Origin of the sequence: Escherichia sp. MOD1-EC6098, from assembly GCF_002965865.1 — a bacterium.
GTDB lineage: Bacteria > Pseudomonadota > Gammaproteobacteria > Enterobacterales > Enterobacteriaceae > Escherichia > Escherichia marmotae.
Window position 1 is genome coordinate 1 of record NZ_PTSN01000010.1, and the last position, 57,671, is coordinate 57,671.

At 51.1% G+C, this 57,671-nt stretch carries 54 protein-coding genes and 1 other RNA gene (1 of these 55 running past the window's edge); 28 read left to right on the forward strand and 27 right to left on the reverse strand.

All coding sequences use genetic code 11. The annotated features are described in order from the left end of the window. From nrdR to pgpA, 6 genes are all read left to right on the forward strand, one after another. Positions 1–350, forward strand: a 350-nt coding sequence (gene nrdR / locus C0K55_RS12115) for a transcriptional regulator NrdR (RefSeq protein ID WP_097363765.1), incomplete at its 5' end; no start/stop codon positions are given. A gap of 3 nt (positions 351–353) precedes the next feature. Next, a complete protein-coding gene (gene ribD / locus C0K55_RS12120) occupies positions 354–1,457 on the forward strand; it encodes a bifunctional diaminohydroxyphosphoribosylaminopyrimidine deaminase/5-amino-6-(5-phosphoribosylamino)uracil reductase RibD (RefSeq protein ID WP_001150410.1) in 1,104 nt (367 codons plus the stop codon). Positions 1,458–1,545: 88 nt separating this feature from the next. Further along, positions 1,546–2,016, forward strand: coding sequence for a 6,7-dimethyl-8-ribityllumazine synthase (gene ribH / locus C0K55_RS12125; protein ID WP_001021161.1), 471 nt, complete (start codon positions 1,546–1,548; stop codon positions 2,014–2,016). Positions 2,017–2,035: 19 nt separating this feature from the next. After that, positions 2,036–2,455: a transcription antitermination factor NusB gene (gene nusB, locus C0K55_RS12130; protein ID WP_000801121.1), complete on the forward strand. Its 420-nt coding sequence runs from the start codon at positions 2,036–2,038 to the stop codon at positions 2,453–2,455. A 77-nt stretch (positions 2,456–2,532) separates the two neighbouring features. Beyond that, complete coding sequence (gene thiL, locus C0K55_RS12135) at positions 2,533–3,510, forward strand: thiamine-phosphate kinase (protein ID WP_001515885.1); 978 nt, start codon at positions 2,533–2,535, stop codon at positions 3,508–3,510. Beyond that, positions 3,488–4,003, forward strand: a complete 516-nt coding sequence (gene pgpA / locus C0K55_RS12140; protein WP_001515886.1) for a phosphatidylglycerophosphatase A — start codon at positions 3,488–3,490, stop codon at positions 4,001–4,003. The genes thiL and pgpA overlap by 23 nt, the downstream gene beginning before the upstream one ends. Before the next feature lie 87 nt (positions 4,004–4,090). Here pgpA and yajO read toward each other — a convergent pair whose 3' ends face one another. From yajO to xseB, 4 genes are all read right to left on the reverse strand, one after another. Next, on the reverse strand, positions 4,091–5,065 hold the full coding sequence (gene yajO, locus C0K55_RS12145) for a 1-deoxyxylulose-5-phosphate synthase YajO (RefSeq protein WP_001199769.1): 975 nt from the start codon (positions 5,063–5,065) through the stop codon (positions 4,091–4,093). A gap of 256 nt (positions 5,066–5,321) precedes the next feature. After that, positions 5,322–7,184, reverse strand: coding sequence for a 1-deoxy-D-xylulose-5-phosphate synthase (gene dxs, locus C0K55_RS12150; RefSeq protein WP_000006775.1), 1,863 nt, complete (start codon positions 7,182–7,184; stop codon positions 5,322–5,324). Between the two features lie 24 nt (positions 7,185–7,208). After that, on the reverse strand, positions 7,209–8,108 hold the full coding sequence (gene ispA / locus C0K55_RS12155; protein WP_000347244.1) for a (2E,6E)-farnesyl diphosphate synthase: 900 nt from the start codon (positions 8,106–8,108) through the stop codon (positions 7,209–7,211). Further along, positions 8,108–8,350: an exodeoxyribonuclease VII small subunit gene (gene xseB / locus C0K55_RS12160; RefSeq protein ID WP_001124936.1), complete on the reverse strand. Its 243-nt coding sequence runs from the start codon at positions 8,348–8,350 to the stop codon at positions 8,108–8,110. The genes ispA and xseB overlap by 1 nt, the downstream gene beginning before the upstream one ends. 205 nt (positions 8,351–8,555) lie before the next feature. Here xseB and thiI point away from each other — a divergent pair, with 205 nt between their 5' ends. Beyond that, the gene (gene thiI / locus C0K55_RS12165; protein WP_000668664.1) at positions 8,556–10,004 is read left to right on the forward strand and encodes a tRNA uracil 4-sulfurtransferase ThiI; all 1,449 of its coding nucleotides are present in this window, start codon (positions 8,556–8,558) and stop codon (positions 10,002–10,004) included. Between the two features lie 52 nt (positions 10,005–10,056). On the opposite strand, the gene yajL is transcribed toward thiI, so the two are convergent. Next, positions 10,057–10,647 (reverse strand): protein deglycase YajL, encoded by a 591-nt coding sequence (yajL, locus tag C0K55_RS12170; protein WP_001276331.1) that lies wholly within the window; start codon positions 10,645–10,647, stop codon positions 10,057–10,059. Beyond that, positions 10,610–11,521, reverse strand: a complete 912-nt coding sequence (panE, locus tag C0K55_RS12175; protein ID WP_000705856.1) for a 2-dehydropantoate 2-reductase — start codon at positions 11,519–11,521, stop codon at positions 10,610–10,612. The genes yajL and panE overlap by 38 nt, the downstream gene beginning before the upstream one ends. Before the next feature lie 167 nt (positions 11,522–11,688). On the opposite strand from panE, the gene yajQ reads away from it, so the two are divergent. Further along, positions 11,689–12,180, forward strand: coding sequence for a nucleotide binding protein YajQ (gene yajQ / locus C0K55_RS12180; RefSeq protein WP_001138904.1), 492 nt, complete (start codon positions 11,689–11,691; stop codon positions 12,178–12,180). Between the two features lie 138 nt (positions 12,181–12,318). Here yajQ and C0K55_RS12185 read toward each other — a convergent pair whose 3' ends face one another. The 8 genes from C0K55_RS12185 to C0K55_RS12220 form a co-directional block, all read right to left on the reverse strand. Then, positions 12,319–13,683: an MFS transporter gene (locus C0K55_RS12185; RefSeq protein WP_001000941.1), complete on the reverse strand. Its 1,365-nt coding sequence runs from the start codon at positions 13,681–13,683 to the stop codon at positions 12,319–12,321. 149 nt (positions 13,684–13,832) lie between these two features. After that, the gene (gene cyoE / locus C0K55_RS12190) at positions 13,833–14,723 is read right to left on the reverse strand and encodes a heme o synthase (RefSeq protein ID WP_105268949.1); all 891 of its coding nucleotides are present in this window, start codon (positions 14,721–14,723) and stop codon (positions 13,833–13,835) included. A gap of 11 nt (positions 14,724–14,734) precedes the next feature. After that, positions 14,735–15,064, reverse strand: coding sequence for a cytochrome o ubiquinol oxidase subunit IV (locus C0K55_RS12195; RefSeq protein WP_000019804.1), 330 nt, complete (start codon positions 15,062–15,064; stop codon positions 14,735–14,737). Next, positions 15,064–15,678 (reverse strand): cytochrome o ubiquinol oxidase subunit III, encoded by a 615-nt coding sequence (locus C0K55_RS12200; RefSeq protein WP_000179822.1) that lies wholly within the window; start codon positions 15,676–15,678, stop codon positions 15,064–15,066. The genes C0K55_RS12195 and C0K55_RS12200 overlap by 1 nt, the downstream gene beginning before the upstream one ends. Next, positions 15,668–17,659, reverse strand: coding sequence for a cytochrome o ubiquinol oxidase subunit I (gene cyoB, locus C0K55_RS12205; RefSeq protein ID WP_000467192.1), 1,992 nt, complete (start codon positions 17,657–17,659; stop codon positions 15,668–15,670). Before cyoB ends, C0K55_RS12200 begins: the two co-directional genes overlap by 11 nt. A 21-nt stretch (positions 17,660–17,680) precedes the next feature. Next, positions 17,681–18,628: a cytochrome o ubiquinol oxidase subunit II gene (gene cyoA / locus C0K55_RS12210; protein WP_001515888.1), complete on the reverse strand. Its 948-nt coding sequence runs from the start codon at positions 18,626–18,628 to the stop codon at positions 17,681–17,683. Positions 18,629–19,086: 458 nt separating this feature from the next. Continuing rightward, positions 19,087–20,562, reverse strand: coding sequence for a muropeptide MFS transporter AmpG (gene ampG, locus C0K55_RS12215; protein ID WP_016248419.1), 1,476 nt, complete (start codon positions 20,560–20,562; stop codon positions 19,087–19,089). Between the two features lie 43 nt (positions 20,563–20,605). Continuing rightward, positions 20,606–21,184, reverse strand: coding sequence for a lipoprotein (locus C0K55_RS12220; RefSeq protein WP_000473501.1), 579 nt, complete (start codon positions 21,182–21,184; stop codon positions 20,606–20,608). Positions 21,185–21,488: 304 nt separating this feature from the next. On the opposite strand from C0K55_RS12220, the gene bolA reads away from it, so the two are divergent. The 9 genes from bolA (at position 21,489) to fadM (ending at position 31,829) form a co-directional block, all read left to right on the forward strand. Further along, entirely contained in the window at positions 21,489–21,806 is a 318-nt protein-coding gene (gene bolA / locus C0K55_RS12230) for a transcriptional regulator BolA (protein WP_032240659.1), read from the forward strand. Positions 21,807–22,149: 343 nt separating this feature from the next. After that, on the forward strand, positions 22,150–23,448 hold the full coding sequence (gene tig, locus C0K55_RS12240) for a trigger factor (protein WP_001198397.1): 1,299 nt from the start codon (positions 22,150–22,152) through the stop codon (positions 23,446–23,448). Positions 23,449–23,693: 245 nt separating this feature from the next. Beyond that, entirely contained in the window at positions 23,694–24,317 is a 624-nt protein-coding gene (gene clpP, locus C0K55_RS12245; protein ID WP_000122253.1) for an ATP-dependent Clp endopeptidase proteolytic subunit ClpP, read from the forward strand. 125 nt (positions 24,318–24,442) lie between these two features. Further along, positions 24,443–25,717 (forward strand): ATP-dependent protease ATP-binding subunit ClpX, encoded by a 1,275-nt coding sequence (gene clpX / locus C0K55_RS12250; protein ID WP_000130317.1) that lies wholly within the window; start codon positions 24,443–24,445, stop codon positions 25,715–25,717. A 187-nt stretch (positions 25,718–25,904) separates the two neighbouring features. After that, positions 25,905–28,259 carry an endopeptidase La gene (gene lon / locus C0K55_RS12255; RefSeq protein WP_001295325.1) on the forward strand — a complete coding sequence of 785 codons (2,355 nt, stop codon included), beginning with the start codon at positions 25,905–25,907 and terminating at the stop codon, positions 28,257–28,259. 190 nt (positions 28,260–28,449) lie between these two features. After that, on the forward strand, positions 28,450–28,740 hold the full coding sequence (gene hupB, locus C0K55_RS12260) for a nucleoid-associated protein HU-beta (RefSeq protein WP_254892905.1): 291 nt from the start codon (positions 28,450–28,452) through the stop codon (positions 28,738–28,740). A 191-nt stretch (positions 28,741–28,931) separates the two neighbouring features. Further along, entirely contained in the window at positions 28,932–30,803 is a 1,872-nt protein-coding gene (ppiD, locus tag C0K55_RS12265; RefSeq protein ID WP_000969351.1) for a peptidylprolyl isomerase, read from the forward strand. A 150-nt stretch (positions 30,804–30,953) separates the two neighbouring features. Further along, the gene (locus C0K55_RS12270; protein ID WP_000680305.1) at positions 30,954–31,325 is read left to right on the forward strand and encodes a helix-hairpin-helix domain-containing protein; all 372 of its coding nucleotides are present in this window, start codon (positions 30,954–30,956) and stop codon (positions 31,323–31,325) included. A 105-nt stretch (positions 31,326–31,430) separates the two neighbouring features. Further along, positions 31,431–31,829 (forward strand): long-chain acyl-CoA thioesterase FadM, encoded by a 399-nt coding sequence (gene fadM, locus C0K55_RS12275; RefSeq protein ID WP_001194535.1) that lies wholly within the window; start codon positions 31,431–31,433, stop codon positions 31,827–31,829. Positions 31,830–31,923: 94 nt separating this feature from the next. On the opposite strand, the gene queC is transcribed toward fadM, so the two are convergent. Together queC and C0K55_RS12285 are read right to left on the reverse strand one after the other, a co-directional pair. Further along, positions 31,924–32,619, reverse strand: coding sequence for a 7-cyano-7-deazaguanine synthase QueC (gene queC / locus C0K55_RS12280; protein ID WP_105266418.1), 696 nt, complete (start codon positions 32,617–32,619; stop codon positions 31,924–31,926). Positions 32,620–32,683: 64 nt separating this feature from the next. Next, the gene (locus C0K55_RS12285; protein ID WP_001238185.1) at positions 32,684–34,384 is read right to left on the reverse strand and encodes an SgrR family transcriptional regulator; all 1,701 of its coding nucleotides are present in this window, start codon (positions 34,382–34,384) and stop codon (positions 32,684–32,686) included. A 99-nt stretch (positions 34,385–34,483) separates the two neighbouring features. Here C0K55_RS12285 and cof point away from each other — a divergent pair, with 99 nt between their 5' ends. The 6 genes from cof to amtB all read left to right on the forward strand — a co-directional run bounded on the left by cof (position 34,484) and on the right by amtB (position 41,324). After that, positions 34,484–35,302, forward strand: coding sequence for an HMP-PP phosphatase (gene cof / locus C0K55_RS12290; protein WP_001515892.1), 819 nt, complete (start codon positions 34,484–34,486; stop codon positions 35,300–35,302). A 152-nt stretch (positions 35,303–35,454) separates the two neighbouring features. Further along, positions 35,455–35,913 carry a DNA-binding transcriptional regulator DecR gene (decR, locus tag C0K55_RS12295; RefSeq protein ID WP_000884589.1) on the forward strand — a complete coding sequence of 153 codons (459 nt, stop codon included), beginning with the start codon at positions 35,455–35,457 and terminating at the stop codon, positions 35,911–35,913. A gap of 29 nt (positions 35,914–35,942) precedes the next feature. After that, positions 35,943–37,715: a SmdA family multidrug ABC transporter permease/ATP-binding protein gene (locus C0K55_RS12300; protein ID WP_001515893.1), complete on the forward strand. Its 1,773-nt coding sequence runs from the start codon at positions 35,943–35,945 to the stop codon at positions 37,713–37,715. Next, positions 37,708–39,489 carry a SmdB family multidrug efflux ABC transporter permease/ATP-binding protein gene (locus C0K55_RS12305; protein ID WP_001256183.1) on the forward strand — a complete coding sequence of 594 codons (1,782 nt, stop codon included), beginning with the start codon at positions 37,708–37,710 and terminating at the stop codon, positions 39,487–39,489. The genes C0K55_RS12300 and C0K55_RS12305 overlap by 8 nt, the downstream gene beginning before the upstream one ends. A 180-nt stretch (positions 39,490–39,669) precedes the next feature. Further along, positions 39,670–40,008, forward strand: coding sequence for a P-II family nitrogen regulator (gene glnK / locus C0K55_RS12310; RefSeq protein ID WP_000780338.1), 339 nt, complete (start codon positions 39,670–39,672; stop codon positions 40,006–40,008). Positions 40,009–40,037: 29 nt separating this feature from the next. After that, positions 40,038–41,324, forward strand: coding sequence for an ammonium transporter AmtB (amtB, locus tag C0K55_RS12315; RefSeq protein ID WP_000685045.1), 1,287 nt, complete (start codon positions 40,038–40,040; stop codon positions 41,322–41,324). Between the two features lie 181 nt (positions 41,325–41,505). On the opposite strand, the gene tesB is transcribed toward amtB, so the two are convergent. Next, complete coding sequence (tesB, locus tag C0K55_RS12320; RefSeq protein WP_000075873.1) at positions 41,506–42,366, reverse strand: acyl-CoA thioesterase II; 861 nt, start codon at positions 42,364–42,366, stop codon at positions 41,506–41,508. Between the two features lie 218 nt (positions 42,367–42,584). Here tesB and C0K55_RS12325 point away from each other — a divergent pair, with 218 nt between their 5' ends. Continuing rightward, the gene (locus C0K55_RS12325) at positions 42,585–43,157 is read left to right on the forward strand and encodes a YbaY family lipoprotein (protein WP_000779815.1); all 573 of its coding nucleotides are present in this window, start codon (positions 42,585–42,587) and stop codon (positions 43,155–43,157) included. Between the two features lie 30 nt (positions 43,158–43,187). Here the strand turns inward: C0K55_RS12325 and C0K55_RS12330 are convergent, their stop codons facing one another. Further along, complete coding sequence (locus C0K55_RS12330; protein WP_000409903.1) at positions 43,188–43,499, reverse strand: MGMT family protein; 312 nt, start codon at positions 43,497–43,499, stop codon at positions 43,188–43,190. A gap of 162 nt (positions 43,500–43,661) precedes the next feature. On the opposite strand from C0K55_RS12330, the gene ffs reads away from it, so the two are divergent. Both ffs and C0K55_RS12340 read left to right on the forward strand, forming a co-directional pair. Then, an RNA gene (gene ffs / locus C0K55_RS12335) (signal recognition particle sRNA small type) lies at positions 43,662–43,758 on the forward strand. A 120-nt stretch (positions 43,759–43,878) separates the two neighbouring features. Then, positions 43,879–44,232 (forward strand): DUF1428 domain-containing protein, encoded by a 354-nt coding sequence (locus C0K55_RS12340; RefSeq protein ID WP_000878149.1) that lies wholly within the window; start codon positions 43,879–43,881, stop codon positions 44,230–44,232. Between the two features lie 36 nt (positions 44,233–44,268). On the opposite strand, the gene C0K55_RS12345 is transcribed toward C0K55_RS12340, so the two are convergent. The 7 genes from C0K55_RS12345 to acrA form a co-directional block, all read right to left on the reverse strand. Beyond that, the gene (locus tag C0K55_RS12345) at positions 44,269–45,819 is read right to left on the reverse strand and encodes an EAL domain-containing protein (RefSeq protein WP_105266420.1); all 1,551 of its coding nucleotides are present in this window, start codon (positions 45,817–45,819) and stop codon (positions 44,269–44,271) included. A gap of 163 nt (positions 45,820–45,982) precedes the next feature. Next, positions 45,983–46,453, reverse strand: coding sequence for a YlaC family protein (locus tag C0K55_RS12350; RefSeq protein WP_001515897.1), 471 nt, complete (start codon positions 46,451–46,453; stop codon positions 45,983–45,985). A 114-nt stretch (positions 46,454–46,567) separates the two neighbouring features. Further along, positions 46,568–47,119 carry a maltose O-acetyltransferase gene (gene maa / locus C0K55_RS12355; protein ID WP_105266416.1) on the reverse strand — a complete coding sequence of 184 codons (552 nt, stop codon included), beginning with the start codon at positions 47,117–47,119 and terminating at the stop codon, positions 46,568–46,570. A gap of 171 nt (positions 47,120–47,290) precedes the next feature. Further along, positions 47,291–47,509, reverse strand: coding sequence for an HHA domain-containing protein (locus tag C0K55_RS12360; RefSeq protein ID WP_001280991.1), 219 nt, complete (start codon positions 47,507–47,509; stop codon positions 47,291–47,293). Positions 47,510–47,513: 4 nt separating this feature from the next. Then, positions 47,514–47,909: an Hha toxicity modulator TomB gene (gene tomB, locus C0K55_RS12365; protein ID WP_000344801.1), complete on the reverse strand. Its 396-nt coding sequence runs from the start codon at positions 47,907–47,909 to the stop codon at positions 47,514–47,516. Between the two features lie 556 nt (positions 47,910–48,465). Next, the gene (gene acrB / locus C0K55_RS12370) at positions 48,466–51,615 is read right to left on the reverse strand and encodes an efflux RND transporter permease AcrB (RefSeq protein ID WP_001132495.1); all 3,150 of its coding nucleotides are present in this window, start codon (positions 51,613–51,615) and stop codon (positions 48,466–48,468) included. 22 nt (positions 51,616–51,637) lie between these two features. Then, a complete protein-coding gene (gene acrA, locus C0K55_RS12375; protein WP_001515899.1) occupies positions 51,638–52,831 on the reverse strand; it encodes a multidrug efflux RND transporter periplasmic adaptor subunit AcrA in 1,194 nt (397 codons plus the stop codon). A 141-nt stretch (positions 52,832–52,972) separates the two neighbouring features. Between acrA and acrR the strand changes: the two genes are divergently transcribed. Together acrR and mscK are read left to right on the forward strand one after the other, a co-directional pair. Continuing rightward, on the forward strand, positions 52,973–53,626 hold the full coding sequence (acrR, locus tag C0K55_RS12380; RefSeq protein ID WP_000101742.1) for a multidrug efflux transporter transcriptional repressor AcrR: 654 nt from the start codon (positions 52,973–52,975) through the stop codon (positions 53,624–53,626). 121 nt (positions 53,627–53,747) lie between these two features. Then, on the forward strand, positions 53,748–57,110 hold the full coding sequence (gene mscK, locus C0K55_RS12390; protein WP_000177768.1) for a mechanosensitive channel MscK: 3,363 nt from the start codon (positions 53,748–53,750) through the stop codon (positions 57,108–57,110). Positions 57,111–57,313: 203 nt separating this feature from the next. Here the strand turns inward: mscK and rsmS are convergent, their stop codons facing one another. Together rsmS and priC are read right to left on the reverse strand one after the other, a co-directional pair. After that, positions 57,314–57,481 carry a pleiotropic regulatory protein RsmS gene (rsmS, locus tag C0K55_RS12395; RefSeq protein WP_000051145.1) on the reverse strand — a complete coding sequence of 56 codons (168 nt, stop codon included), beginning with the start codon at positions 57,479–57,481 and terminating at the stop codon, positions 57,314–57,316. A 13-nt stretch (positions 57,482–57,494) separates the two neighbouring features. After that, positions 57,495–57,671: the 3' portion of a primosomal replication protein N'' gene (priC, locus tag C0K55_RS12400; RefSeq protein ID WP_000858960.1), read on the reverse strand. Its footprint extends 351 nt past the window's final position; 177 of the gene's 528 nt are visible here — the last part of the coding sequence; its start codon lies beyond the right edge, outside the window; the stop codon is at positions 57,495–57,497.

Consider the following 57,671-nt stretch of genomic DNA (forward strand, 5'->3'; position numbering starts at 1 on the left):
GTAATGAACGTTTCACCACGTTTGAAGTGGCGGAACTGGTTATGCCACGCGTTGTTAAAAGCAACGACGTGCGCGAACCGTTTAATGAAGAAAAATTGCGTAGCGGAATGCTGCGGGCGCTGGAAAAACGTCCGGTAAGTTCCGATGACGTCGAAATGGCGATTAACCATATAAAGTCACAGCTCCGCGCCACCGGTGAGCGCGAGGTGCCGAGCAAGATGATTGGCAATCTGGTGATGGAGCAATTGAAAAAACTCGATAAAGTCGCCTATATCCGTTTTGCCTCTGTCTATCGCAGTTTCGAAGATATCAAAGAATTTGGCGAAGAGATCGCGCGCCTGGAGGACTAAACCGTGCAGGATGAGTATTACATGGCGCGGGCGCTAAAGCTGGCGCAACGAGGACGTTTCACCACGCATCCCAATCCGAATGTCGGATGCGTCATTGTCAAAGATGGCGAAATTGTCGGTGAAGGTTATCATCACCGTGCGGGTGAACCACATGCCGAGGTACACGCGTTGCGCATGGCGGGTGAAAAAGCCAAAGGTGCAACTGCGTATGTGACACTCGAACCTTGTAGCCATCATGGTCGTACACCACCGTGCTGTGATGCGCTAATTGCTGCTGGCGTGGCGCGTGTGGTTGCCGCAATGCAGGATCCTAACCCGCAGGTCGCAGGGCGTGGACTTTATCGTCTGCAACAAGCAGGGATTGACGTCAGCCACGGCCTGATGATGAGCGAAGCCGAGCCGTTGAATAAAGGCTTTCTTAAGCGGATGCGCACTGGCTTTCCTTATATCCAACTGAAACTTGGCGCGTCGCTTGATGGCCGCACGGCGATGGCCAACGGCGAAAGCCAGTGGATCACTTCACCCCAGGCGCGTCGCGATGTTCAGCGTTTGCGTGCGCAAAGTCATGCTATTTTAACCAGCAGCGCCACGGTGCTGGCGGACGATCCGGCTTTAACGGTGCGTTGGTCTGAACTGGATGAACAAACTCAGGCGCTTTATCCGCAACAAAATCTACGCCAGCCGGTACGCATTGTGATTGATAGCCAAAATCGCGTAACGCCGGAACATCGCATTGTGCAGCAGCCGGGTGAAACCTGGTTCGCGCGCACTCAGGATGATTCTCGTGAATGGCCGGAAACGGTGCGCACCTTGCTGATTCCAGAACATAAAGGTCATCTGGATCTGGTTGTGCTGATGATGCAACTGGGTAAACAGCAAATTAACAGCATCTGGGTGGAAGCGGGGCCAACGCTTGCTGGAGCACTGCTACAGGCGGGTTTAGTCGATGAACTGATTGTCTATATCGCACCTAAACTATTAGGCAGCGACGCCCGCGGATTATGTACGCTGCCGGGGCTTGAGAAATTAGCCGACGCGCCCCAATTTAAATTCAAAGAGATACGTCATGTAGGCCCGGATGTTTGCCTGCATTTAGTGGGCGCATGATCTCCCGGCTCGAAAGGGAAGCAGCGCACGAAATATTATGCTAAAATCCGCCCCCCTGCGGGGCCATACTCGAACCCGAAGGAAAAAAATGAACATTATTGAAGCTAACGTTGCTACCCCGGACGCTCGCGTCGCCATCACCATTGCGCGTTTCAACAACTTTATCAATGACAGCCTGCTGGAAGGTGCGATTGACGCACTGAAACGTATCGGTCAGGTAAAAGATGAAAACATTACCGTTGTTTGGGTGCCTGGTGCCTATGAGCTGCCGCTGGCGGCAGGTGCACTGGCAAAAACCGGTAAATACGACGCGGTGATTGCGTTGGGAACCGTTATTCGTGGTGGCACTGCCCACTTTGAATATGTCGCTGGCGGTGCAAGCAACGGCCTGGCGCATGTTGCCCAGGACAGCGAAATTCCGGTTGCTTTTGGTGTGTTGACCACCGAAAGCATTGAACAAGCGATCGAACGTGCTGGCACCAAAGCTGGTAACAAAGGTGCAGAAGCTGCACTGACCGCGCTTGAAATGATTAATGTATTGAAAGCCATCAAGGCCTGAAATTAGTAAGGGGAAATCCGTGAAACCTGCTGCTCGTCGCCGCGCTCGTGAGTGTGCCGTCCAGGCGCTCTACTCCTGGCAGTTGTCCCAGAACGACATCGCTGATGTTGAATACCAGTTCCTGGCTGAACAGGATGTAAAAGACGTTGACATCCTGTACTTCCGTGAGCTGCTGGCCGGGGTGGCGACTAACACCGCATACCTCGACGGACTGATGAAGCCATATCTGTCTCGCCTGCTGGAAGAGCTGGGCCAGGTAGAAAAAGCGGTACTGCGCATTGCACTGTACGAGCTGTCTAAACGTAGCGATGTGCCGTACAAAGTGGCTATTAACGAAGCGATCGAGCTGGCGAAATCGTTCGGCGCAGAAGACAGCCATAAGTTCGTCAACGGTGTACTCGATAAAGCAGCACCTGTGATTCGCCCTAACAAAAAGTGATATCCAGGCCGGTAGAGTAACGGAAAACAGTTCCGCACTCGCCGGCCTTTTCTTTTTTACCTGCTGAGGCGTAACGTATGGCATGTGGCGAGTTCTCCCTGATTGCCCGTTATTTTGACCGAGTAAGAAGCTCTCGTCTTGATGTCGAACTTGGCATCGGTGACGATTGTGCACTTCTCAATATCCCCGAGAAACAGACCCTGGCAATCAGCACTGATACGCTGGTGGCGGGTAACCATTTCCTCCCTGACATCGATCCTGCTGATCTGGCGTATAAAGCACTGGCGGTAAACTTAAGCGATCTGGCGGCGATGGGTGCCGATCCAGCCTGGCTGACGCTGGCATTGACTTTACCGAACGTGGACGAAGCGTGGCTTGAATCCTTCAGCGACAGTCTTTTCGAGCTCCTCAATTATTACGATATGCAGCTCATTGGCGGCGATACCACGCGTGGACCGCTATCAATGACGTTGGGTATCCACGGCTTTGTCCCGATGGGACGAGCTTTAACGCGCTCAGGTGCGAAACCGGGTGACTGGATCTATGTGACCGGTACGCCGGGCGATAGCGCCGCCGGGCTGGCGATTTTGCAAAACCGTTTGCAGGTTGCAGATGCTAAAGATGCGGAGTATTTAATAAAACGTCATCTCCGCCCATCGCCGCGTATTTTACAGGGGCAGGCACTGCGCGATCTGGCGAGTTCAGCCATCGATCTCTCTGACGGTCTGATCTCCGATCTCGGGCATATCGTGAAAGCCAGCGACTGCGGCGCACGAATTGATCTGACATTGTTGCCATTCTCTGACGCACTTTCACGTCATGTTGAACCGGAACAGGCGCTGCGTTGGGCGCTCTCTGGTGGCGAAGATTATGAGTTGTGCTTTACTGTGCCGGAGCTTAACCGTGGCGCGCTGGATGTTGCTCTGGGGCACCTGGGCGTACCGTTTACTTGTATCGGGCAAATGACCGCCGATATCGAAGGGCTTTGTTTTGTGCGTGACGGCGAACCTGTCACGGTTGACTGGAAAGGATATGACCATTTTGCCACGCCATAAAGATGTCGCGAAAAGTCGCCTGAAGATGAGTAACCCGTGGCACTTGTTGGCTACAGGGTTTGGGAGTGGGTTAAGCCCGATTGTTCCAGGTACGATGGGCTCGCTGGCGGCGATCCCCTTCTGGTATCTGATGACTTTTTTGCCCTGGCAACTCTACTCACTGGTGGTAATGCTGGGGATCTGCATCGGCGTCTATCTTTGCCATCAGACGGCGAAAGATATGGGTGTGCACGATCACGGCAGTATCGTCTGGGATGAGTTTATCGGCATGTGGATCACCCTGATGGCGCTGCCGACCAATGACTGGCAGTGGGTCGCTGCCGGGTTTGTCATTTTCCGGATTCTGGATATGTGGAAACCGTGGCCGATCCGCTGGTTTGATCGCAATGTGCATGGTGGCATGGGGATCATGATCGACGATATTGTCGCCGGAGTGATTTCCGCTGGAATACTCTATTTTATCGGCCATCACTGGCCGATGGGTATTCTGTAGCAGGCCGGGTAAGGCGTTCACGCTGCATCCGGCGGTTGTGCGCGATGTCTGATATGACGCTTGCCGCGTCTTATCAGACCTGCATACCTATTTAAATCCCACTATCGGATGCGGTTTATATGGCGTTTCCAGCTCGGCAATTTGTTCCGGCTTCAACGTGATATCCACCGCATTCAGTAACTCATCTAGCTGTTCTTCCCGCGAAGTTCCGATAATCGGTGCGGCAATGCCGGGTTTGCTCAATAGCCATGCCAGTGCAACTTGTGCCCGCGTAACGCCCAGTTCTTCACTTACACCGGCTAAACGGGCAGCTATTTGCGCGTCATTCTCATCGCTTTCTTTATAGAGATTTTTTCCCACTTCGTCAGAAACCAGTCGTGCAGTGGTTTCACCCCACGGACGCGTCAGACGGCCCCGTGCCAGCGGGCTCCACGGAATAACCGCCACGCCTTCCTGATAACACAGCGGCAGCATCTCGCGCTCTTCTTCACGATAAATCAGATTATAGTGATCCTGCATACTGACAAACTGCGCCCAGCCGTGCTGTTTTTGCAGTTCCAACGCCTGAGCAAACTGGGAGGCGTACATTGATGACGCGCCGATATAACGCGCTTTTCCGGCTTTTACGACGTCGTTCAGGGCTTCAAGCGTCTCTTCAATCGGCGTGTTGTAATCCCAGCGATGAATTTGCAGGATATCGACATAATCCATGCCGAGACGACGCAGGCTGTCGTCAATAGAGCGCAAAATTTGCGTGCGGGATAATCCTTCTGGTAAGTCACCGACACGATGGAAAACTTTTGTCGCGACGACCACGTCATCGCGACGGGCGAAATCCCGCAATGCGCGACCGACGATCTCTTCGCTGCTGCCATCGGAATAGCTATTCGCGGTATCAAAAAAGTTAATGCCGCCCTCAAGGGCGCGTTTGATTATTGGGCGACTGCTTTCTTCCGGCAGCGTCCATGCGTGATTACCGCGATCTGGCTCGCCAAAGGTCATACAGCCGAGGCAAAGTCGGGAAACGCGAAGGTCGGTTTTCCCTAAGAGGTTGTATTGCATGCTGCCACTCCCGTTATACTCGTCATACTTCAGGTTGCATGTGCTGCGGCTGCAAGTTATTCGGCCCATCCATGGCCTCACCCTTAACAGGGCCGCTGCAAACAGCGTTCAAATCCGCTCCATGCGGATTTGTCGTTCACCCCAGTCACTTACTTATGTAAGCTCCTGGGGCTTCACTCGTTTGCCGCCTTCCTGCAACTCGAATTATTTAGAGTCTATGAACAATCTTTTAAGCATAGCAGGAGTGGAGTAGGGATTATGCCAGCCAGGCTTTGATTTTGGCTTCCATTCCGGCGGCATCGAGGCCGAGCTCGGCGCGCATTTCTTCCTGCGTTCCTTGTGGAATAAAGAAGTCCGGTAGGCCAATATTCAGCACTGGCACCGGTTTACGATGTGCCATCAATACTTCGTTCACGCCGCTGCCTGCGCCGCCCATAATGGCGTTCTCTTCAACGGTGACCAGCGCCTCATGGCTGGCGGCCATCTCCAGAATTAACGCTTCATCAAGCGGCTTCACAAAACGCATATCGACCAGCGTAGCATTTAGCGATTCAGCGACTTTCACCGCTTCCTGCATCAAAGTACCAAAGTTGAGGATCGCCAGTTTTTCACCGCGACGCTTCACGATACCTTTACCAATCGGCAGTTTTTCCAGCGGCGTCAGTTCCACGCCAACTGCATTGCCGCGCGGGTAACGCACCGCTGACGGGCCATCGTTGTAGTGGTAACCGGTGTAAAGCATTTGGCGACATTCGTTTTCATCGCTTGGGGTCATAATGACCATTTCCGGGATGCAGCGCAGGAAGGAGAGATCAAAAGCCCCCTGGTGGGTTTGACCATCAGCACCAACAATGCCCGCGCGGTCGATGGCGAACAGAACCGGTAGCTTTTGAATTGCGACGTCATGCAGCACCTGATCGTAGGCGCGTTGCAGGAAGGTGGAGTAAATAGCCACGATCGGTTTGTACCCGCCAATCGCCAGACCAGCGGCAAAAGTCACCGCGTGTTGCTCAGCGATTGCCACGTCAAAGTAGCGATCCGGGAATTTCCGTGAAAACTCGACCATGCCGGAACCTTCACGCATCGCCGGCGTAATCGCCATCAGCTTGTTGTCTTTCGCTGCCGTTTCGCACAACCAGTCGCCAAAGATTTTTGAATAGCTCGGCAGACCGCCGCTGCTTTTGGGCAGGCAACCGCTGGACGGGTCAAATTTAGGCACGGCGTGGAAAGTGATTGGGTCTTTTTCTGCTGGTTCATAACCACGACCTTTTTTGGTCATGATATGCAGGAACTGCGGGCCTTTCAGGTCGCGCATATTTTTTAGCGTGGTGATAAGCCCCAGCACGTCGTGACCGTCAACCGGGCCGATGTAGTTAAAGCCCAGCTCTTCAAACAGCGTGCCAGGCACTACCATGCCTTTAATATGTTCTTCAGTGCGTTTGAGCAGTTCTTTAATTGGCGGCACGCCAGAGAAGACTTTTTTACCGCCTTCGCGCAGTGATGAGTAAAGTTTACCGGAAAGTAGCTGTGCCAGATGGTTGTTGAGCGCGCCGACATTTTCGGAAATCGACATTTCGTTGTCGTTGAGGATCACCAGCATATCAGGACGAATATCGCCCGCATGGTTCATCGCTTCAAACGCCATGCCTGCGGTAATCGCGCCGTCGCCAATTACGCAGACGGTGCGGCGATCCTTACCTTCTTTCTCGGCAGCCACCGCAATACCGATTCCGGCACTGATAGAGGTTGATGAATGCCCGACGCTTAACACGTCATATTCGCTTTCGCCGCGCCACGGGAACGGGTGTAGGCCGCCTTTCTGGCGGATAGTACCGATTTTGTCGCGGCGTCCGGTTAAAATTTTATGCGGATAAGCCTGATGCCCCACATCCCAGATTAACTGGTCAAATGGAGTGTTATAGACATAGTGCAGCGCCACGGTCAGTTCGACCGTGCCCAGCCCAGAGGCGAAGTGTCCGCTGGAACGGCTCACGCTGTCGAGTAAATAACGGCGCAGTTCGTCGCAGAGTTTCGGTAAACTCTCTTTTGGTAGCAGTCGCAACTCCTGGGTGGAGTCGACCAGTGCCAGGGTCGGGTATTTGGCAATATCAAAACTCATCAGAGGCCTATTAATACTTATTGTTTATTTATTACGCTGGATAATGTAGTCCGCTAGCGCTTCCAGTGCCGAGGTATCGAGCGACTGTTCAGCCAGTTGTTTCAGCGACTGGCGAGCATCGTCGATAAGATCTCTGGCTTTCTTCCGGGCTTGCTCAAGTCCCAGAAGTGCAGGGTAAGTACTTTTGCCAAGCTGCTGGTCGGCACCCTGACGTTTACCCAACGTTGCAGTATCTCCCACCACATCCAGGATGTCATCCTGAACCTGGAAGGCAAGACCGATGCTCTCTGCATACTTGTCGAGTATTGGCAGGGCATGACGTCCTTTATCTCCGGCGCTTAACGCACCAAGACGAACGGCGGCACGAATTAACGCACCTGTTTTATGACGATGAATACGTTCAAGTGCGTCCAGAGGGACGTGTTTGCCTTCCGCGTCTAAATCTAACGCCTGGCCGCCACACATTCCGGCAATACCGCTGGCATTTGCCAGTTCTGAAATCATCGCGATTCTGTCACGGTCTGAAACTTCTGGCATATCCGCATCGCTTAAAATCGAGAATGCTAACGTTTGTAAAGCATCCCCGGCGAGGATGGCGTTCGCTTCGCCAAACTTCACATGACAGGTGGGTAAACCACGACGTAAATCGTCATCATCCATTGCCGGTAGATCATCATGAATTAATGAGTAAGCGTGGATACACTCTACGGCTGCTGCTGGTGCGTCCAAAGTATTCAGACTTACGCCGAGCATTTGACCAGTAGCATAAACCAGGAAAGGTCGCAGGCGCTTACCACCTAATAATGCGCCATACTGCATGGTTTCTACCACGGGAGTGTTCTGAAAGGGCAGTGGGGCGATAAAACGGCTCAGCGCCTGGTTGGCCTGCTTAACGCAGGCTTCGAGTTGCTGCGGAAAGTCCATTACTCATTGTCCGGTGTAAAAGGTGTTGGAGAGGCGTCTTCGTTGTCAGACAGCAGGATCTGTACGCGCTGTTCGGCTTGTTGTAATTTGGCCTGCCCCTGACGTGCAAGCTGCACGCCACGTTCGAACTCATTCAGTGCCTCTTCCAGCGGCAGGTCGCCACTTTCCAGACGGGTCACAATCTGTTCCAGCTCGCTTAGCGCCTTTTCAAAGCTGGCGGGCGCCTCATTTTTCTTCGGCATAATGAATGTCTGACTCTCAATATTTTACGCCCCGTCATGGTAACGGACTCAGGGCAAATAGCAAATAACGCGCAATGGTAAGGTGATATGCGCAGCAAAGCGATGTTAGTGGTATACTTCCGCGCCTGGATGCAGCCGCAGGTGTGGGCTGCTGTATTTTTCCCCAAACAAGTCGCTTAAGACTTGCCAAAGAACCATTGCCGCCATGAAGTTTATCATTAAATTGTTCCCGGAAATCACCATCAAGAGCCAATCTGTGCGCTTGCGCTTTATAAAAATCCTTACCGGGAATATTCGTAACGTTTTAAAGCACTATGATGAGACGCTCGCAGTTGTCCGTCACTGGGATAACATCGAAGTTCGCGCGAAAGATGAAAACCAGCGTCTGGCAATTCGCGACGCTTTGACCCGCATTCCGGGTATCCACCATATTCTCGAAGTCGAAGACGTGCCGTTTACCGACATGCACGATATTTTCGAGAAAGCGTTGGTTCAGTACCGTGACCAACTGGAAGGTAAGACCTTCTGTGTACGCGTGAAGCGTCGCGGTAAGCACGATTTTAGCTCGATTGATGTGGAACGTTACGTCGGCGGTGGCTTGAATCAACATATTGAATCCGCTCGCGTGAAGCTGACTAACCCGGATGTGACTGTCCATCTGGAAGTGGAAGACGATCGTCTGCTGCTGATCAAAGGCCGCTACGAAGGTATTGGTGGTTTCCCGATAGGCACCCAGGAAGATGTGCTGTCGCTGATCTCTGGTGGTTTCGACTCTGGCGTTTCCAGTTATATGCTGATGCGCCGCGGTTGCCGTGTGCATTACTGCTTCTTTAACCTCGGCGGCGCGGCACACGAAATTGGTGTTCGTCAGGTGGCACATTATCTGTGGAATCGCTTTGGCAGCTCTCACCGCGTGCGTTTTGTCGCCATTAACTTCGAACCGGTAGTCGGTGAAATTCTTGAGAAAATCGACGACGGTCAGATGGGCGTCATTCTCAAACGTATGATGGTGCGTGCCGCATCTAAAGTGGCTGAGCGTTACGGCGTACAGGCGCTGGTGACCGGCGAGGCGTTGGGCCAGGTGTCCAGTCAGACGCTGACCAACCTGCGTCTGATTGATAACGTTTCTGACACGCTAATCCTGCGTCCGCTGATCTCTTACGACAAAGAGCACATCATTAACCTTGCTCGTCAGATTGGCACTGAAGACTTTGCCCGCACGATGCCGGAATATTGCGGCGTGATCTCCAAAAGCCCGACGGTGAAAGCGGTTAAGTCGAAGATTGAAGCGGAAGAAGAGAAGTTCGACTTCAGCATTCTCGACAAAGTGGTTGAGGAAGCGAATAACGTTGATATTCGCGAAATCGCCCAGCAGACCGAGCAGGAAGTGGTGGAAGTGGAAACCGTCAATGGCTTCGGCCCGAATGACGTGATCCTCGATATTCGCTCTATCGATGAACAGGAAGATAAACCGCTGAAAGTCGAAGGGATCGATGTAGTTTCTCTGCCGTTCTACAAATTAAGCACTAAATTTGGCGATCTCGACCAGAGCAAAACCTGGCTGTTGTGGTGTGAGCGCGGGGTGATGAGCCGCTTGCAGGCGCTCTATTTGCGCGAGCAGGGCTTTAAGAATGTGAAAGTGTATCGCCCGTAATTATGGGTATTTACGTCGCATCTGGCCAGATGCGACGCTTACCGCATCGACATTACTCGTAATAATTATAAATCCCTGCCGCCATCACCAGTTGTGATGCGACTTCATGGGCTTTCTCGCGCCCAACCAGCAGGTCGATAATTTTCAGACCAAAATCAATAGCCGTGCCTGGCCCCTGGCTGGTCAGCAATTTTACGCGTGCGTCCCAGACGACGCGCTTGTCTTGCCATTGTTCTGCGGGAATTTTATCTTTCAGCGTCGGGAAGCCGGTCATATTGCCAATCGGGAAGATGTCGTGCGGCACCAACACCGTGGCTGGCACAGCACAAATCGCCGCAACGATACGCCCGGAACGGTGGAACTGTTTAACCGTTTCGACCAGTAGGGTGCTGTCACGAAAACACTCTGCACCTTTGATCCCACCAGGCAGTACAATCACGTCATATTCGCCATCGGCCACTTCGACCAGCGGCGCATCCGCCAGCAGCTTCACGCCGCGCGAGCAGGTAATTGCCAGGTTGCCATCGCTGGCGACGCTGGCAGTAGTGACATTAATGCCACCGCGAACCAACAGGTCGATAGTGGTGACCGCTTCAGTCTCTTCACTACCAGGGGCGAGGCAAACCAGTGCCGATGCGCTCATATTCACTCTCCTTTCTTTTTACCATTTCAAACAGGCGGGTGTTTTCCGGTACAGCAATCCCATGCGCGCGGGCACGACGTAGCAGAAAACCGTTGATATAGTCGATTTCTGTATGGCGCAACGCGCGAATATCCTGCAGCATTGACGAGATGTTTTCTGCCGTAGCATCAATCACCTGCATCACATAATCACGCAGATCTTCCGCAGAAGTATGATGCCCTTCGCGTTCAATCACCGCCGCAACTTCTTCGCATATCTGCATAATTTCTTGCGGATGATGACGTAATTCGCCATTCGGGCAATTCCAGATGGCAGTCAGCGGATTAATCACACAGTTAACCGCCAGTTTTCGCCACAGCTCGGCGCGAATATTGTTATGCCAGGCGACGTCAGGTAAAACGGTTTGCAAAATATCTGCCAGATAGCTGTAATCACCATCCTGTTGACGCGCCGGGCCTATATGAGTAATACCGCTTGCCACGTGAATGATGACGTTGCCGTCGCGGCGCGCTGCATGGGTGGTCGTGCCCATCAGTAAAGGTTGCTCAATGTTCTGTAACTCTTCAATGGTGCCCATGCCGTTGTGGATCAGCAAAATTGGCGTGGTTACAGGTAGTGTTGATGCCAGACTTTTGACGGCATCAGACACCTGCCAGGCTTTCAACGTCACCAGTAACAGATCGCTGGTGGCCAGAAAATCTGGATCATTGGCGGTCAGAGATTCGTTAAATATCGAACCGTCTGTTTCAACCAGATTCACGCTACAGTACGGTTGTGGCACCCGCAGCCAGCCCTGAACTTCGTGGCCCTGTTTGCAAAGTGCTGTAAGCCATAATTGCCCTAAGGCACCGCATCCCAATACGGTAATTTTCATTGTTCCTCCTCACCCGCAACCACACCGGGTGTTCAATAAGGCTATCCCTTAATTGTGCATGGTGTTGTGACCATGCATAATTAAGGGATGCGTCCTGGCGCAGGACTGTCTGTTATTTAACTTTGCAGGTATTATGCTTCGCATCAAAAATGAAGGGAGAGAAAAAGATGCCATCTTTCGATATTGTCTCTGAAGTTGATCTTCAGGAAGCGCGTAACGCGGTCGATAACGCGAGTCGCGAAGTAGAGTCTCGTTTTGACTTCCGTAACGTTGAAGCGTCGTTTGAGCTGAACGATGCCAGCAAAACCATTAAAGTGTTGAGCGAGTCCGATTTCCAGGTCAATCAGTTGCTGGACATTCTGCGTGCCAAATTGCTGAAACGCGGCATTGAAGGCAGCTCGCTGGATGTACCGGAAAATATCGTTCATAGCGGTAAAACCTGGTTTGTGGAAGCGAAACTGAAGCAAGGCATTGAGAGCGCGACCCAGAAGAAAATCGTCAAGATGATCAAAGACAGCAAACTGAAAGTGCAGGCGCAAATTCAGGGTGATGAGATCCGCGTAACGGGTAAATCTCGTGACGATTTGCAGGCAGTGATGGCGATGGTGCGTGGTGGCGATCTCGGCCAGCCATTCCAGTTCAAAAACTTCCGCGATTAATCGCGATAACATACGCTTTGTTCATGCCGGCTGCGGCGTGAATGCCTTTTCTGGCCTACAAAAGTTTGTGAATTCAAAAGATTGCTGCAACTTTGTAGGCCAGATAAGCATAGCGCATCAGGCAATTTCGCCTCGTTTTTATGCCTGACGAATTGCCTGTTCAACCTCAAAGCGATTCGTCACTTTGCTGTCGATTTTCACGTAAGCTGAATGTTCTTCTTCTGCAATCAACACTTCTTTGACGCCTGCAGTTTCCTGTAAACGCACTTTTAACGCCTCGTTTGCGGCAATATCCGCCGGGATTTCAATGCGCAAACTGCTGACATACGGCGGTTCTTTCATGGTACTGGCGACTGCCAGCCACACTGCTGCCAGCATTGCGCCCGCGAGAAATACGCCCTGGCCGTCAAACATGCCGTCAATCCAGCCGCCGAGCGAACCGCCAATCGCCACGCCAAGAAACTGGCTGGTGGAGTAAACGCCCATCGCCGTACCTTTGTAACCTGCTGGCGACTCTTTACTGATAAGCGAGGGCAGGAGGGCTTCCATCAGGTTAAACGCCACAAAGAAAAGCTGCACGCCGACCACCAGTTGCCAGAACTGCGTTTGCGCGTTCCACAGCACGATTTCCGCAACCACGATCAGCCCGACGCAGAAGACAAAGACTTGCTTCATCTTACGCTTAACTTCAGCGTAGATAATGAAAGGCACGACAGAGCCAAAGGCGATTAACATCGTTGCCAGATAGACTTTCCAATGTTCCGCTGCCGGAAAACCCGCGCCAGCAAGTTGCCCAGGAAGAGCGACAAACGTCGACATCAGTAGCATGTGCAGACACATAATGCCAAAGTTGAGTTTCAGTAGTCGCGGTTCTGCCAGCACTTTGCTGAAACTGCCTTTCACCATCCCGGACTCACGATTAAGTACGTGCGTGCTGCTGTTGGGTACAACCCAAATGGTCAACGCAATGCCGGTCGTTGCCAGAATAGCGATCATCCAGAACAGCGCATGTAGCCCAAGTTTGTGAGTGATAATTGGGCCAAGCACCATCGCAATGGCGAAGGTAATGCCAAAGCTAACGCCGATAAACGCCATCGCTTTGGTACGGTTTTGTTCGCGGGTGAGATCGGACAGCAACGCCATAACGGCAGCGGCAATTGCACCGGAACCTTGTAACGCCCGGCCCAGAATAATTCCCCAGATGGAGTCAGAGAGCGCGGCGATAACGCTACCGGCGACAAATACGGCTAACCCGCCGACAATTAATGGCTTGCGACCAATGCGGTCAGAAAGCAGGCCAAACGGAATCTGAAAAACGGCCTGAGTCAGACCGTAAATGCCAATCGCAATACCGATCAACGCTTCGCTGGCGCCTTGCAGAGCCATACCATACGTGGTCAGAACCGGCAGAACCATAAACATGCCCAGCATGCGCAATGAAAATACGATCCCTAAACCCCAGGTCGCGCGCCGCTCACCTGGCGTCATTTTATAATCGTTCATTACCACCTCTATTTTAAATTCGCGACTAGTGTAAAGCGGTAAACGAATGGGGTAAACAAGCGGATTTTTTAGTAAATATTTCGTGGGGGATATGTTTCTAATGCTAAGAAAAAAGGTGCCGTAGCACCTTTTTTAACAGGGATGTTGCGTTACCAGACGGCAGCCAGCAGCGTATGTGAGTCCGGCACCATAAAATCAATGGACATCATTACCGAGAGGGCAGTGATTGCGATGATAGAGAAGCCGAACAGCTTGCGCGCCCAGATTCTGTCATCAGCGACTTTATAACCGCGCAGGGCCATACCTAACCACCAGACGCTAACTGCCGCGGCGACCACCAGATATTTATACCCTGCGTAACCGCCGAGAGAGAGCATCAGTGTGGCAACGGCAAAGGCGATGATGTACAGCGTGATGTGATTCTTCGCCACGGAAATGCCTTTCACTACCGGCAGTACCGGAATGTTTGCCGCCTGATAATCTTTAAAGCGGAAAATGGCGATGGCATAAGAGTGAGGCATTTGCCACAGGCTGAAGATAGCCAGCAGAATCGCTGCGCCACTATCGAAATCACCGGTCACTGCACAATAGCCAATCACCGGCGGCGCAGCGCCGGAGAGAGAACCAATCAACGTGCCGTAGACCGAGTGGCGTTTCATGTACAGGCTATAAACGCCGACATAAACCACAAAGCCCATTACCCCCAGCCAGCAGGCCAGCGGATTCGCGCCAAACCACAGCAGCATAAAGCCAGCAATACCCAGCACGGTGGCGTACACCAGCGAGACAGCAGGAGAGATCAGGCCTTTAACCAGCACCCGGTTCTTCGTCCTTTCCATCTTTCTGTCGATATCCCTGTCGATGTAGTTGTTAAACACACAACCCGACGCCACAACCAGTGACACCCCAACCAACGTGTAGATAAACAGGGGATAATCAATGCTGCCCTTTGAGGCCAGCAGGAATCCCCCAATCACCGAGATCAGGTTGCCAAAGATGATGCCTGGTTTCGTTACTTGCAGGTATTGCTTAAACATCATAACCGCCGCTCTTAGTGCATCATCATGTTGTAGTTGAGGTTCCACATAATCCAGATGGAGCCTACAACCAGAATAGCGATGATTAGCACGGTGAAGACAAACGCCGTCATGTTCCAGCCTTCATCTGATTTGGTATTCATGTGCAGGAAGCACACCAGATGCACCAGAACCTGTACCACTGCCATTGCCAGGATCGTTCCCAGAATTACGGCCGGGGAGGCAGTTCCTGTCATTACCATCCAGAACGGGATCACCGTCAGGATTATCGACAGGATAAAGCCTGTCATGTAGGTTTTTACGCTGCCATGGGACGCGCCGCCGCTCACGTTAGAATGACTCATTACATCGCCCCCATCAGATAAACAACAGTGAACACACAGATCCACACCACATCGAGGAAGTGCCAGAACAGACTCAGACACATGATGCGGGTACGGTTAGTGCTGGTCAGGCCGCGACGCGCGATTTGCACCATCAGCACCGCCATCCAGATAAGACCGGAAGTGACGTGCAGACCGTGCGTACCCACTAGCGCAAAGAACGCTGACAGGAAGCCGCTGCGATCCGGGCCCATGTCGTTAACAATCAGGTGATGGAATTCATAGAGTTCCATCCCGATAAATCCAGCACCAAACAACCAGGTCAACGCCAGCCAGGAGATAACCTGGCTTTTGTTGTTTTTGTACATGGCGATAGCCGCCATGCCGTAGGTGATGGAGCTGAACAACAGCAAGAAAGTTTCAACCAGAACGAACGGCAGTTCGAAAATGTCCTTACCTGTCGGGCCGCCTGCGGTGCCGTTCACCAGAACGGCATAGGTAGCAAACAAGATAGAAAACAGAATGCAGTCGCTCATCAGGTAGATCCAAAATCCGAAGATTTTGGTTCCGCCTGCATCGTGGTGCCCGTGTTCGTGCGCGTGGGCAGTCGCGTGCGTCAAAGTATCAGTTGCCATTTTTCAGCCCTGCCTTAGTAATCTCATCGAAATGCTGATTTTCCAGTTTTTCGATTTCTGCCACCGGCACGTAGTAATCCACGTCCTCGTCGAAGCTTTTCACGATCCAGGTGATGATCATGCCTGCGAAGCCAACAATCGCCAGCCACCAGATATGCCAGATCATGGCGAAACCGAAGATGGTGGAGAAAGCAGCGATGACGATACCGGCGCCGCTGTTTTTCGGCATATGAATTTCTTCATAGTGGTCAGGCTTTTTGTACGCTTCGCCTTTCTCTTTCATTTCCCAGAATGCATCACGCTCGTGAACGTGCGGCACAACGGCAAAGTTATAGAACGGAGGCGGGGAAGAGGTTGCCCACTCCAGCGTGCGGCCACCCCACGGGTCGCCAGTCAGATCACGGTTCTGGTCGCGGTCACGAATAGAAACGTACATCTGAATCACGAGGCAGAGAATACCCAGCGCAATCAGTACCGCACCGCTGGCTGCAATCATCAGCATCGTGTGGAACTGCGGGTCAATCTGCTGGCTCAAACGACGGGTCATGCCCATGAAGCCCAGCGCGTACAGCGGCATAAAGGCAACGAAGAAGCCGATAATCCAGAACCAGAACGCGCGTTTACCCCAGGTCTCGTTCAGTTTGAAACCGAACGCTTTAGGCCACCAGTAGGTCATCCCTGCGAAGCAGCCGAAGACCACGCCGCCGATGATAACGTTATGGAAGTGTGCAATCAGGAACAGGCTGTTATGCAGAACGAAGTCTGCGCCCGGTACTGCCAGCAGCACGCCAGTCATACCGCCCACTGAGAAGGTGACGATAAAACCGATGGTCCACAGCATCGCAGAATGGAACACGATGCGACCCTGATACATGGTGAACAGCCAGTTGAAGATCTTCACCCCGGTCGGAATGGCGATAATCATCGTGGTGATACCGAAGAAGGCATTTACGTTCGCGCCCGCACCCATCGTAAAGAAGTGGTGCAGCCAGACGATGAACGACAGCACGGTAATACAGACAGTCGCCCATACCAGCGAGGTATAACCAAACAGACGTTTACGCGAGAAGGTCGCTGCAATTTCGGAGAACACACCGAAAACAGGCAGGATCAGGATGTAAACTTCCGGGTGTCCCCATGCCCAAATCAGGTTGATGTACATCATCATGTTGCCACCCATATCGTTGGTAAAGAAATGGGTGCCCAGATAGCGATCCAGGGTTAGCAACGCGACGGTAACCGTCAGAATTGGGAAGGAGGCGATAATCAGAATGTTTGCGCACAGTGATGCCCAGGTAAATACCGGCATCTTGAACATGGTCATGCCCGGTGCACGCATCTTCAGAATGGTAACGAAGAAGTTAATACCGGTTAGCGTCGTACCTATACCGGATAGCTGGAGACTCCATATCCAGTAATCGACACCGACTCCCGGACTGTACTCTATTCCCGATAGCGGTGGATAGGCCAGCCAGCCAGTCTGCGCGAATTCGCCCACGCCGAGAGAAACGTTAACCAGAATCACACCAACAACGGTAAACCAGAAGCTTAAGTTGTTGAGGAACGGGAACGCAACGTCACGCGCGCCAATTTGCAGCGGAACCACCAGGTTCATCAGACCGATAACGAAAGGCATCGCCACGAAGAAGATCATAATCACACCGTGAGCGGTGAAAACTTGATCATAGTGGTGTGGCGGCAGGAAGCCTGCTTCGCCAGCCGAGGCCAGTGCCTGTTGACTACGCATCATAATGGCATCTGCAAAACCACGCAGCAGCATCACAATCGCTACGATGATATACATGATACCAAGGCGTTTATGGTCGACAGAGGTCAGCCACTCTTTCCACAGGTAGGTCCACTTACCGAAGTAAGTGATCAGGCCAACGAGCGCCAGACCTCCCAAAATAATGCCAGCGATCGTAACCATGATGATAGGTTCATGGAACGGGACTGCATCAAGTGTTAATTTTCCGAACATCTTTATTCTTCCTCAACCCCTTTAATGGGCGGATTCCGCGTGGCTCATGTCCATGCCTTCCATACCTTCGTGTGCGCTGTGCTCACCTTCGGGCTGAGTCATGTCCATGCTCTTACCGTGAGCCATAAACTTGTTAATCACATCGGCAAACAAGTCGGGTTTCACGTTGGAGAAATATTCCACCTGGTTGTATTCGCTAGGCGCAGCCAGTTTTTCGAAGGTGGCCATGTCAGACATGGTTTTCGTCGACTGTTTTGCTTTTGCGACCCATTGGTCGAATGCGGCACGATCCGGTGTGGCGATAGCGTTGAACTTCATGCCGGAGAAGCCCTGACCGCTATAGCTGGCGGAAATACCGTCATAAGTACCGGGTTCGTTGGCGATCAGATGCAAGCGAGTCTGCATACCGGCCATGGCATAAATCTGGCTACCCAGACGCGGAATAAAGAAGGAGTTCATCACGGAGTTGGAGGTCACTTTGAAGTACACCGGAGTGTTCGCCGGGAAAGCGATTTCATTCACGGTAGCAATGCCCTGTTCCGGGTAGATGAAGAACCATTTCCAGTCCATGGAAACCACTTCGATGGTAATGGGCTTCTCGTCGTGTGCCAGCGGCTTGCTAGGCTCAAGAGCGTGAGTGGTTTTCCAGGTCAATACCGCAAGGAAGATGATGATTAAGATTGGCACCGTCCAGACCACAGCTTCCACTTTATTGGAGTGTGACCAGTTCGGGCTGTACTTAGCATCTTTATTGCTCGCACGGTACTTCCAGGCGAAACCAACAGCCATCAAGATTGCGGGAATAACGACAATCAACATCAGGCCAAATGCCGTCAGTATCAGCGAACGTTGCTCCAGACCAATCTGTCCTTTGGGATCTAACAGCGCAGAATTACAGCCACTGAGCAATACAGAGCCTGCAAATAATGACAACCATCCCAAACTTTTATTGTATTTCCTGAGTCTCATTTAACGACCTCAATTCCACGGGATCTGGTGGCGTTTAAAGTGTGTGGGCATTTTACGGGAAGGTTACATTACTGTAAACATGATTAAATTACTGTTACTTGAATTTGGCTCGCAGGTCACATATGTTGCAAAACATATCGGATTGATTTTAAGAAGCTGTTGCAAAAGGGCGTTATAACGAAAGGGGACTGAAGGAGGGGGTGGGGATGGCAATTGGTATAACCAATCTCAAAATAAAACAATTATTTAACAAATAATTATCATTAAGGTGACAAAGCGGGCGTGGGGAAATAAAGAGTCATTAGCTGAATCGTGTAAAAAATAAAATATATAGATGGGGTCAATAATTTCCGAAAGCTAAGCCGCACAAAAGAACAAATATTATTAAGCGCTGCTGATGTTTATTTAGCCGTAATAATTACGCCGGGTGATTACTACAGCTAAATAATATTCACTGATTACGTCAAATGCGTTTTTCGTAGTGCCAGATAGTCCAATAAACCACCAAGTATGACACCACCCAGAGCGACTAAAACGCCGATTTCCAGCAGTGCAGGCAGGAAAGAGAAGTGAGTCAAATCCAGCGCATTCATCGTTAACAGCAGTAACCACACGGCCAACAGACTGACGCCTGCTGCCAGTGTCCACATGGCAAAGGTATAACCAGATGGATACTCGGTACGTGGGATAAAGTTGTCGTTGACCCGCGTGTACTCCAGCGTCTGGCGGCAAACCAGCAGCAAAATAAGTCCAGGTACAGCGGCCGCAACAGAGAACAGATAGAATGTCGACCAGCCGTGAGCTTCAACAAACCAGCCCGCTACGGGGCCTACATAAACCCGTCCTACAGCAGAAAGCGCTGAGAGCAGGGCGAACTGAGTAGCGGAAAATGACTTATTACACAGGGTCATTAACAGCGCCACAAATGCCGATGTGCCCATCCCGCCACACAGGTTTTCGAAAAAGACTGCCGCGCCCATGCTGTAGAGATGCTTATCAGTCACAGAAAGCAGCCAGTAACCGGCGTTGGACGCACCTTGTAAAAGGCCGAAAATCAGCAGCGCACGGAACAGTGAAAGACGCTGCATCAAAATACCGCCGTACAATGCGCCGACGATGGTCGCCAGCAAGCCGAGCGTTTTGTTAACCACGCCCACTTCGCCGGCATCAAATCCGACACCGCGAATCAAAAAGGTGGTTGTCAGGCTCATGGCGAAAGCATCGCCCAGCTTATACAGCACAATTAAAAGCAGAATTAACCATGCGTTATTGCGACCAAAGAAATCACGTAGTGGCGCAACAACAGCTTGCTCCAGCGTTTTGGGTACAGGAATGGTGTCGGTTGGTTCTGGCGCAAGCAAAGTCGCAATGATGCACGGGATTAACAGAGCTGCCATTAGCCAGTACATACCTTGCCAGCCCAACCATTTATCCGCCAGCCATAAGGCTAAACCGCCGGAAACCAGCATCCCTAAACGGTAACCCAGCACGCTGATTGCCGCACCTGCGCCGCGTTCTTCCGCGGGAAGCACATCCGTTTTCCACGCATCAAAGACGATATCCTGGGAGGCCGAGCAAAAAGCGATAACGACTGCCAGTGCCGCCATCCAGCGAAGTTGCGTACCAGGTTCGAGAAAACCCATCGCCGCAATCGCCAGCAACAATAACGCTTGCGTGGCGAGCAGCCAGCCGCGCCGTCGCCCGAGAAACGGCGGAGTATAGCGGTCCATCAGCGGCGACCAGAGAAATTTAAATACGTAAGCCTGACCCACCAACGAGAAGAAACCAATGGTTTTAAGATCGATATTCTCGACTGTCATCCACGCCTGTAACGTGCCGGATGTCAGGGCGAGCGGCAGCCCGGAAGCAAAACCCAGAATCAACAAAATAGCTGAACGAGGCTGTTGGAAAATACGTAAATATTGACTGGACATGGGCGTCTACAGGCCCGACTTGCACCGGGCCAGAGGGCAGAAATTAACGTGCGTTCTGCTTAATGAATTCGTGGATGCTGGTGTCCTGAGACATGTCAGCGATGGTGTCGGTCAGCACGCTGTTAACCGCGTCAGCGATGTTTTTGTTAGAGGCCTGAAAAGCGCCCTCAACGTTGTAGCTGGCACGATAGTTTTTGGTCATTTTGTTGCCATTCTGCGCGGTGGCGATGATGGCGATATCCGCTTTGGTAGCAATGTTGTAGCGCACATTGCCTTGGGACACGTCGGCATACAACTGGCTAACGATGATTTGCAGATTAACCGGGCCATTCGGGCCAACCATATAACCGCGAGCGGTCATTTGTTTTTCCAGCACTTCTTGCAGCAGGAAACGCAGATCGCGGGACGCGGTCAGGGTAACAATTTGGTTGTCACGGGTGACTTTTGCTAACGCCTGATCGGTACGCTGATCGGCACCATTAATGCTAACGGTGACGCCCATCAGACTTGGATCTTGCTGTGGCAGTGTCATCGTCGGAGAAACTTCAATGGTTGTTGGCGGTTTCGCGCATCCTGCAAGCATAAACAGAGCAACTAACGGGAAGAGGATTTTTTTGAACATGTTCTGGCTCTCAGAGACTTTTAAGCGTGTTTGGTAAAGATTCCCGCCATCATAACATCGCCAACGACGAGGGGAAGTGGGTAAGACATGTAAATTCATTATGTTGACGAAATAATCGCCTTAGGTAAAAGAAACACCGATGTGAAGCCGGTGAATCAATCTTTAAATCAGTAAACTTCATACGCTTGACAGAAAAAACAGGATGAAAGCTAATTATTTGTTGTTAAGCTGTAATGGAAACGGTTAAAGCGGCTAGTATTTAAAGGGATGGGTGACATCTCAGCGTTGTCGGAGGAGATATTTCATGATGATACGTGAGCGGATAGAAGAAAAATTAAGGACTGTGTTCCAACCCGTATTCCTCGAAGTTGTGGATGAAAGCTATCGTCACAATGTCCCAGCCGGCTCTGAAAGCCATTTTAAAGTTGTGCTGGTCAGCGATCGTTTTATGGGTGAACGTTTTCTGAATCGTCATCGAATGATTTACAGTACTTTAGCGGAGGAACTCTCTACTACCGTTCATGCGCTGGCTCTGCATACTTATACCATTAAGGAGTGGGAAGGATTGCAGGATACCATCTTTGCTTCTCCTCCTTGTCGTGGAGCGGGAAGCATCGCCTAAAAACGCATTTGCAACAGTTAGCGTTTTTCCAGTATGTTGCTAAAGATTTTATGAAAAACGGCCTGCGGGCCGTTTTGTTTTGTCTGGATTTTGCGCTTTTTGCCCAGCATTCAGACGAAAATTGCCCGGGAATTGTGAAAAAATACGCGGCAGCGCGCAATAACCGTTCTCGACTCATAAAAGTGATGCCGCTATAATGCCGCGTCCTATTTGAATGCTTTCGGGATGATTCTGGTAACAGGGAATGTGATTGATTATAAGAACATCCCGGTTCCGCGAAGCCAACAACCTGTGCTTGCGGGGTAAGAGTTGACCGAGCACTGTGATTTTTTGAGGTAACAAGATGCAAGTTTCAGTTGAAACCACTCAAGGCCTTGGCCGCCGTGTAACGATTACTATCGCTGCTGACAGCATCGAGACCGCTGTTAAAAGCGAGCTGGTCAACGTTGCGAAAAAAGTACGTATTGACGGCTTCCGCAAAGGCAAAGTGCCAATGAATATCGTTGCTCAGCGTTATGGCGCGTCTGTACGCCAGGACGTTCTGGGTGACCTGATGAGCCGTAACTTCATTGACGCCATCATTAAAGAAAAAATCAATCCGGCTGGCGCACCGACCTACGTTCCGGGCGAATACAAGCCGGGTGAAGACTTCACCTACTCTGTAGAGTTTGAAGTTTATCCGGAAGTTGAACTGCAGGGTCTGGAAGCGATCGAAGTTGAAAAACCGATCGTGGAAGTGACCGACGCTGACGTTGACGGCATGCTGGATACTCTGCGTAAACAGCAGGCGACCTGGAAAGAAAAAGACGGCGCTGTTGAAGCTGAAGACCGCGTGACCATCGACTTCACCGGTTCTGTAGACGGCGAAGAGTTCGAAGGTGGAAAAGCGTCTGATTTCGTACTGGCGATGGGCCAGGGTCGTATGATCCCGGGCTTTGAAGACGGTATCAAAGGCCACAAAGCAGGCGAAGAGTTCACCATCGACGTGACCTTCCCGGAAGAATACCACGCAGAAAACCTGAAAGGTAAAGCAGCGAAATTCGCTATCAACCTGAAGAAAGTTGAAGAGCGTGAACTGCCGGAACTGACTGCTGAATTCATCAAACGTTTCGGCGTTGAAGATGGTTCCGTAGAAGGTCTGCGCGCTGAAGTGCGTAAAAACATGGAGCGCGAGCTGAAGAGCGCCATTCGTAACCGCGTTAAGTCTCAGGCGATCGAAGGTCTGGTAAAAGCTAACGACATCGACGTTCCGGCTGCGCTGATCGACAGCGAAATCGACGTTCTGCGTCGCCAGGCTGCACAGCGTTTCGGTGGCAACGAAAAACAAGCTCTGGAACTGCCGCGTGAACTGTTCGAAGAACAGGCTAAACGCCGCGTAGTTGTTGGCCTGCTGCTGGGCGAAGTTATTCGCGCTAACGAGCTGAAAGCTGACGAAGAGCGTGTTAAAGGCCTGATCGAAGAGATGGCTTCTGCGTACGAAGATCCGAAAGAAGTTATCGAGTTCTACAGCAAAAACAAAGAGCTGATGGACAACATGCGTAACGTGGCTCTGGAAGAACAGGCTGTTGAAGCCGTTCTGGCGAAAGCGAAAGTGACTGAAAAAGAAACCACTTTCAACGAGCTGATGAACCAGCAGGCGTAATTTGCGCAGCCTAACGCGCTAAATTCGCACAAAGGCCCGTCACCGCCAGGTGGTGGGCTTTTTTTTGTCATGAATTTTGCATGGAACCGTGCGAAAACCCTCTTTCGGTGTTAGCGTAACAACAAAAGATTGTTATGCTTGAAATAGGATGATGCCGTACCCATAACACAGGGACTAGCTGATAATCCGTCCATAAGGTTACAATCGGTACAGCAGGTTTTTTCAATTTTATCCAGGAGACGGAAATGTCATACAGCGGCGAACGAGATAACTTTGCACCCCATATGGCGCTGGTGCCGATGGTCATTGAACAGACCTCACGCGGTGAGCGCTCTTTTGATATCTATTCTCGTCTACTTAAGGAACGCGTTATTTTTCTGACTGGCCAGGTTGAAGACCATATGGCTAACCTGATTGTGGCGCAGATGCTGTTCCTGGAAGCAGAAAACCCGGAAAAAGATATCTATCTGTACATTAACTCCCCAGGTGGGGTGATCACTGCCGGGATGTCTATCTATGACACCATGCAGTTTATCAAGCCTGATGTCAGCACCATTTGTATGGGCCAGGCGGCCTCAATGGGGGCATTCCTGCTGACCGCAGGGGCAAAAGGTAAACGTTTCTGCCTGCCGAATTCGCGCGTGATGATTCACCAGCCGTTGGGCGGCTATCAGGGCCAGGCGACTGATATCGAAATTCATGCCCGTGAAATTCTGAAAGTTAAAGGGCGGATGAATGAACTTATGGCGCTTCATACGGGTCAATCATTAGAACAGATTGAACGTGACACTGAGCGCGATCGCTTCCTTTCCGCGCCTGAAGCGGTGGAATACGGTCTGGTCGATTCGATTCTGACCCATCGTAATTGATGCCAGAGGCGCAACTGTGCCGCTATACTTATTCAGGTTGGCACAACGCTGTAAGCGGCTTGCGCCTGAGAATGGCATTTGCGTCGTCGTGTGCGGCACAAAGAACAAAGAAGAGGTTTTGACCCATGACAGATAAACGCAAAGATGGCTCAGGCAAGTTGCTGTATTGCTCTTTTTGCGGCAAAAGCCAGCATGAAGTGCGTAAGCTGATTGCCGGTCCATCCGTGTATATCTGCGACGAATGTGTTGATTTATGTAACGACATCATTCGCGAAGAGATTAAAGAAGTAGCACCGCATCGTGAACGCAGTTCGCTACCGACGCCGCATGAAATTCGCAACCACCTGGACGATTACGTCATCGGTCAGGAACAGGCGAAAAAAGTGCTGGCGGTCGCGGTGTACAACCACTACAAACGTCTGCGCAACGGCGATACCAGCAATGGCGTCGAGTTGGGCAAAAGTAACATTCTGCTGATTGGTCCGACTGGCTCTGGTAAAACGTTGCTGGCGGAAACGTTGGCGCGTCTGCTGGACGTTCCGTTCACTATGGCTGATGCCACCACCCTGACCGAAGCGGGTTATGTGGGTGAAGATGTTGAAAACATCATTCAGAAGCTGTTGCAGAAGTGCGACTACGACGTACAGAAAGCGCAGCGCGGGATTGTCTACATCGATGAAATCGACAAGATTTCGCGTAAGTCTGACAACCCGTCCATTACCCGTGACGTTTCCGGTGAAGGCGTACAGCAGGCACTGTTGAAACTGATCGAAGGTACGGTTGCCGCCGTTCCACCGCAGGGCGGACGTAAGCATCCGCAGCAGGAATTCTTGCAGGTTGATACCTCCAAGATCCTGTTTATCTGTGGCGGTGCATTTGCCGGTCTGGATAAAGTGATTTCCCATCGTGTCGAAACTGGCTCCGGCATTGGTTTTGGTGCGACGGTAAAAGCGAAATCTGACAAAGCAAGCGAAGGTGAGTTGCTGGCGCAGGTTGAACCGGAAGATTTGATCAAATTTGGTCTGATCCCTGAGTTCATCGGTCGTCTGCCAGTTGTGGCAACGCTGAATGAACTGAGCGAAGAAGCTTTGATTCAGATCCTCAAAGAGCCGAAAAACGCCCTGACCAAGCAGTATCAGGCGTTGTTTAACCTTGAGGGCGTGGATCTGGAATTCCGTGACGAAGCGCTGGATGCTATCGCCAAGAAAGCGATGGCGCGTAAAACCGGTGCCCGTGGTCTGCGTTCCATCGTAGAAGCTGCGCTGCTTGATACCATGTATGATCTGCCTTCTATGGAAGATGTGGAAAAAGTGGTTATTGACGAGTCGGTTATTGAAGGGCAAAGCAAGCCACTGCTGATTTATGGCAAGCCGGAAGCGCAACAGGCGTCTGGTGAATAATTAACCATTCCCATACAATTAGTTAACCAAAAAGGGGGGATTTTATCTCCCCTTTCATTTTTCCTCTATTCCCGACGTTGAATGTGGGAGAAACATCCCCATATACTGACGTACATGTTAATAGATGGCGTGAAGCACAGTCATGTCATCTGATTACCTGGCGGACATTAAACTAAGAGAGAGCTCTATGAATCCTGAGCGTTCTGAACGCATTGAAATCCCCGTATTGCCGCTGCGCGATGTGGTGGTTTATCCGCACATGGTCATCCCCTTATTTGTCGGACGGGAAAAATCTATCCGTTGTCTGGAAGCGGCGATGGACCATGATAAAAAAATTATGCTGGTCGCGCAGAAAGAAGCTTCAACGGATGAGCCGGGTGTAAACGATCTTTTCACCGTCGGGACCGTGGCCTCTATATTGCAGATGCTGAAACTGCCTGACGGCACCGTCAAAGTGCTGGTCGAGGGGTTACAGCGCGCGCGTATTTCTGCGCTCTCTGACAATGGCGAACACTTTTCTGCGAAGGCGGAGTATCTGGAGTCCCCGACTATTGATGAGCGCGAACAGGAAGTGCTGGTGCGTACCGCAATCAGCCAGTTCGAAGGCTACATCAAGCTGAATAAGAAAATCCCACCAGAAGTGCTGACGTCGCTGAACAGCATCGACGATCCGGCGCGTCTGGCGGACACCATTGCCGCACATATGCCGCTAAAACTGGCTGACAAACAGTCCGTTCTTGAGATGTCCGACGTTAACGAACGTCTGGAATATCTGATGGCTATGATGGAGTCGGAAATCGATCTGCTGCAGGTTGAGAAACGTATTCGCAACCGTGTCAAAAAGCAGATGGAGAAATCCCAGCGTGAGTACTATCTGAACGAGCAAATGAAAGCTATTCAGAAAGAACTCGGTGAAATGGACGACGCGCCAGACGAAAATGAAGCGTTGAAGCGCAAAATCGACGCGGCGAAAATGCCAAAAGAGGCAAAAGAGAAAGCGGAAGCAGAATTGCAGAAGCTGAAAATGATGTCTCCAATGTCGGCAGAAGCGACCGTGGTGCGAGGTTATATCGACTGGATGGTGCAGGTGCCGTGGAATGCACGTAGCAAGGTCAAAAAAGACCTGCGTCAGGCGCAAGAAATCCTCGATACCGACCATTATGGTCTGGAACGTGTGAAAGATCGCATCCTTGAGTATCTCGCGGTTCAAAGCCGCGTAAATAAAATCAAGGGGCCGATCCTCTGCCTGGTTGGACCGCCGGGGGTAGGTAAAACTTCTCTGGGGCAGTCCATCGCTAAAGCTACCGGACGTAAATATGTCCGTATGGCGCTGGGCGGTGTGCGTGACGAAGCGGAAATCCGTGGTCACCGCCGTACTTACATCGGTTCTATGCCGGGTAAATTGATCCAGAAAATGGCGAAAGTGGGCGTGAAAAACCCGCTGTTCCTGCTCGATGAGATCGACAAAATGTCTTCTGACATGCGTGGCGATCCAGCTTCCGCACTGCTTGAAGTGCTGGATCCAGAGCAGAACGTGGCGTTCAGCGACCACTATCTGGAAGTGGATTACGACCTTAGCGACGTGATGTTTGTTGCGACGTCGAACTCCATGAATATTCCGGCGCCACTGCTGGATCGTATGGAAGTTATTCGTCTCTCTGGTTATACCGAAGATGAAAAACTGAACATCGCCAAACGTCACCTGCTGCCGAAGCAGATTGAACGTAATGCACTGAAAAAAGGTGAGCTGACCGTCGACGATAGCGCCATTATTGGCATTATTCGTTACTACACCCGTGAGGCGGGCGTGCGTGGTCTGGAGCGTGAAATCTCCAAACTATGCCGTAAAGCGGTTAAGCAGTTGTTGCTCGATAAGTCATTAAAACATATCGAAATTAACGGCGATAACCTGCATGACTACCTCGGTGTTCAGCGTTTCGACTATGGTCGCGCGGATAACGAAAACCGCGTTGGTCAGGTAACTGGTCTGGCGTGGACGGAAGTCGGCGGCGACTTGCTGACCATCGAGACAGCGTGTGTTCCAGGCAAAGGTAAACTCACTTACACTGGTTCGCTGGGCGAAGTGATGCAAGAGTCCATTCAGGCGGCGTTAACTGTGGTTCGCGCGCGTGCGGAAAAACTGGGGATCAATCCAGATTTTTACGAAAAACGCGACATCCACGTGCACGTACCGGAAGGTGCGACGCCGAAAGATGGTCCGAGCGCCGGTATTGCCATGTGCACCGCACTGGTTTCTTGCCTGACCGGTAACCCGGTTCGCGCCGATGTGGCGATGACTGGTGAGATTACTCTGCGTGGTCAGGTGTTGCCAATCGGCGGTTTGAAAGAAAAACTGCTGGCAGCGCACCGCGGCGGGATTAAAACAGTGTTAATTCCGTTTGAGAACAAACGCGACCTGGAAGAGATTCCGGACAACGTGATTGCCGATCTGGACATTCATCCTGTGAAGCGCATTGAGGAAGTTCTGACTCTGGCGCTGCAAAATGAACCGTCTGGAATGCAGGTTGTAACTGCAAAATAGTGACTTCGCGCAAATTGCACTAATAAAAAAAGGGCTGGTGGGTCAATTCGGGCTTGCCAGCCTTTTTTTGTCTCGTTAAGTTAGAGGGCGGATTAGGCTTGCCCTTATTAAGGGGTGTTGTAAGGGGATGGCTGGCCTGATATAACTGCTGCGCGTTCGCACCTTGAAGGATTCAAGTGCGGGATAAATTATAAAGAGGAAGAGAAGAGTGAATAAATCTCAATTGATTGACAAGATTGCTGCAGGGGCTGATATCTCTAAAGCTGCGGCTGGCCGTGCGTTAGATGCTATTATTGCTTCCGTAACTGAATCCCTGAAAGAAGGGGATGATGTAGCACTGGTTGGTTTTGGTACTTTTGCCGTTAAAGAGCGTGCTGCCCGTACTGGTCGCAACCCGCAGACCGGTAAAGAGATCACCATCGCTGCAGCTAAAGTACCGAGCTTCCGTGCAGGTAAAGCGCTGAAAGACGCGGTAAACTAAGTATTGTCCCCATTGGGGATGTGACGAAGTTCAAGGGCGCATCTACTGATGTGCCTTTTTTATTTGTATTCCGTGACTTTCTGCAAGTTGTGGGCTGACAATTGCCCCCGTTTCTTGTCACAATAGGCCTTTGCACGCAGCGATATGTTGCGTGAGGTATACAGTCACCTACAGCGGAGTGTTGTTACACCATGATGGACAGCTTACGCACGGCTGCAAACAGTCTCGTGCTCAAGATTATTTTCGGTATCATTATCGTGTCGTTCATATTGACCGGCGTGAGTGGTTACCTGATTGGCGGAGGCAATAACTACGCCGCAAAAGTGAATGACCTGGAAATCAGCCGCGGGCAGTTTGAGAACGCTTTCAACAGCGAGCGTAATCGGATGCAGCAACAGCTTGGCGATCAATACTCTGAGCTGGCTGCGAACGAAGGCTACATGAAAACCCTGCGTCAACAGGTGCTGAATCGTCTGATCGACGAGGCGCTGCTGGATCAGTACGCCCGCGAACTAAAACTGGGTGTCAGCGATGAGCAGGTTAAACAGGCTATTTTCGCAACCCCAGCCTTTCAGGTTGACGGCAAGTTTGATAACAGCCGCTATAACGGTATCCTCAACCAGATGGGGATGAGTGCCGATCAGTACGCACAGGCGCTGCGTAACCAGCTTATGACCCAACAACTGATTAACGGCGTTGCGGGCACTGACTTTATGCTAAAAGGTGAAACCGACGAGCTGGCAGCGCTGGTTGCTCAACAACGTGTAGTGCGTGAAGCGACTATCGACGTTAACGCTCTGGCGGCTAAGCAGGCAGTGACCGAACAGGAAATCGCCAGCTACTACGAGCAAAACAAAAACAGCTTCATGACTCCGGAACAATTCCGCGTGAGCTACATCAAACTGGATGCCGCAACGATGCAGCAACCGGTTAGTGATGCGGATATCCAGAGTTACTACGATCAGCATCAGGATCAATTCACCCAGCCGCAGCGTACCCGTTACAGCATCATCCAGACCAAAACTGAAGATGAAGCGAAAGCGGTACTTGATGAGCTGAACAAAGGTGGTGATTTTGCTGCGTTAGCAAAAGAAAAATCTGCCGATATTATCTCTGCCCGTAACGGCGGCGATATGGGTTGGTTAGAAGATGCCACTATCCCGGATGAACTGAAAAATGCTGGTCTGAAAGAAAAAGGCCAACTGTCCGGCGTCATCAAATCTTCTGTGGGTTTCTTGATCGTGCGTCTGGACGATATTCAGCCTGCGAAAGTGAAGTCGTTAGACGAAGTCCGTGACGACATCACGGCGAAAGTGAAACACGAAAAAGCCCTGGATGCGTACTACGCGCTGCAGCAGAAAGTGAGCGATGCGGCAAGCAACGACACCGAATCTCTGGCCGGTGCAGAGCAGGCCGCGGGTGTTAAAGCCACCCAGACTGGCTGGTTTAGTAAAGATAAACTGCCGGAAGAGTTAAACTTTAAGCCGGTTGCGGACGCTATCTTCAACGGCGGTCTGGTTGGTGAAAACGGTGCGCCGGGCATCAACTCTGACATCATCACCGTAGACGGCGATCGCGCATTCGTGCTGCGCATCAGCGAGCATAAACCAGAAGCGGTTAAACCATTGGCAGATGTTCAGGAACAGGTTAAAGCGCTGGTTCAGCACAACAAAGCTGAACAGCAGGCGAAAATCGATGCTGAAAAACTGCTGGTTGATCTGAAAGCGGGCAAGGGTGCGGAAGCTATGCAAGCTGCCGGTTTGAAATTTGGCGAGCCGAAAACCTTAAGTCGTTCCGGCCGTGACCCAATTAGCCAGGCCGCGTTTGCACTGCCTCTGCCAGCGAAAGACAAACCGAGCTATGGTATGGCGACCGATATGCAAGGTAATGTGGTTCTTCTGGCGCTGGACGAAGTGAAACAAGGCTCAATGCCGGAAGATCAGAAAAAAGCGATGGTGCAGGGTATCACCCAGAACAACGCACAAATCGTCTTTGAAGCGCTGATGAGTAACCTGCGTAAAGAGGCGAAAATCAAAATTGGCGACGCGCTGGAACAGCAATAATCCTGAAGCCGCTTCGCAAAAAAATGCTTTGTAGCTGTAACAAGAAAAGGTCGCTTTCGCGGCCTTTTCCATTTCTGAATATTGCCATTTGTTTACTGTTTTCACTGCCGTTAAGGTGATTCCACTGTTAACAAACAAGGAGAAAACAGTATGAAACACGGAATCAAAGCACTTCTCATTACTCTGTCTCTGGCTTGTGCCGGAATGTCTCATAGCGCGCTGGCGGCTGCCCCTACGGCGAAACCGGCAGCGGTAGAAACCAAAGCGGAGGCACCCGCAGCACAAAGCAAAGCGGCAATACCGGCGAAAGCCAGTGACGAAGAAGGCACCAGAGTCAGTATTAACAATGCCAGTGCGGAAGAGTTAGCCCGCGTTATGAATGGTGTTGGCCTGAAGAAAGCGCAGGCGATTGTCAGTTATCGGGAAGAGTACGGTCCGTTTAAAACGGTGGAAGATTTAAAACAGGTGCCGGGGATGGGCAATTCGCTGGTGGAACGTAACCTTGCGGTATTAAGTCTGTAATTAATTTGCATAGTGGCAATTTTTTGCCAGACTGAAGAGGTCATACCAGTTATGACCTCTGTGCTTATAACTGTTCTTATAACAACAACGTAAGGCTATTGCGCTATGCAAACACAAATCAAAGTTCGTGGATACCATCTCGATGTTTACCAGCACGTTAACAACGCCCGCTACCTTGAGTTTCTCGAAGAAGCCCGCTGGGATGGACTGGAAAATAGCGACAGCTTTCAATGGATGACCGCCCATAACATCGCTTTTGTGGTAGTCAATATCAATATTAACTATCGTCGCCCGGCGGTGTTGAGCGACCTGCTGACCATTACCAGTCAGTTGCAGCAATTAAACGGTAAAAGCGGCATTTTAAGTCAAGTAATCACCCTTGAGCCGGAAGGACAGGTGGTGGCGGATGCGCTCATCACCTTTGTTTGTATTGATCTCAAAACGCAGAAAGCATTAGCCCTGGAAGGGGAACTGCGCGAAAAGCTGGAGCAGATGGTTCAGTAAACGTTTTGTTGTGCCGGATGCGACGCGGGGTGCGTCTTATCCGGCCTCCAGGCGTGATACAATCGTAGATCGGATCAGGCGACACCCCGAATAATTACTTCAATCCGGTCTTCTGTTTCATCGCCGTCATCACCGCCGATTTATCGGCCAGATAATGATTCAACCCGTTGGCACGCAGATTACACGCAGCACAATGACCGCAACCGTCGCCTTTAATGCCGTTATAGCAGGTCAACGTTTCGTTACGGACTAAATCCAGCTTGCCGTAATAATCCGCCAGCGCCCAGGTTTCCGCTTTATCAATCCACATCAACGGTGTTTCAAAGCGAATATCTTTCGCCATGCCCAGACTGACGGCATGGTTCAGTGCTTTCACAAACTCATCGCGGCAATCCGGGTAACCGGAGAAATCCGTTTCGCAGACGCCGGTAATTACTGCTTCTGCTTTTACCTGATACGCATATATTGCCGCCAGCGTCAGGAACAAAATATTACGCCCTGGGACAAACGTATTCGGGATACCATCGGCTTCAGGTTCATAATCTGGCACTGGAATGCTGTCACGCGTCAGGCTGCTAACCGCCAGATCGTTGAGCAGCGTCACATCCAGCACCTTATGCGCGCGTGCCCCTAGTTTTAGCGCCAGTTCGCGGGCCACGTCGATCTCTGCGCGATGGCGCTGGCCGTAATCAAATGTCACGCAATGGACTTCATCATATTGCTGCAATGCCTGTACCAGACAGGTGGTGGAATCCTGGCCTCCACTGAACACAACGACAGCACGTTTCATAAATCATCCTGCTAAATCGGTAAAAACCTTATGGTAACGCCTGTGGTTAACCCCGACCAGTGCTTCATTGCGACGGTGCGGGAAGCCAGGCTTCGGTAAATTCAAACCAGCCGCGCGGCGTCAGACGGACACCGTTAACACCGGGCGGCGCGCTAATGCGATAGTGATAGTTAAACAGTGGTGTCAGCGTGGCGTTATCCATTAATTGTGTGAAGACCGCTTTCAGGGCGTTATGTCGGTTTTCCTCATCAGGCATCAATTGCACGGCATCCAGTGTTGAGTGCAGATGTGCATATGTGCTGGCAGTGAAAACATGTGGCCAGAGCGGATCGCAACGCAGCCATTGCTCAAGGGTATATTCCGGTGCTTCGCCAATTAGTCTATCGCCCATCATCAAATCTGCCTGAGCCAGTGGGGTTGTGTCATCCCAGTTTTTCGCATGATGAAAAATAATCTTTAATTCGCAACCTTCTGCTGCCAGCGTCGTCCGTAGCTGTTCTGCCATAGCATGAAGTTCCACTGGCAGGTGATAAGCCAGCGTCAATGTTTCCGGTAGTTTGACCTCATCTGGCACTTCCCATTGCGGAATAGTCCAGCCAGGCAGCAATGCATTACTGGCGGTGATCAGGTTTTCTCCGACTTCTAACGTTTGCAGTAAACCAGATTGATGAATAATGGTGATCACTTTTCGCGCCTGCCAGAGGGTTAGTCGGGAGCTTTTGCGCAACGTTAAATAGCAAAAACCTAAACTGATGCCGCTACTGACCTGGCTGACCAGAGGCAGATCCTCGGGTTTACCGATAGTGATTTGCACTGGATGCTGGCAACTGGTTCCCAAATCTTTTTCAAAAAGCGGTGGAGTTATCCAGTATTCAACCGCTTTTAGCAGTGGATGACGTAAATGGTAATAATCGTGACTTTCCAGACGCACCAGTTCCGCTGTGAATTGTGTTAAGCGAAAAGGACCGGTTCCCACCTGCGGGAATTGTGGATGCGCGAGATGACTGCAATAGCTTGCCAGCCGGTGGGCAAGCCAGTAATCGGGGCGATGTAAAAAGAAGGTCAGGCACTGCGGATGGGGGACTTCAATACGCTTCACGCTAATAAATAATTTACCCAATGCAGGTAGCTGGAGCAGCATCAACAACCGCTGATGCAGTTGCGTTGCTTTTACAGCATCGCCGTTATGCCAGTGCAGCGTTGAACGAAGATAAAAATCCCAGCGTAGCCCGTCAGTAGACGTTTCCCAGTGGTGCGCTAAATCGCCAATTGGGCGTTGCGTATTATTGTCGAAGCGGGTCAGGCCGGAAAAAACTTGCCCGGCGAGATGCTGCTCGGCACGGCCGGGCAAAAAGCCCGGTTGTAGCGGTTCGAGTGGGCGATAATAGGGGATACGCAACGTCGGTGTATCGTTATGCCATTGCCCGCCCATAAACGGTTGTAACAGGGTACGCAGCTCGCCAGGAGCCAGTTGCGCCAGCTCCAGCACATCCTGCTGTTTCCCGGTTTCCAGCGCCTGTTCCATCATCGTATTGCGCAGGAATTGCGGCGTCACCAGAAAGCGTAGTTGCCCGCGCTTTCCGCGTCCTGATTGCGCCTGCCACTCCAACCATCCAGCCTCCTGTGCCTGACGTAACAGTGTGCGCACATGCCGTTCGCTGCAAAAACAGCGTTCGGCCAGTTCGCTGACGGTCACGGACTGCGTCTCTCCCGCGGAAGGTTGCCACAGACGTTGATACTGGTTAAGACGGTTAAGCAGTCGCATATAAACCCGGAACAATATTATTTAACTATTCACTATTACTTCCGTATATATCAGGTGATACTCAATCACCATTAACCCTGTCACAGAGTGGAGAAAGAAATGGCTCGTCTGGCAGCATTTGATATGGACGGCACTTTATTGATGCCTGACCACCACTTAGGTGAGAAAACCCTCTCTACTCTGGCGCGCCTGCGTGAACGCGATATCACCCTTACTTTTGCTACGGGTCGCCATGCGTTGGAGATGCAGCACATTCTCGGGGCGCTATCGCTGGATGCGTATTTGATTACCGGCAACGGTACGCGCGTGCATTCTCTGGAAGGTGAATTGTTACATCGTGATGATTTACCTGCAGATGTGGCGGAACGGGTGCTCTATCAGAAGTGGGATACCCAGGCCAGCATGCATATCTTCAATGATGATGGCTGGTTTACCGAACGCGAAATTCCGGCGTTGTTGCAGGCATTTGTCTATAGCAAGTTTCGTTATCAGATTATCAATGTCAAAAAAATGCCTCTCGACCGCGTCACCAAGGTCTGTTTCTGTGGCGATCATGACGATCTTACGCGCTTGCAGATCCAACTACAGGAAGCATTAGGCGAGCGGGCACATTTGTGTTTTTCCGCGATTAATTGCCTGGAAGTACTGCCGGTGGGGTGCAATAAAGGCGCAGCGCTGGTGGTGCTGACCCAATATTTAGGTTTTTCGCTGCGCGACTGCATGGCCTTTGGCGATGCGATGAACGATCGTGAAATGTTAGGCAGCGTCGGCAGCGGCTTTATTATGGGCAATGCGATGCCGCAACTTCGCGCGGAACTCCCCCATTTACCGGTGATTGGACACTGCCGAAATCAGGCTGTCTCTCACTATTTGACGCACTGGCTGGACAATCCACATCTACCTTATTCCCCCGAATAACGAGATCCCTTCCAGCGCCGGGCAATAGCCCGGTTTTTTTTGCTTTGAATTTGTCATTTTGTGCAGTGGCGTTTAAACCGCACAGAATAAATTGTCGGTATTTGACCTTTAAAATAGAATGAAAAGAGAAAATAATTCTCTGTGGGTGGGCTATGTTAGATAAAATTGATCGTAAGCTGCTGGCCTTGCTACAGCAGGATTGTACCCTCTCTTTGCAGGCTCTGGCAGAAGCCGTTAATCTGACAACCACGCCTTGCTGGAAGCGTCTGAAACGGCTGGAGGATGACGGTATCCTTATCGGCAAAGTTGCCTTACTGGACCCGGAAAAAATTGGCCTCGGGCTGACCGCTTTTGTACTGATTAAAACGCAACATCACAGCAGCGAATGGTATTGCCGCTTTGTCACGGTGGTAACGGAAATGCCAGAAGTGCTGGGGTTCTGGCGCATGGCCGGTGAATACGATTATCTGATGCGTGTCCAGGTTGCCGACATGAAACGCTACGACGAGTTTTATAAGCGTCTGGTAAACAGCGTGCCAGGGCTGTCGGACGTTACTTCCAGTTTCGCGATGGAACAGATTAAATACACCACTTCTTTACCCATCGAATAAATATCCAAAATCAGGTCAGGACACAACGCGTGCGATTATTTGCTCAACTAAGCTGGTATTTCCGTCGGGAATGGCGTCGCTATCTCGGGGCTGTGGCCTTGCTTGTCATTATCGCGATGCTGCAACTGGTTCCGCCGAAAGTAGTCGGGATTGTGGTCGATGGCGTGACGGAACAACACTTTACGACCGGACAGATCCTGATGTGGATCGCCACTATGGTGCTGATTGCAGTCGTGGTTTATCTACTGCGTTATGTCTGGCGTGTACTGTTGTTCGGTGCGTCTTATCAACTGGCTGTTGAACTGCGTGAAGATTATTACCGCCAGTTAAGCCGCCAGCATCCAGAATTTTACCTGCGTCACCGGACGGGGGACTTAATGGCCCGCGCGACGAATGACGTTGATCGCGTGGTATTTGCCGCCGGGGAAGGGGTGCTGACGCTGGTGGATTCGCTGGTGATGGGCTGCGCGGTGCTGATTATGATGTCAACGCAAATTAGCTGGCAGTTGACCTTAATAGCGCTGCTGCCGATGCCGGTGATGGCGATCATGATCAAACGTAATGGCGACGCTTTACATGAGCGTTTTAAGCTGGCGCAGGCGGCGTTTTCCAGCCTCAACGACCGCACCCAGGAGAGCCTCACCAGTATCCGTATGATTAAAGCCTTTGGTCTGGAAGATCGCCAGTCGGCGCTATTTGCCGCAGATGCCGAGGATACTGGCAAGAAAAACATGCGTGTGGCACGTATTGATGCCCGTTTCGATCCGACCATCTATATCGCTATTGGGATGGCGAATTTACTGGCGATTGGTGGGGGAAGCTGGATGGTTGTGCAGGGCAGTTTAACGCTGGGACAGCTCACCAGTTTTATGATGTATCTTGGCCTGATGATCTGGCCGATGCTGGCGCTGGCATGGATGTTTAACATTGTGGAACGCGGCAGCGCGGCGTACAGCCGTATTCGAACGATGCTGGCGGAAGCGCCGGTCGTCAAAGATGGTAGCGAAAGTGTGCCGGAAGGACGCGGTAAACTGGATGTGAATATTCGCCAGTTTACCTATCCGCAAACTCACCATCCTGCGCTGGAAAACGTCAGTTTCGTATTGAAGCCCGGTCAGATGCTGGGCATTTGCGGGCCGACCGGTTCCGGCAAAAGTACCGTGCTGTCACTCATTCAGCGTCATTTCGACGTCAGCGAGGGGGATATTCGCTTTCATGATATTCCTCTGACGCAGCTACAACTCGACAGTTGGCGTAGCCGCCTGGCAGTCGTCAGTCAGACGCCGTTCCTTTTTTCCGACACCGTGGCGAATAACATTGCGCTGGGTTGCCCGAATGCTACCCAGCAAGAGATTGAGCACGTAGCGCGTTTGGCCAGTGTGCATGACGATATTCTTCGTCTGCCGCAAGGTTACGACACAGAAGTGGGCGAACGTGGCGTGATGCTTTCCGGTGGCCAAAAACAGCGTATCTCCATTGCCCGGGCGTTACTGGTGAATGCGGAAATCCTCATTCTGGATGATGCGCTTTCTGCGGTGGACGGACGCACAGAGCACCAGATCCTGCATAACCTGCGCCAGTGGGGACAGGGGCGAACGGTCATCATCAGCGCCCATCGTCTTTCTGCACTGACAGAAGCCAGTGAAATAATTGTGATGCAGCACGGGCATATCGCTCAACGCGGCGATCATGATGTGCTGGCGCAACAAAGCGGCTGGTATCGCGATATGTATCGCTATCAACAACTGGAGGCGGCGCTTGACGATGCCCCTGAAATTCACGAGGAGGCCGTTGATGCGTAGTTTTAGCCAACTGTGGCCGACTCTGAAGCGCCTGTTAGCATACGGTTCGCCGTGGCGTAAGCCGCTGGGTATTGCGGTTCTGATGATGTGGGTTGCAGCAGCGGCAGAAGTGAGTGGGCCGCTGCTCATCAGCTATTTTATCGACAATATGGTGGCGAAAAATAATCTGCCGTTGAAGATGGTTGTTGGTCTGGCGGTGGCGTATGTTGGGCTGCAACTGCTTGCCGCCGGACTGCACTACGCGCAGTCGTTGTTGTTTAACCGGGCGGCGGTTGGCGTTGTACAACAGTTGCGTACCGATGTGATGGATGCTGCGCTACGCCAGCCATTAAGTGAGTTTGATACCCAGCCGGTCGGGCAGGTCATTTCCCGCGTCACCAATGACACAGAAGTGATCCGCGATCTCTACGTTACCGTGGTAGCAACCGTTTTGCGTAGCGCCGCACTTGTGGGTGCGATGCTGGTGGCGATGTTCAGTCTCGACTGGCGAATGGCGCTGGTGGCAATAATGATCTTCCCGGTCGTGCTGGTGGTGATGGTGATATACCAGCGTTACAGTACGCCGATTGTCCGCCGCGTGCGCGCCTATCTGGCGGATATCAACGACGGTTTTAACGAAATCATCAATGGCATGAGCGTTATCCAGCAGTTCCGTCAGCAGGCGCGATTTGGTGAACGTATGGGGGAGGCCAGCCGTTCGCACTATATGGCGCGAATGCAAACCCTGCGGCTCGACGGCTTTTTACTGCGACCACTGCTTAGTCTGTTTTCATCGCTCATTCTTTGCGGTTTGTTGATGCTGTTTGGTTTCTCTGCCAGTGGCACTATTGAAGTGGGCGTGTTGTATGCGTTTATCAGCTATCTGGGGCGACTTAACGAACCATTAATCGAACTGACCACGCAACAGGCAATGCTGCAACAGGCTGTTGTCGCAGGTGAGCGTGTATTTGAACTGATGGATGGGCCGCGCCAGCAATATGGCAATGATGATCGCCCGTTACAGAGCGGCACCATTGACGTCGATAATGTGTCGTTTGCCTATCGTGATGACAATCTGGTACTGAAAAACATTAATCTGTCTGTGCCTTCGCGCAACTTTGTGGCGCTGGTCGGGCATACCGGCAGTGGCAAAAGCACTTTGGCAAGTTTGCTGATGGGCTATTACCCGCTAACGGAAGGCGAGATTCGTCTCGACGGCCGTCCGTTAAGTTCGCTAAGTCACAGCGCGCTGCGCCAGGGCGTGGCAATGGTGCAGCAAGATCCGGTTGTGCTGGCGGATTCCTTCCTGGCGAACGTTACGCTGGGGCGTGATATCTCCGAAGAACGCGTCTGGCAAGCGCTGGAAACGGTGCAACTGGCAGAGCTGGCGCGCAGCATGAGCGACGGCATTTATACGCCGTTGGGCGAGCAGGGGAATAATCTCTCAGTCGGGCAAAAACAGTTGCTGGCGCTGGCGCGCGTGCTGGTAGAAACACCGCAAATCCTGATCCTTGATGAAGCAACCGCCAGTATTGATTCCGGTACTGAACAGGCGATTCAGCACGCCCTGGCGGCGGTGCGCGAACATACTACGCTGGTGGTGATCGCTCACCGCTTATCGACCATTGTTGATGCCGACACCATTCTGGTGCTTCATCGTGGACAAGCCGTGGAGCAGGGGACGCACCAGCAACTGCTTGCGGCTCAGGGACGTTACTGGCAGATGTACCAACTGCAACTTGCAGGAGAAGAACTGGCTGCCAGCGTACGTGAAGAGGAATCGTTGAGCGCCTGATTAGCGCAAAATTTCATCGTTGGTGCAAAAATGCAACGCACTGTGCACTGTCATAGTGCGTTTTTGTTTTCAATCACCTTTGCGTCCTGCTTTCCCTCTCGTTTTTCATTTCTGGCACACCGCTTGCAATACCTTCTTCGTGTAGCAGAACCATTACCGAATTCTGACCGGAGGGGATCTATGAAGCTGGTGACCGTGATAATCAAACCATTCAAGCTGGAAGACGTTCGTGAAGCGTTATCTTCCATTGGCATCCAGGGCCTGACCGTCACTGAAGTGAAAGGTTTCGGGCGTCAGAAAGGGCATGCTGAGCTGTACCGTGGCGCGGAATACAGCGTCAATTTCCTGCCAAAAGTAAAAATCGATGTGGCGATTGCCGATGATCAACTCGATGAAGTGATCGATATCGTCAGCAAGGCGGCTTACACCGGAAAAATTGGCGACGGCAAAATCTTTGTCGCTGAATTGCAACGCGTCATTCGTATCCGTACCGGCGAAGCCGACGAAGCGGCGCTGTAATCTCTGGCACACAGCAACAGGACTGAAAAATGAAGATAGCGACGATAAAAACTGGGCTTGCTTCACTGGCGATGCTGCCAGGACTGGTAATGGCTGCTCCTGCGGTGGCAGATAAAGCCGACAATGCGTTTATGATGATTTGTACTGCGCTGGTGCTGTTTATGACTGTTCCGGGTATCGCGCTGTTTTATGGTGGCCTGATTCGCGGTAAAAACGTGCTGTCGATGCTGACACAGGTGACCGTGACCTTTGCATTGGTTTGTATTCTCTGGGTGGTTTACGGCTACTCACTGGCGTTTGGCGAGGGCAACAACTTCTTTGGCAACATTAACTGGTTAATGTTGAAAAATATCGAATTGACCGCGGTAATGGGCAGTATCTATCAGTATATCCACGTGGCGTTTCAGGGATCGTTTGCCTGTATTACCGTTGGCTTGATCGTCGGGGCGCTGGCGGAGAGGATTCGCTTCTCGGCAGTGTTAATCTTCGTGGTGGTGTGGTTGACGCTCTCTTACATTCCGATTGCGCATATGGTCTGGGGAGGCGGTTTGCTGGCTTCCCACGGTGCGCTGGATTTTGCCGGTGGCACAGTGGTGCACATTAACGCCGCAATCGCCGGTCTGGTAGGCGCGTATCTGGTCGGTAAACGCGTGGGCTTTGGCAAAGAGGCGTTTAAACCGCACAACCTGCCGATGGTCTTTACCGGAACTGCCATTCTTTATATCGGGTGGTTTGGTTTTAACGCCGGGTCTGCGGGCACGGCAAACGAAATTGCGGCACTGGCGTTTGTTAACACCGTGGTAGCAACGGCGGCGGCAATTCTTGGCTGGATCTTCGGTGAATGGGCACTGCGCGGTAAACCTTCTCTGCTGGGGGCTTGCTCTGGTGCGATTGCCGGTCTGGTCGGCGTGACGCCTGCCTGTGGTTACATTGGTGTTGGCGGCGCGTTGATTATCGGCGTGGTAGCTGGTCTGGCAGGCTTGTGGGGCGTGACTATGTTGAAACGTCTGCTGCGGGTGGATGATCCCTGCGATGTCTTCGGTGTACACGGCGTTTGCGGTATTGTCGGCTGTATCATGACCGGAATTTTTGCCGCCAGTTCGCTGGGCGGTGTGGGCTTCGCGGAAGGTGTGACGATGGGCCATCAGGTGTTGGTACAACTGGAAAGTATCGCCATTACGATCGTCTGGTCTGGTGTGGTGGCGTTTATCGGCTACAAACTGGCGGATTTGACGGTTGGCCTGCGTGTACCGGAAGAACAGGAACGTGAAGGGCTGGACGTCAACAGCCACGGCGAAAATGCCTATAACGCGTAACCTGCAATCAAATACAAATTTGCCTGATGCGCTGTGCTTATCAGGCCGACAATAAAAATCACAATTTATTGAATTTACAAGAATTGGTAGGCCGGATAAGGCGTTTACGCCGCCACCGGCATCAACAAAAGCACGTTACCAACAATCTGACAGCCGGACGGTTTTCACCTCCGGCTGTTTTTTAATTGTGATTACGCATTACCCCTTCCTGAACGGTCGAGGCAATCAGCATGCCGTCCTGGGTATAAAACTCACCACGCACAAATCCGCGGGCACTGGACGCTGACGTGCTCTCCACGCTATACAGCAGCCATTCGTTTAAATTAAACGGTCGATGGAACCACATGGAATGGTCGATGGTAGCAATTTGAATCCCCGGTTCGAGAAAACCGATGCCGTGCGGCTGTAAAGCTACTGGCAAGAAATTGAGGTCAGAGGCATAACCGAGCAGGTACTGATGAACGCGCAGATCATCCGGCACGCTGCCGTTCGCGCGGATCCACACCTGACGATGGGGGGCTGCGACGTGGCCTTTCAGTGGGTTATGAAACTCCACCGGACGGACTTCCAGCGGACGATCACAGATAAATTTATCTTTCAGCACTGGCGGTAACAAGTGGGCCAGCGACTGGGCGATTTGCGTTTCCGAAGGCAGACCATCAGGCGCAGGGGCTGGAGGCATCTCTTTTTGGTGTTCGAAACCCGCTTCCGGTGCCTGGAAAGAGGCCGTCATATAAAAGATCGGTTTGCCGTTTTGAATAGCAGCCACACGACGGGCGCTGAAACTGTTGCCGTCGCGCAGCGTTTCGACATCGTAAATAATCGGCTTTTTACTGTCGCCAGGGCGAAGAAAGTAGCTGTGGAACGAATGCACCAGACGCTCTTCGGGAACTGTCTCTTTTGCAGCATACAGCGCCTGACCCACGACCTGGCCACCAAACACCTGGCGTAAACCTAAATCTTCACTCTGGCCGCGAAAGAGTCCTTCCTCAATTTTTTCCAGATTCAACAATGTCAGTAAATTTTTTAAGGCCTGACTCATATTAACTCTCCAGTAACAAAGCTGCCGCAGCAAGCCAAAGTGAGTTGAGTATAACGCAATTTTGTTACTGGTCCGATGGGTGCAATGGTCTGAATTACTGGCTAAATGCAGGCGTTAATACGTGACATGTGCCACACTTATTGACGTTACTATTTTGTTAACCACTCTTCCGGCGAGGAAAGTTAGCCCGCTGGTGCATTGATAATAAGGAGAAGTGAATGAAACTCGTGCACATGGCCAGTGGTTTAGCGGTTGCGATTGCGTTGGCGGCTTGCGCGGATAAAAGCGCGGATATCCAGACGCCAGCACCGGCTGCAAATACGTCTATTGCAGCGACACAGCAACCTGCTATACAACAACCGAATGTTTCCGGTACGGTCTGGATCCGTCAGAAAGTCGCACTGCCGCCTGACGCTGTGCTGACCGTGACACTTTCTGACGCGTCGTTAGCGGATGCGCCTTCTAAAGTTCTGGCGCAGAAAGCAGTACGTACCGAAGGTAAACAGTCACCGTTCAGTTTTGTTCTGCCATTTAACCCGGCAGACGTTCAGCCGAATGCGCGTATCCTGTTGAGTGCGGCGGTTACCGTCAACGACAAACTGGTGTTTATCACCGATACCGTTCAACCGGTGATCAATCAGGGCGGAACCAAAGCTGACCTGACATTAGTGCCGGTTCAGCAAACCGCCGTGCCGGTTCAGGCCAGCGGTGGCGCAACAACCACTGTACCGTCGACTTCCCCGACACAAGTGAATCCGTCTTCGGCAGTTCCAGCACCTACGCAATACTAAGCGCCATTAACCCTCTCCGTCCGGAGAGGGTTAATAAATCCAGCGATAACGCTGCAAGTCGATTTGCCCGCTTCCCGACACCATCACACCTTCTGCCAGCAACGCCTGCCGCTGACGCTGTAAATCTGGGCCGGTTAACGAAATTGTGCCATGGCGATTAACCACCCGGTGCCAGGGCAAGGTGCTGCCTTCGGGTAGGCGCTTTAACACAGCGCCTACCTGGCGCGCGGCGCGGGGTGATCCTGCCAGTTTTGCGACATCACCGTAGGTGGTGACATAGCCTTCGGGAATAGCGGCTACGATTTGCCAGACGCGTTGGGGAAATGAATCTTCTTTTTCCATCTTTTCTTCCTGAGGTAATTTTTCAGCATAATCTGGAAAAACGCCTGAGTGAAGCCGAATTGCGCAAGAAAGCAGCATCTGGCACGCAATGGGTTGCAATTAGCAGGGGCAGCAGTGATAATGCGCCTGCGCGTTGGTTCTCAACGCTCTCAATGGGGGCTCTGTTGGTTCTCCCGCAACGCTACTCTGTTTACCAGGTCAGGTCCGGAAGGAAGCAGCCAAGGCAGATGACGCGTGTGCCGGGATGTAGCTGGCAGGGCCCCCACCCATTTCTGTTTCCCCGCCGTTTCGTCAAAAAATCTCAATGTGGCTAAACTTTAATCACGACTGACGCTGCAGGAATTGCCTGACTGCGCAGTACGCTTCGGAGGAGTTTCTGATGAAGTATGTTGATGGGTTTGTTGTTGCTGTTCCTGCCGAAAATAAGGATGCCTACCGGGAAATGGCCGCAAAGGCCGCGCCACTGTTTAAAGAGTTTGGCGCGCTTCGCATTGTCGAATGTTGGGCCAGCGATGTGCCAAACGGCAAAGTGACCGATTTTCGCATGGCAGTGAAAGCGGAAGAGAATGAGGAAGTGGTGTTTAGCTGGATTGAATATCCTTCAAAAGAGGTCCGCGACGCTGCCAATCAAAAAATGATGTCTGACCCACGGATGAAAGAGTTCGGTGAATCAATGCCGTTTGATGGCAAACGGATGATTTACGGTGGGTTCGAGTCAATCATCGACGAGTAGCGTGACGGGCTGTGCGGCGTGCCGCCAGCCCCTAATTCAGAGATGCTGTTTTGCCCAGATAATGAAATTTTCTTTTGGCAAAGCTTTGCTGTACAACCAGCCCTGACCGTAGTGCACACCATGCTGGCGTAGCCACTCTTCCTGTTTGCTGGTTTCGATGCCTTCCGCCACCATTTTCAGCTTCAGCGTTTTTGCCATTTCGATGATATGCGGGGTGACATTTTTATATTCCAGTGCGTCAACGAAGGATTTATCTATTTTCAGAATATCGACATCCAGATCCTGCAAATAACTTAAGCTCGAATAACCAGTACCGAAATCATCCAGATAAATATCATGACCGGCTTCCCGGTAGCGAGAAATGATCGGAGCGCTGGTTTTCGGATCGGCAAACTCGCGCTCTGTGAGTTCAAGCGCGATCTGTTTAGGGTTAACCTGGTCGTGGTTGATCATTTTCCCCAGGAGTTGCGGAATTTTTTCCGATGTGAGCACAGTAGATTCCAGATTGATTGAAATATGCTGGTTCGGGTGTTGTCGCAGCCAGTCGCCCATATCTTCAAATACGTTTCTTATAATCAGCAGCGTCAGTGGTTCAGAAAGACCCGTTTGCTGTGCCAGCGGGATGAAACTATCCGGTGACAACCAGCTACCGTCCGTCTGTGGCCAACGTGCCAGTGCTTCGGCACCGACAATTTTGCCATTGGCTAAGGAGACAATCGGCTGATAATGTACGCAAATATCACGGTTTTCGATGGCATCTTGCAGTCGGTGATGCGGTGACTGGAGGCGGCGCAAAATACGAAGCACAAATATCGCTGCCAGCAGACCAATTAATAACCCAACAGGTAACCAAATAAAGACCTGCCGATACCAGCTTGTTTGCAACATTTTCGTTGGAGCCCAGGTGATGATGGAAATATTCATCTCCGGGAGGGGCTGGATGTCGTAAATAATTCCATTATTTTCGATATGCTCACCGGGCGTTTTTTGTAGTTGGGTAATAATGCCCCGGGCAATTTCATCGCTGCTGGTTATGACAGTATTATGGGCATTGCCAATAATGGCGGCATCAATTTGCCATGAGCTATAAGGAATTACGTCGATAAAGGAGGCAGGATCGATCATTACTACGTAATGTGCGGTTCCCATAGCAACCATGTAACGGGTGATACCTAAGTCGTTGTGCGAGGTTAACCAGACACGATAACCCTCTTTTGAAATCCTCCCCGGCTCCGGGAAGGTATCCGGTGGGCTTTCGTGTTCCAGAGAAGAGCACTGGGGAATGTTGTTATCGATATAGACCACTTCCTGAATATAGCGATAGCTGTATGAAACCCGGCGCATTTCCATGAGATGTTCTTCACTACAGGCTCCACCTTGCCATCTTTCCAGCTCTTGCAGCGCATCTTTTCCTTGCATCGCCACTTTATTGGCCCGAATAGCGACACGGGAAGAATAGGTATTCAACTCCTCAATAAATGACGCTTCTACCTGCTGATGGGCCAACCAGACGCTTAAGCCGACAGGCAGCAGTACTGAAAGTATAAGTACACCTGAAATCAGGCTGACCAGATGTCGTGTTCTCACCAGCATGTCCTTATTAACACAGTGTAGGGAAAGTATATCTGATCGTGAAAAAAGGCTGGCAAGAGATCAGTGGTTAGGACGGGGATTTCATGCAGTGACAGGTGGCAACGATCGTTGTCAATTGACCAGGCGTAGAGGTTTACGCCTGGTGGGAAAACCTAACTTAAGATGTTACTTCGGTGCGGGTGAGGGTGAATATATCGTAAAAAGACAGTTCACCTTTACGGGCGATCATTTTTTGCAGTTGTTCTTTGTGGATATTCGCGACACGCGGCGAGTTCAGTATGGCTTCAACCAGCGCAGCAGGGACAAATCGCGTGTTATACCATTCGCCGTTATAGCAAACCCGAAAATCGAGCACGTCGATATCTTCATAGCGGTAGCGTGGGTAGACATCGAAAAAGAAGAAACCGTTAAGCAGGATGAATAACACAACCAGTAGCCAGACTGAATCTGACAGCGTTTGGGACTGCAACATTACCGCCAGTGTGGCAAAAAAAGCAACATACATGCCGATAAACAGCCCCGGATGTTTGCGGATAAAACTGATACTAAAGCGGGGTTTGTTGTCGCGTTTTTCGCGCGTATTCAGAGAATCAATCGTTTCGGTTAGCAGGCGTTGTATTTCAGTCATCTTTTGCCTTCGTGGTATCTGCAACTTTCCAGTGAACACCCTATTTTAACGTGGGAATGATATGAAGAAAGTAACAGATTTGCCACAATTTTGCATAACAGTTGCAAATTGTAGTTACAGCTTTTTAATGATTCTGGCTGGGTTGCCGCCCACGACGACGTTGTCCGGGATATCTTTTGTGACGACCGCACCTGATGCCACTACGACGTTATCGCCAATGGTAACGCCCGGGTTAATGATGGCACGCCCCCCAATCCAGACGTTATTACCGATAGTCACCGGTTTCCCCAGTTCACCACCAGCATTACGTTCTACAGGATCGACAGGGTGTGTAGCGGTATAAATATGAACGCCCGGAGCCAGAATGCAATTATCGCCAATACGAATAGGGCAGACATCAAGCATTACGCAATCGAAGTTTGCGTAAAACCCTTTACCGAGGAAAATGTTATAGCCATAGTCGCAACGAAAGGAAGGCTCAATATACGCATCCGCAACCTGGCTGAGTAAATCGGTGAGAATTTGTTGGCGTAGTGATTGATCTTCCGGCGCGGAATGGTTGTATTGGTGAATAAGCTGACGAGCGCGCAGGCGATCGCGAGATAAAGTCTCATCTGCCGAGCAATACAACTCACCAGCAATCATCTTTTCTTTTTCTGTGCTCATTACAAACATCCTGGTTGCTGAAAATGCGGCAACACAGTAATGCAAAAAGCCAATGAAGAGAACGTTCCCGTTACTTCTGTGTGATGGAGATCACATGAGGAATGCCTTCATGGAAAAAATAGAATATACTTAATAAACAGACTGTTATAGCCTGATTTTATACTAATTGAGTTATCGAATAAATTTCCACACCGAGGAAGGGATCTTGTCGTAAAGCTTATTCATGGTCAATTCTGCAAGGCGGTGATCTGCGGCTGAGTAAAATACCGCCAGTTCATTATCTGATAGTTCGTATTTATTTTTCTCGATAACACGTTCCAGCGTGTCAATTGTCTGACAACGACGCAAACGCATCAAATAATCGGTTTTTGTTAAAGGTTTATCGGACATACTTCTACCCATGGTTGTAATAATTCGAACAAGATAAACTTGCAGGATTCTCTTTCGTGGCATTCACGAAACAACGGAACAGTCGGTTACCTGACTTCCGCCATTTCTGGAGATCCTGCATATTAATACCATAACTACTGAACAACATAAAGGTGTCGTCCAGATATTCATCTATCTGCTCAATGAGCTTATTGTCTTCATTATACTTAATTTTGTAATTAAGCGCGAAGGTTGCAATATGCTCAATGAGTTCATTAAGTTGCAGATTGATAGCCGAGGTAGGGTCGTTAACCCAACCATGATTGCTTTCTTCAAGGTTTGCAAGACAGTCATGATACAGGGTTTCGCAAAGAAACTTAAGCTGTGCAATATCATGTCTTTTTGGTGAGTATTCATCCATAACGCGTCCCCTTCTTAGCGATTGAACTAACGGACACCTTTCGGGATGGGAAAACTTACTGACCTGGACTTGCCCTCACATTTGTTAGATTAACTATAATCCACTCTTTGAAGGTTTTCATCGCATTATTACGAAAAATTACAATTAGGAGGAGGAGAGGGAAAAGGCTTACTTCTTCATCCTGGCACCAACTACGTAAAGCCTAAAGCAGTTAGTTTGATGCTATTCATAACGTAATCAGGATTCTCGCATCGCGGCTGATAAAATGGTATGGGAATTTGTCACACTAATACCCAGGATTGCTCTGATTATGATGTAATTGACATGAATAAATAAAGAATTGCCGCAAATAATTAAGAATAGCCTCTAGATGTCTATGGGTTATTATACCTATTAGCGCGACTTAATATAAATTAACTAACAATAGGCATTTTTTATGAATTTTATGCCGCGTTAAAACTACCCTCCGTTTGAAACCTTAACTGTAAACATTGTGACTTTAAGATTATACGTATTAAAAAGGCCGCTTGCGCGGCCTTAGTGATTACGAGTTTTATCAATGATGATCGACAGTATGGTTGTGTTCGATATCTTCATTCTTACGGCTAAAGCGGCGGCGAACCACCACAAAGAACACCGGAACGAAGAAGATCGCCAGTACCGTTGCGGTCACCATGCCGCCCATTACACCAGTACCAACTGCGTTCTGTGCGCCGGAACCAGCACCAGTACTGATAACCAGCGGCATAACACCGAGGATAAACGCCAGTGAAGTCATCAGGATCGGACGTAAACGCATTCGCACCGCATCCAGAGTAGCTTCAATCAGACCTTTACCTTCTTTATCCATCAAGTCTTTGGCGAATTCGACGATAAGTATCGCGTTCTTCGCTGACAACCCAATAGTTGTGAGCAGGCCCACCTGGAAGTAAACGTCGTTAGTTAAGCCACGGAAGGTGGCTGCCAGCAATGCACCGATAACCCCCAGCGGAACAACCAGCATAACGGAGAACGGAATTGACCAGCTCTCATACAGTGCCGCCAGACACAGGAACACGACAATCAACGAAATCGCGTACAGCGAAGGTGCCTGGTTACCGGAGAGGCGTTCCTGATAGGACATCCCCGTCCAGTCGTAGCCAACCCCCGTAGGCAGCTTACTCGCCAGTTGTTCCATCAGCGCCATCGCTTCACCGGTACTCTTACCCGGTGCCGCCTGACCTAAGATCTCCATGGATGGCAGACCGTTGTAACGTTCCAGACGCGGCGAACCGTATTCCCAATGTGAAGAGGAGAACGCCGAGAATGGCACCATCTGACCATCAGCAGCACGAACATACCAGTTACCGATATCTTCCGGCAGCATGCGGTATTTCGCTTCTGACATTACGTAAACTTTCTTCACACGACCGCGGTCGATAAAGTCGTTCACGTAGCTGCCGCCCCATGCAGCCCCCAGGGTGGTGTTAATGTCGTTAATAGAAACACCCAGAGCCTGAGCTTTTTCCTGGTCGATATCAATCTTAAACTGCGGCGTATCTTCCAGGCCGTTCGGACGCACGCTGGTCAGCAGATCAGGGTGCTTCGCTGCTTCGCCCAGCAACTGGTTACGTGCCTGGGTCAGTTTTTCGTGGCCGAGGCCCGCCTGGTCAATCAGCTCAAAGTCAAAGCCGGTTGCCGTACCCAGTTCCACAATCGCTGGCAGGTTAAAGGCGAACACCATCGCATCTTTAATTTGCGAGAAGGCACGCGTTGCACGCGTGGTAATCGCTTCAACTTTGTTCTCATCACCCGGACGGTCAGCCCAGTCCTTCAACGAAACGAACGCAATACCCGTGTTCTGACCACGTCCCGCAAAGCCGAAGCCGTTAACGGCGAACACCGATTCAACGTTGTTCTTTTCTTTGGTCAGGTAGTAATTCGTCACCTCGTTGAGCACTTTTTGCGTGCGTTCTTGTGTTGCACCTGCAGGTAGTTGGACCATGGTCATAAACACGCCCTGGTCTTCATCTGGCAAGAAGGAGCTTGGCAGACGCACGAACAGATAGGCCATGCCGACAACAATGATCAGATACAGCACCAGGTAACGCCCCGTACTGCGCAGAATACCGCCTACGCTGTCGGTATAGTGGTGCGTGCTCTTTTCGAACATGCGGTTAAACCAGCCGAAGAAGCCTTTTTTACCTTCCCCATGATCGCCTTTAGCGATAGGTTTTAGCATGGTCGCACAAAGCGCCGGAGTCAGGATCAACGCCACCAGTACTGACAATGCCATTGCGGAAACAATGGTAATGGAGAACTGACGATAGATTGCACCAGTTGAGCCGCCAAAGAAGGCCATCGGTATAAATACAGCCGACAGCACCATCGCGATACCAACCAGTGCGCCCTGAATCTGCCCCATTGACTTACGAGTGGCTTCTTTCGGCGGCAGACCTTCTTCTGCCATCACACGTTCAACGTTTTCTACCACAACGATGGCGTCATCCACCAACAGGCCGATAGCGAGCACCATCCCGAACATTGTTAGCGTGTTTATCGAGAAACCAAAGGCAGCAAGGACGGCAAATGTTCCCAGCAATACCACCGGTACAGCAATGGTCGGAATCAACGTCGCGCGGAAGTTCTGCAAGAACAGATACATTACCAGGAACACGAGGATGATTGCTTCGACCAGGGTTTTCACTACTTCGTGAATGGAGATTTTCACGAACGGTGTAGTGTCGTATGGATAAACGATTTTCAGACCCGACGGGAAAAACGGCTCCATCTTCGCCAGTTCAGCCCGGATTGCTGAGGCGGTATCCAGCGCGTTTGCACCGGTCGCCAGCTTGATACCCAGACCAGAAGCCGGTTGTCCGTTAAATTCCGCGATGATGTCGTAGTTTTCACCACCCAGCTCAATTTTCGCCACATCACGCAGCAGTACGCGGGAACCATCCTGATTCACTTTCAGCAGAATTTTGCCGAACTCTTCAGTGGAGGTCAGACGCGTCTGAGCAATAATAGAGGCGTTAAGCTGCTGGCCTTTAACCGGCGGCGTACCACCGAGCTGACCGGCAGCTACCTGGGCGTTCTGTGCTTTGATTGCGGTAATAACATCAACCGGCGTTAACTGGTATTTGTTCAGTTCATTCGGGTTCATCCAGATACGCATCGCGTACTGGGAACCGAACAACTGAACGTCACCGACGCCCGATGTACGGCTGATGGCATCTTTCATATTTGCCGCTACGTAGTCAGAGATATCCTCCTGCGTCATGGTGCCGTCGGTGTTGATAACGCCGACAACCATCAGGAAGCTACTGGAAGATTTCTCAACACTCACCCCTTGCTGCTGTACTTCCTGCGGCAGTAACGGCATTGCCAGTTGCAGTTTGTTCTGCACCTGAACCTGCGCGATATCCGCATCAGTACCAGACTCAAAGGTCAGAGTGATCTGCACAGTACCCGTGGAGTCACTATTGGATGACATGTACATCAGGTTATCGATACCGTTCATATTCTGTTCGATAACCTGTGTAACAGTATCCTGCACTGTTTTTGCATCAGCGCCAGGATAGGAAGCGGAGATCGTTACTGCCGGCGGTGCAATCGTAGGATATTGCGCCACCGGCAGTTTGAGGATCGCCAGCCCCCCTGCCAACATGATGATGATGGCGATCACCCACGCAAAAATCGGGCGATCAATAAAGAAATTAGGCATGTCTTAACGGCTCCTGTTTAAGTTAAGACTTGGACTGTTCAGGCTGAGCACCGCTTGCGTCTTGCTGGTTGTTATCAGCGGTTATCTCTTGTGCTTTCACCTGGACACCAGGACGCACTTTCTGCAGCCCACTTACTACTACGCGTTCGCCTGCTTTCAGACCCTCAGTCACCAGCCACTTATCGCCAATGGCCTGGCTGGCGACGATCGGACGAGTTTCCACTTTGTCATCCGCGCCAACCACCAGTACGGTAGCTTCGCCGCGTGGTGTACGAGTTACCCCCTGTTGTGGAACTAAAATGGCGTTTGGATTAAGCCCTTCTTCCAGACGTGCACGCACGAACATACCCGGCAGCAGGGTGTGATCCGGGTTCGGGAAAATGGCGCGTAACGTGATAGATCCGGTGGTCTGATCGACGGTAACGTCAGAGAACTCCAGCGTACCATCCTGCGGGAACTTAATACCGTCACTGGTGATCAGCGACACTTTAGCTTTGCCGTTCTCTTGCTTCAGTGTGCCGTTAGCGAGTTCCTGTTTCAGACGCAGGAAGTCGTTACTGGACTGAGTCACATCAACGTAGATCGGATCAAGTTGTTGCACGGTTGCCAGCGCAGTCGCCTGACCGTTTTGCACCAATGCGCCTTCCGTCACGTTCGATTTACCAATACGGCCGGTAATCGGAGAGGTGACTTTGGTATAAGCCAGATTGATTCGTGCGGTTTCAACCGCCGCTTTCGCCGCAGTGACAGCAGCATTTGCCTGTTGTGCATCTGCCAGTGCCTGATCGTACTCCTGCTTACTGATGTACTGAGTACCCAGCAGCTTCTGGTAACGATTAACAGTCAACTGCGCGATATTGGCTGCTGCTTGCGCTTTAGCCAGATCGCCTTTTGCACTATCGTAAGCTGCCTGGTAGGTAGCAGGATCAATCTGATAGAGAGATACCCCCGCTTCGATGTCGCTACCTTCTTTGAAATTACGCTTCAGGATGATCCCGCTAACTTGAGGACGAACTTCTGCGATCCGGAAAGCACTGGTGCGGCCCGGAAGCTCGGTTGTGATCTGCAGAGGTTCAGTTTTGACTGTTACTACCCCAACGGCGGGCATCTGCTGGCCACCTTGTTGGGCCTGTTTGTCGTCACATCCTGTAAGCGCTAAGCTGCCTGAGAGCATCAGAACGATCGCCAGAGGCGTAAACCCTCTGTTTTTGTTCATATGTAAACCTCGAGTGTCCGATTTCAAATTGGTCAATGGTCAAAAGTCGATAAACCCATTGCTGCGTTTATATTATCGTCGTGCTATGGTACATACATTCATAAATGTATGTAAATCTAACGCCTGTAAATTCACTAACATATGGCACGAAAAACCAAACAAGAAGCGCAAGAAACACGCCAACACATCCTCGATGTGGCTCTACGTCTTTTCTCACAGCAGGGGGTATCATCCACCTCACTGGGAGAGATTGCAAAAGCAGCAGGCGTTACGCGTGGTGCAATCTACTGGCATTTTAAAGATAAGTCGGATTTATTCAGTGAGATCTGGGAGCTGTCAGAATCCAATATTGGTGAACTAGAGCTTGAGTATCAGGCAAAATTCCCTGGCGATCCACTCTCTGTGTTAAGAGAAATACTAATTCATGTTCTTGAATCGACGGTGACAGAAGAGCGGCGGCGCTTATTGATGGAGATTATATTCCATAAATGCGAATTTGTCGGAGAAATGGCAGTCGTTCAGCAGGCACAACGTAATCTCTGTCTTGAAAGTTATGACCGTATAGAACAAACGTTAAGACATTGTATTGAAGCGAAAATGCTGCCCGCGGATTTAATGACGCGTCGCGCAGCAATTATTATGCGCGGCTATATTTCCGGTTTAATGGAAAATTGGCTGTTTGCCCCGCAATCTTTTGATCTCAAAAAAGAAGCCCGCGATTACGTTGCTATATTGCTGGAAATGTATCTCCTTTGTCCCACGCTTCGTGCACCTGCCGCCAACGAAAAATCCTGAATCAGACTCCAGGATTTATCCTGGACATTTTCGCTGTTGCTATTCTGGTTCTCCACGCCGTGCTATTCTAGCCGCTTGACTATTTCAGGTCGTTCTTCAGGTTCAGAAACCTTCACTCATCATGACTATGTTCCAGTATTACAAACGATCACGACATTTTGTTTTTTCAGCATTTATTGCTTTTGTTTTGGTCTTGTTATGCCAGAACACGGCCTTTGCGCGGGCGTCATCGAATGGTGATCTACCGACGAAAGCGGATCTACAGGCACAACTTGACTCGCTTAATAAACAAAAAGATCTTTCTGCCCAGGATAAGCTGGTACAGCAAGATGTTACTGACACATTAGCCACTCTTGAGAAAATCGAGCGTGTAAAAGAAGAAACGGTGCAATTACGGCAAAAAGTTGCCGAAGCACCAGAGAAAATGCGCCAGGCAACTGCTGCGTTAACTGCGCTTGGCGATGTGGATAACGACGAAGAAACCCGTAAAACGTTGAGTACGCTGTCGTTACGTCAGTTGGAGTCTCGCGTTTCGCAGGCGCTGGACGAGTTGCAAAACGCACAAAACGATCTGGCTTCTTATAACAGCCAGTTGGTTTCATTACAGACGCAGCCCGAGCGCGTGCAAAATGCGATGTATACCGCCTCGCAGCAGTTGCAACAAATTCGCAGCCGTCTGGATGGCACTGAGGTTGGTGAGGCGGCTTTACGTCCCAGCCAGAAAGTGTTGATGCAGGCGCAGCAGGTTTTGCTGAATGCCGAGATTGACCAGCAACGTAAAAGCCTGGAAGGGAACACCGTCTTACAGGATACCCTACAAAAGCAACGCGATTACGTGACGGCGAACAGCACGCGTCTGGAACATCAACTGCAACTGTTGCAGGAGGCGGTGAACAGCAAGCGCCTGACATTAACTGAAAAAACAGCGCAGGAAGCGGCAACGCCGGACGAAGCTGCGCGTATTCAGGCTAACCCGCTGGTGAAGCAGGAACTGGAAATTAACCAGCAATTAAGTCAGCGTCTGATTAGCGCCACAGAAAACGGCAATCAGTTGATGCAGCAAAACATCAAAGTTAAAAACTGGCTGGAGCGGGCGCTGCAATCGGAACGCAATATTAAAGAGCAGATTTCTGTCCTGAAGGGCAGCCTGCTGTTGTCCCGTATTCTTTACCAACAACAACAAACGCTGCCGTCGGCGGATGAACTGGAAAACATGACCAACCGCATCGCGGATTTGCGTCTCGAACAGTTCGAAGTCAACCAGCAACGTGATGCACTGTTCCAGAGCGATGCTTATGTGGCCAAACTGGAAGAGGGCCATGCTAACGAAGTCAACGATGAAGTCCGTGACGCACTGTTGCAAGTGGTAGATATGCGTCGTGAACTGCTGGATCAGCTAAACAAACAGTTGGGTAACCAACTGATGATGGCCATTAACCTGCAAATCAACCAGCAGCAGTTAATGAGCGTGTCGAAAAACCTGAAATCTATCCTGACCCAACAAATTTTCTGGGTGAACAGTAACCGTCCGATGGACTGGGACTGGATTAAGGCGTTCCCGCAAACGCTGCAGGATGAATTCAAGTCGATGAAAATTACGGTGAACTGGGAAAAAGCCTGGCCCGCCGTATTTATCGCTTTCCTTGCCGGTTTACCGCTGCTGTTAATTGCCGGGCTGATCCACTGGCGTCTGGGTTGGCTGAAAGCGTATCAGCAAAAACTGGCTTCCGCCGTAGGTTCCCTGCGTAACGATAGCCAGCTCAACACACCAAAAGCGATTCTTATCGACCTGATTCGCGCGCTGCCGGTGTGTCTGATTATTCTCGCCGTTGGCCTGATTCTGCTGACCATGCAGCTCAACATCAGTGAATTACTGTGGGCGTTCAGCAAAAAACTGGCGATTTTCTGGCTGGTGTTTGGCCTGTGCTGGAAAGTGCTGGAGAAAAACGGCGTTGCGGTTCGTCACTTTGGTATGCCAGAGCAACAGACCAGCCACTGGCGTCGGCAGATTGTTCGCATCAGCCTCGCGTTGTTGCCAATCCATTTCTGGTCTGTGGTAGCAGAACTCTCCCCGCTGCATTTGATGGATGATGTGCTGGGGCAGGCGATGATTTTCTTTAACCTGCTGCTGATCGCCTTCCTGGTATGGCCAATGTGCCGTGAAAGCTGGCGTGATAAAGAATCCCACACCATGCGTCTGGTCACCATTACCGTGCTGTCGATCATCCCGATTGCGCTGATGGTGCTGACTGCAACAGGCTATTTCTACACTACGCTGCGCCTCTCCGGGCGTTGGATTGAAACGGTGTATCTGGTAATCGTCTGGAACTTGCTGTACCAGACAGTGCTGCGTGGGTTAAGCGTGGCGGCACGGCGTATCGCCTGGCGTCGTGCGCTGGCGCGTCGGCAGAATCTGGTGAAAGAAGGGGCCGAAGGTGCCGAGCCGCCGGAAGAGCCAACCATCGCGCTGGAGCAAGTCAACCAGCAGACGTTGCGTATTACGATGTTGCTGATGTTTGCGCTGTTTGGTTTGATGTTCTGGGCGATTTGGTCCGATTTAATCACCGTATTCAGCTATCTCGACAGCATCACCCTGTGGCATTACAACGGCACTGAAGCCGGGGCTGCGGTGGTGAAAAATGTGACGATGGGCAGCCTGCTGTTTGCGATTATCGCCTCAATGGTGGCCTGGGCGCTGATCCGCAACCTGCCAGGTTTGCTGGAAGTGCTGGTGCTGTCGCGGCTGAATATGCGTCAGGGCGCGTCGTATGCCATTACTACCATCCTTAACTACATCATCATAGCCGTTGGCGCGATGACCGTGTTTGGGTCGCTTGGCGTATCGTGGGATAAACTCCAGTGGCTGGCGGCGGCATTATCTGTAGGTCTGGGTTTTGGTTTACAAGAGATCTTCGGTAACTTCGTCTCGGGTTTGATCATCCTGTTCGAACGTCCGGTGCGCATTGGCGATACAGTAACCATCGGCACTTTCTCCGGGACGGTCAGTAAGATCCGTATTCGTGCTACCACCATTACAGATTTCGATCGCAAAGAAGTGATTATCCCGAACAAAGCGTTTGTTACCGAGCGTCTGATCAACTGGTCGTTAACCGACACCACCACCCGTCTGGTGATCCGCCTCGGTGTGGCTTACGGTTCTGATCTGGAAAAAGTACGCAGAGTACTGCTTCAGGCGGCGGCGGAGCATCCAAGGGTGATGCACGAACCCATGCCGGAAGTCTTCTTCACTGCGTTTGGTGCCAGCACGCTGGATCATGAGCTGCGTTTGTATGTTCGTGAACTGCGTGATCGCAGCCGCACTGTCGATGAACTGAACCGCACCATTGATCAGTTGTGCCGCGAAAACGACATCAACATTGCCTTTAACCAGCTTGAAGTGCATCTGCACAACGAGAAGGGCGATGAAGTGACTGAAGTGAAGCGCGACTACAAAGGCGATGATCCGACGCCTGCGGTAGGGTAATAACAAAAGGGGCAGCATTGAGTTGCCCCGAGATTACTGACAAAGTGCGCGTTGTTCATGCCGGATGCGGAGTGACCGCCTTATCCGGCCTACAAAACCGCGAAAATTCATTATATTGCAGGAGCGGTGTAGGCCTGATAAGCGTAGCGCATCAGGCAGTTTTGCGTTTACCAGCAATCTGCGGGGACATTTAGCGGCCCCATTTATTTATCACTTTTCGCCTCATCATCGTGCGTTAATTTCTTTTCATAATCGCGTTTTACAATATCCAGTGCGCGCAGCACGGTGCGGGCTGGGATCTGATTTTCTTCCAACAGCACAATCAAATCGACGGCCAGTTTCACATCGTCAGGGGCATTTTCCAGTGACATATTTTCTCCATTGTTAGCGAGTTAAACGCGCTAACCTGTTTTCGATTTTTTCCAGCGCATGGCGGCACCGAACCAGGCGTGCTTCATAGGCTTCAACCTCACGATGCAGCGTCTGCTGTTCGACTAAATCGGTCGCCTGTGCCAGACGTGCTTTACGCTCGGCAACCATCTCACGTAGCCGCCGCTCAAA

Coding starts and splice junctions, on each gene's coding strand:
- ribH (WP_001021161.1), top strand. CDS start 1,546: ATGAACATTATTGAAGCTAACGTTGCTACCCCGGACGCTCGCGTCGCC.
- thiL (WP_001515885.1), top strand. CDS start 2,533: ATGGCATGTGGCGAGTTCTCCCTGATTGCCCGTTATTTTGACCGAGTA.
- pgpA (WP_001515886.1), top strand. CDS start 3,488: ATGACCATTTTGCCACGCCATAAAGATGTCGCGAAAAGTCGCCTGAAG.
- yajO (WP_001199769.1), bottom strand. CDS start 5,065: ATGCAATACAACCTCTTAGGGAAAACCGACCTTCGCGTTTCCCGACTT.
- dxs (WP_000006775.1), bottom strand. CDS start 7,184: ATGAGTTTTGATATTGCCAAATACCCGACCCTGGCACTGGTCGACTCC.
- ispA (WP_000347244.1), bottom strand. CDS start 8,108: ATGGACTTTCCGCAGCAACTCGAAGCCTGCGTTAAGCAGGCCAACCAG.
- xseB (WP_001124936.1), bottom strand. CDS start 8,350: ATGCCGAAGAAAAATGAGGCGCCCGCCAGCTTTGAAAAGGCGCTAAGC.
- thiI (WP_000668664.1), top strand. CDS start 8,556: ATGAAGTTTATCATTAAATTGTTCCCGGAAATCACCATCAAGAGCCAA.
- yajL (WP_001276331.1), bottom strand. CDS start 10,647: ATGAGCGCATCGGCACTGGTTTGCCTCGCCCCTGGTAGTGAAGAGACT.
- panE (WP_000705856.1), bottom strand. CDS start 11,521: ATGAAAATTACCGTATTGGGATGCGGTGCCTTAGGGCAATTATGGCTT.
- yajQ (WP_001138904.1), top strand. CDS start 11,689: ATGCCATCTTTCGATATTGTCTCTGAAGTTGATCTTCAGGAAGCGCGT.
- C0K55_RS12185 (WP_001000941.1), bottom strand. CDS start 13,683: ATGAACGATTATAAAATGACGCCAGGTGAGCGGCGCGCGACCTGGGGT.
- cyoE (WP_105268949.1), bottom strand. CDS start 14,723: ATGATGTTTAAGCAATACCTGCAAGTAACGAAACCAGGCATCATCTTT.
- C0K55_RS12195 (WP_000019804.1), bottom strand. CDS start 15,064: ATGAGTCATTCTAACGTGAGCGGCGGCGCGTCCCATGGCAGCGTAAAA.
- C0K55_RS12200 (WP_000179822.1), bottom strand. CDS start 15,678: ATGGCAACTGATACTTTGACGCACGCGACTGCCCACGCGCACGAACAC.
- cyoB (WP_000467192.1), bottom strand. CDS start 17,659: ATGTTCGGAAAATTAACACTTGATGCAGTCCCGTTCCATGAACCTATC.
- cyoA (WP_001515888.1), bottom strand. CDS start 18,628: ATGAGACTCAGGAAATACAATAAAAGTTTGGGATGGTTGTCATTATTT.
- ampG (WP_016248419.1), bottom strand. CDS start 20,562: ATGTCCAGTCAATATTTACGTATTTTCCAACAGCCTCGTTCAGCTATT.
- C0K55_RS12220 (WP_000473501.1), bottom strand. CDS start 21,184: ATGTTCAAAAAAATCCTCTTCCCGTTAGTTGCTCTGTTTATGCTTGCA.
- bolA (WP_032240659.1), top strand. CDS start 21,489: ATGATGATACGTGAGCGGATAGAAGAAAAATTAAGGACTGTGTTCCAA.
- tig (WP_001198397.1), top strand. CDS start 22,150: ATGCAAGTTTCAGTTGAAACCACTCAAGGCCTTGGCCGCCGTGTAACG.
- clpP (WP_000122253.1), top strand. CDS start 23,694: ATGTCATACAGCGGCGAACGAGATAACTTTGCACCCCATATGGCGCTG.
- clpX (WP_000130317.1), top strand. CDS start 24,443: ATGACAGATAAACGCAAAGATGGCTCAGGCAAGTTGCTGTATTGCTCT.
- lon (WP_001295325.1), top strand. CDS start 25,905: ATGAATCCTGAGCGTTCTGAACGCATTGAAATCCCCGTATTGCCGCTG.
- ppiD (WP_000969351.1), top strand. CDS start 28,932: ATGATGGACAGCTTACGCACGGCTGCAAACAGTCTCGTGCTCAAGATT.
- C0K55_RS12270 (WP_000680305.1), top strand. CDS start 30,954: ATGAAACACGGAATCAAAGCACTTCTCATTACTCTGTCTCTGGCTTGT.
- fadM (WP_001194535.1), top strand. CDS start 31,431: ATGCAAACACAAATCAAAGTTCGTGGATACCATCTCGATGTTTACCAG.
- queC (WP_105266418.1), bottom strand. CDS start 32,619: ATGAAACGTGCTGTCGTTGTGTTCAGTGGAGGCCAGGATTCCACCACC.
- C0K55_RS12285 (WP_001238185.1), bottom strand. CDS start 34,384: ATGCGACTGCTTAACCGTCTTAACCAGTATCAACGTCTGTGGCAACCT.
- cof (WP_001515892.1), top strand. CDS start 34,484: ATGGCTCGTCTGGCAGCATTTGATATGGACGGCACTTTATTGATGCCT.
- decR (WP_000884589.1), top strand. CDS start 35,455: ATGTTAGATAAAATTGATCGTAAGCTGCTGGCCTTGCTACAGCAGGAT.
- C0K55_RS12305 (WP_001256183.1), top strand. CDS start 37,708: ATGCGTAGTTTTAGCCAACTGTGGCCGACTCTGAAGCGCCTGTTAGCA.
- glnK (WP_000780338.1), top strand. CDS start 39,670: ATGAAGCTGGTGACCGTGATAATCAAACCATTCAAGCTGGAAGACGTT.
- amtB (WP_000685045.1), top strand. CDS start 40,038: ATGAAGATAGCGACGATAAAAACTGGGCTTGCTTCACTGGCGATGCTG.
- tesB (WP_000075873.1), bottom strand. CDS start 42,366: ATGAGTCAGGCCTTAAAAAATTTACTGACATTGTTGAATCTGGAAAAA.
- C0K55_RS12325 (WP_000779815.1), top strand. CDS start 42,585: ATGAAACTCGTGCACATGGCCAGTGGTTTAGCGGTTGCGATTGCGTTG.
- C0K55_RS12330 (WP_000409903.1), bottom strand. CDS start 43,499: ATGGAAAAAGAAGATTCATTTCCCCAACGCGTCTGGCAAATCGTAGCC.
- C0K55_RS12340 (WP_000878149.1), top strand. CDS start 43,879: ATGAAGTATGTTGATGGGTTTGTTGTTGCTGTTCCTGCCGAAAATAAG.
- C0K55_RS12350 (WP_001515897.1), bottom strand. CDS start 46,453: ATGACTGAAATACAACGCCTGCTAACCGAAACGATTGATTCTCTGAAT.
- maa (WP_105266416.1), bottom strand. CDS start 47,119: ATGAGCACAGAAAAAGAAAAGATGATTGCTGGTGAGTTGTATTGCTCG.
- C0K55_RS12360 (WP_001280991.1), bottom strand. CDS start 47,509: ATGTCCGATAAACCTTTAACAAAAACCGATTATTTGATGCGTTTGCGT.
- tomB (WP_000344801.1), bottom strand. CDS start 47,909: ATGGATGAATACTCACCAAAAAGACATGATATTGCACAGCTTAAGTTT.
- acrB (WP_001132495.1), bottom strand. CDS start 51,615: ATGCCTAATTTCTTTATTGATCGCCCGATTTTTGCGTGGGTGATCGCC.
- acrA (WP_001515899.1), bottom strand. CDS start 52,831: ATGAACAAAAACAGAGGGTTTACGCCTCTGGCGATCGTTCTGATGCTC.
- acrR (WP_000101742.1), top strand. CDS start 52,973: ATGGCACGAAAAACCAAACAAGAAGCGCAAGAAACACGCCAACACATC.
- mscK (WP_000177768.1), top strand. CDS start 53,748: ATGACTATGTTCCAGTATTACAAACGATCACGACATTTTGTTTTTTCA.
- rsmS (WP_000051145.1), bottom strand. CDS start 57,481: ATGTCACTGGAAAATGCCCCTGACGATGTGAAACTGGCCGTCGATTTG.